The sequence below is a fragment of the Micromonospora sp. NPDC048894 genome, assembly GCF_040649765.1.
GTDB lineage: Bacteria > Actinomycetota > Actinomycetes > Mycobacteriales > Micromonosporaceae > Micromonospora > Micromonospora antibiotica.
Map to the genome: position 1 here is coordinate 1 of NZ_JBEZFY010000004.1, position 56,937 is coordinate 56,937.

50 protein-coding genes, 2 pseudogenes and 1 riboswitch are annotated in these 56,937 nt (G+C 73.7%); of the genes and pseudogenes, 18 read left to right on the top strand and 34 right to left on the bottom strand.

Annotated features, from left to right (window positions below):
• Window positions 1-96, top strand: a pseudogene (locus AB0C22_RS09630) (Rieske (2Fe-2S) protein); the annotation flags it as partial.
• 175 nt (window positions 97-271) lie between these two features.
• Here AB0C22_RS09630 and AB0C22_RS09635 read toward each other — a convergent pair.
• The 4 genes from AB0C22_RS09635 to AB0C22_RS09650 all read right to left on the bottom strand — a co-directional run bounded on the left by AB0C22_RS09635 (window position 272) and on the right by AB0C22_RS09650 (window position 7,034).
• Window positions 272-3,463, bottom strand: coding sequence for a hypothetical protein (locus AB0C22_RS09635; protein WP_219468523.1), 3,192 nt, complete (start codon window positions 3,461-3,463; stop codon window positions 272-274).
• A gap of 258 nt (window positions 3,464-3,721) precedes the next feature.
• Window positions 3,722-4,309 (bottom strand): CDP-diacylglycerol--glycerol-3-phosphate 3-phosphatidyltransferase, encoded by a 588-nt coding sequence (gene pgsA, locus AB0C22_RS09640; protein WP_219470779.1) that lies wholly within the window; start codon window positions 4,307-4,309, stop codon window positions 3,722-3,724.
• A gap of 77 nt (window positions 4,310-4,386) precedes the next feature.
• The gene (rimO, locus tag AB0C22_RS09645; protein WP_255597929.1) at window positions 4,387-5,928 is read right to left on the bottom strand and encodes a 30S ribosomal protein S12 methylthiotransferase RimO; all 1,542 of its coding nucleotides are present in this window, start codon (window positions 5,926-5,928) and stop codon (window positions 4,387-4,389) included.
• Between the two features lie 182 nt (window positions 5,929-6,110).
• Window positions 6,111-7,034, bottom strand: coding sequence for an ornithine cyclodeaminase family protein (locus AB0C22_RS09650; RefSeq protein WP_357534858.1), 924 nt, complete (start codon window positions 7,032-7,034; stop codon window positions 6,111-6,113).
• A gap of 127 nt (window positions 7,035-7,161) precedes the next feature.
• Window positions 7,162-7,225: riboswitch (guanidine-III (ykkC-III) riboswitch) on the top strand.
• Between the two features lie 54 nt (window positions 7,226-7,279).
• Here AB0C22_RS09650 and AB0C22_RS09655 point away from each other — a divergent pair.
• Window positions 7,280-7,594 carry an SMR family transporter gene (locus AB0C22_RS09655; RefSeq protein WP_219468518.1) on the top strand — a complete coding sequence of 105 codons (315 nt, stop codon included), beginning with the start codon at window positions 7,280-7,282 and terminating at the stop codon, window positions 7,592-7,594.
• 85 nt (window positions 7,595-7,679) lie between these two features.
• Here the strand turns inward: AB0C22_RS09655 and AB0C22_RS09660 are convergent, their stop codons facing one another.
• On the bottom strand, window positions 7,680-8,207 hold the full coding sequence (locus tag AB0C22_RS09660) for a DinB family protein (RefSeq protein WP_219468516.1): 528 nt from the start codon (window positions 8,205-8,207) through the stop codon (window positions 7,680-7,682).
• Window positions 8,208-8,366: 159 nt separating this feature from the next.
• Between AB0C22_RS09660 and AB0C22_RS09665 the strand changes: the two genes are divergently transcribed.
• The gene (locus tag AB0C22_RS09665) at window positions 8,367-8,612 is read left to right on the top strand and encodes a hypothetical protein (protein ID WP_208569332.1); all 246 of its coding nucleotides are present in this window, start codon (window positions 8,367-8,369) and stop codon (window positions 8,610-8,612) included.
• A 160-nt stretch (window positions 8,613-8,772) separates the two neighbouring features.
• Here AB0C22_RS09665 and AB0C22_RS09670 read toward each other — a convergent pair whose 3' ends face one another.
• Window positions 8,773-11,244, bottom strand: coding sequence for a DNA translocase FtsK 4TM domain-containing protein (locus AB0C22_RS09670; RefSeq protein WP_357534480.1), 2,472 nt, complete (start codon window positions 11,242-11,244; stop codon window positions 8,773-8,775).
• 113 nt (window positions 11,245-11,357) lie between these two features.
• Here AB0C22_RS09670 and AB0C22_RS09675 point away from each other — a divergent pair, with 113 nt between their 5' ends.
• The gene (locus tag AB0C22_RS09675) at window positions 11,358-11,834 is read left to right on the top strand and encodes a YbjN domain-containing protein (protein WP_357534482.1); all 477 of its coding nucleotides are present in this window, start codon (window positions 11,358-11,360) and stop codon (window positions 11,832-11,834) included.
• On the top strand, window positions 11,831-13,435 hold the full coding sequence (locus AB0C22_RS09680) for a YbjN domain-containing protein (protein ID WP_357534484.1): 1,605 nt from the start codon (window positions 11,831-11,833) through the stop codon (window positions 13,433-13,435). The genes AB0C22_RS09675 and AB0C22_RS09680 overlap by 4 nt, the downstream gene beginning before the upstream one ends.
• A 179-nt stretch (window positions 13,436-13,614) precedes the next feature.
• Here AB0C22_RS09680 and AB0C22_RS09685 read toward each other — a convergent pair whose 3' ends face one another.
• Window positions 13,615-14,850 carry a S1 family peptidase gene (locus AB0C22_RS09685; RefSeq protein WP_219468506.1) on the bottom strand — a complete coding sequence of 412 codons (1,236 nt, stop codon included), beginning with the start codon at window positions 14,848-14,850 and terminating at the stop codon, window positions 13,615-13,617.
• A 185-nt stretch (window positions 14,851-15,035) separates the two neighbouring features.
• Here AB0C22_RS09685 and AB0C22_RS09690 point away from each other — a divergent pair, with 185 nt between their 5' ends.
• Together AB0C22_RS09690 and AB0C22_RS09695 are read left to right on the top strand one after the other, a co-directional pair.
• Window positions 15,036-15,920: a helix-turn-helix transcriptional regulator gene (locus AB0C22_RS09690; RefSeq protein WP_357534486.1), complete on the top strand. Its 885-nt coding sequence runs from the start codon at window positions 15,036-15,038 to the stop codon at window positions 15,918-15,920.
• Window positions 15,921-16,099: 179 nt separating this feature from the next.
• A complete protein-coding gene (locus AB0C22_RS09695; RefSeq protein ID WP_219468500.1) occupies window positions 16,100-17,080 on the top strand; it encodes a hypothetical protein in 981 nt (326 codons plus the stop codon).
• A gap of 73 nt (window positions 17,081-17,153) precedes the next feature.
• On the opposite strand, the gene AB0C22_RS09700 is transcribed toward AB0C22_RS09695, so the two are convergent.
• From AB0C22_RS09700 to AB0C22_RS09720, 5 genes are all read right to left on the bottom strand, one after another.
• On the bottom strand, window positions 17,154-18,842 hold the full coding sequence (locus AB0C22_RS09700; RefSeq protein WP_145918435.1) for a ribonuclease J: 1,689 nt from the start codon (window positions 18,840-18,842) through the stop codon (window positions 17,154-17,156).
• Window positions 18,843-18,894: 52 nt separating this feature from the next.
• Window positions 18,895-19,821, bottom strand: coding sequence for a 4-hydroxy-tetrahydrodipicolinate synthase (gene dapA, locus AB0C22_RS09705; RefSeq protein WP_357534488.1), 927 nt, complete (start codon window positions 19,819-19,821; stop codon window positions 18,895-18,897).
• 46 nt (window positions 19,822-19,867) lie between these two features.
• A complete protein-coding gene (gene thyX / locus AB0C22_RS09710; protein ID WP_208569371.1) occupies window positions 19,868-20,611 on the bottom strand; it encodes an FAD-dependent thymidylate synthase in 744 nt (247 codons plus the stop codon).
• Window positions 20,612-20,826: 215 nt separating this feature from the next.
• A complete protein-coding gene (locus AB0C22_RS09715) occupies window positions 20,827-21,540 on the bottom strand; it encodes a DUF2752 domain-containing protein (protein WP_219468496.1) in 714 nt (237 codons plus the stop codon).
• A 4-nt stretch (window positions 21,541-21,544) separates the two neighbouring features.
• Window positions 21,545-22,774 carry a crosslink repair DNA glycosylase YcaQ family protein gene (locus tag AB0C22_RS09720; protein ID WP_357534490.1) on the bottom strand — a complete coding sequence of 410 codons (1,230 nt, stop codon included), beginning with the start codon at window positions 22,772-22,774 and terminating at the stop codon, window positions 21,545-21,547.
• 78 nt (window positions 22,775-22,852) lie between these two features.
• Between AB0C22_RS09720 and AB0C22_RS09725 the strand changes: the two genes are divergently transcribed.
• The gene (locus AB0C22_RS09725; RefSeq protein ID WP_219468488.1) at window positions 22,853-23,404 is read left to right on the top strand and encodes a GNAT family N-acetyltransferase; all 552 of its coding nucleotides are present in this window, start codon (window positions 22,853-22,855) and stop codon (window positions 23,402-23,404) included.
• Here AB0C22_RS09725 and AB0C22_RS09730 read toward each other — a convergent pair.
• Complete coding sequence (locus tag AB0C22_RS09730; RefSeq protein WP_357534492.1) at window positions 23,303-24,670, bottom strand: glycosyltransferase 87 family protein; 1,368 nt, start codon at window positions 24,668-24,670, stop codon at window positions 23,303-23,305. The two genes, AB0C22_RS09725 and AB0C22_RS09730, sit on opposite strands and share 102 nt — an antisense overlap.
• Window positions 24,671-24,706: 36 nt before the next feature.
• On the opposite strand from AB0C22_RS09730, the gene AB0C22_RS09735 reads away from it, so the two are divergent.
• Both AB0C22_RS09735 and AB0C22_RS09740 read left to right on the top strand, forming a co-directional pair.
• Window positions 24,707-25,312, top strand: coding sequence for a GNAT family N-acetyltransferase (locus tag AB0C22_RS09735; protein ID WP_219468480.1), 606 nt, complete (start codon window positions 24,707-24,709; stop codon window positions 25,310-25,312).
• Window positions 25,313-25,413: 101 nt separating this feature from the next.
• Entirely contained in the window at window positions 25,414-25,794 is a 381-nt protein-coding gene (locus AB0C22_RS09740) for a VOC family protein (protein ID WP_219468478.1), read from the top strand.
• A gap of 11 nt (window positions 25,795-25,805) precedes the next feature.
• Here AB0C22_RS09740 and AB0C22_RS09745 read toward each other — a convergent pair whose 3' ends face one another.
• The 18 genes and pseudogenes from AB0C22_RS09745 to rimP all read right to left on the bottom strand — a co-directional run bounded on the left by AB0C22_RS09745 (window position 25,806) and on the right by rimP (window position 44,187).
• The gene (locus AB0C22_RS09745; RefSeq protein ID WP_219468476.1) at window positions 25,806-26,276 is read right to left on the bottom strand and encodes a GNAT family N-acetyltransferase; all 471 of its coding nucleotides are present in this window, start codon (window positions 26,274-26,276) and stop codon (window positions 25,806-25,808) included.
• Window positions 26,277-26,490: 214 nt separating this feature from the next.
• Entirely contained in the window at window positions 26,491-27,258 is a 768-nt protein-coding gene (dapB, locus tag AB0C22_RS09750; protein WP_219468473.1) for a 4-hydroxy-tetrahydrodipicolinate reductase, read from the bottom strand.
• A 172-nt stretch (window positions 27,259-27,430) separates the two neighbouring features.
• Window positions 27,431-28,717, bottom strand: coding sequence for a pitrilysin family protein (locus AB0C22_RS09755; RefSeq protein ID WP_357534860.1), 1,287 nt, complete (start codon window positions 28,715-28,717; stop codon window positions 27,431-27,433).
• A gap of 204 nt (window positions 28,718-28,921) precedes the next feature.
• Window positions 28,922-31,306, bottom strand: coding sequence for a polyribonucleotide nucleotidyltransferase (locus AB0C22_RS09760; protein WP_219468470.1), 2,385 nt, complete (start codon window positions 31,304-31,306; stop codon window positions 28,922-28,924).
• A gap of 221 nt (window positions 31,307-31,527) precedes the next feature.
• Window positions 31,528-31,797, bottom strand: coding sequence for a 30S ribosomal protein S15 (rpsO, locus tag AB0C22_RS09765; protein ID WP_091246098.1), 270 nt, complete (start codon window positions 31,795-31,797; stop codon window positions 31,528-31,530).
• A gap of 217 nt (window positions 31,798-32,014) precedes the next feature.
• The gene (locus tag AB0C22_RS09770; protein ID WP_208569314.1) at window positions 32,015-32,941 is read right to left on the bottom strand and encodes a bifunctional riboflavin kinase/FAD synthetase; all 927 of its coding nucleotides are present in this window, start codon (window positions 32,939-32,941) and stop codon (window positions 32,015-32,017) included.
• A 122-nt stretch (window positions 32,942-33,063) separates the two neighbouring features.
• Window positions 33,064-33,948 carry a tRNA pseudouridine(55) synthase TruB gene (truB, locus tag AB0C22_RS09775; protein ID WP_219468467.1) on the bottom strand — a complete coding sequence of 295 codons (885 nt, stop codon included), beginning with the start codon at window positions 33,946-33,948 and terminating at the stop codon, window positions 33,064-33,066.
• 80 nt (window positions 33,949-34,028) lie between these two features.
• Window positions 34,029-35,354 carry an MATE family efflux transporter gene (locus AB0C22_RS09780; protein ID WP_208569312.1) on the bottom strand — a complete coding sequence of 442 codons (1,326 nt, stop codon included), beginning with the start codon at window positions 35,352-35,354 and terminating at the stop codon, window positions 34,029-34,031.
• Window positions 35,355-36,093: 739 nt separating this feature from the next.
• Window positions 36,094-36,303, bottom strand: coding sequence for a DUF6186 family protein (locus AB0C22_RS09785; protein ID WP_208569311.1), 210 nt, complete (start codon window positions 36,301-36,303; stop codon window positions 36,094-36,096).
• On the bottom strand, window positions 36,303-36,710 hold the full coding sequence (locus AB0C22_RS09790; RefSeq protein WP_219468461.1) for a hypothetical protein: 408 nt from the start codon (window positions 36,708-36,710) through the stop codon (window positions 36,303-36,305). Before AB0C22_RS09790 ends, AB0C22_RS09785 begins: the two co-directional genes overlap by 1 nt.
• A gap of 19 nt (window positions 36,711-36,729) precedes the next feature.
• Complete coding sequence (locus tag AB0C22_RS09795; protein WP_219468458.1) at window positions 36,730-37,830, bottom strand: bifunctional oligoribonuclease/PAP phosphatase NrnA; 1,101 nt, start codon at window positions 37,828-37,830, stop codon at window positions 36,730-36,732.
• On the bottom strand, window positions 37,827-38,309 hold the full coding sequence (rbfA, locus tag AB0C22_RS09800) for a 30S ribosome-binding factor RbfA (RefSeq protein ID WP_219468455.1): 483 nt from the start codon (window positions 38,307-38,309) through the stop codon (window positions 37,827-37,829). Before rbfA ends, AB0C22_RS09795 begins: the two co-directional genes overlap by 4 nt.
• A 295-nt stretch (window positions 38,310-38,604) precedes the next feature.
• On the bottom strand, window positions 38,605-38,898 hold the full coding sequence (locus AB0C22_RS09805) for a DUF503 domain-containing protein (RefSeq protein ID WP_219468453.1): 294 nt from the start codon (window positions 38,896-38,898) through the stop codon (window positions 38,605-38,607).
• Between the two features lie 90 nt (window positions 38,899-38,988).
• Window positions 38,989-41,265, bottom strand: a complete 2,277-nt coding sequence (gene infB / locus AB0C22_RS09810) for a translation initiation factor IF-2 (protein ID WP_357534862.1) — start codon at window positions 41,263-41,265, stop codon at window positions 38,989-38,991.
• 192 nt (window positions 41,266-41,457) lie between these two features.
• Window positions 41,458-41,994 (bottom strand): annotated as a pseudogene (locus AB0C22_RS09815) (translation initiation factor IF-2 N-terminal domain-containing protein); the annotation flags it as partial.
• 93 nt (window positions 41,995-42,087) lie between these two features.
• On the bottom strand, window positions 42,088-42,420 hold the full coding sequence (locus tag AB0C22_RS09820; RefSeq protein WP_208569305.1) for a YlxR family protein: 333 nt from the start codon (window positions 42,418-42,420) through the stop codon (window positions 42,088-42,090).
• Window positions 42,421-42,436: 16 nt separating this feature from the next.
• Window positions 42,437-43,480: a transcription termination factor NusA gene (gene nusA, locus AB0C22_RS09825; RefSeq protein WP_208569304.1), complete on the bottom strand. Its 1,044-nt coding sequence runs from the start codon at window positions 43,478-43,480 to the stop codon at window positions 42,437-42,439.
• The gene (gene rimP, locus AB0C22_RS09830) at window positions 43,477-44,187 is read right to left on the bottom strand and encodes a ribosome maturation factor RimP (RefSeq protein ID WP_219468451.1); all 711 of its coding nucleotides are present in this window, start codon (window positions 44,185-44,187) and stop codon (window positions 43,477-43,479) included. Before rimP ends, nusA begins: the two co-directional genes overlap by 4 nt.
• A gap of 229 nt (window positions 44,188-44,416) precedes the next feature.
• On the opposite strand from rimP, the gene AB0C22_RS09835 reads away from it, so the two are divergent.
• From AB0C22_RS09835 to AB0C22_RS09865, 7 genes are all read left to right on the top strand, one after another.
• Window positions 44,417-44,866, top strand: a complete 450-nt coding sequence (locus AB0C22_RS09835) for a hypothetical protein (RefSeq protein WP_208569302.1) — start codon at window positions 44,417-44,419, stop codon at window positions 44,864-44,866.
• Entirely contained in the window at window positions 44,863-45,312 is a 450-nt protein-coding gene (locus AB0C22_RS09840; RefSeq protein ID WP_208569301.1) for a ferritin-like domain-containing protein, read from the top strand. Before AB0C22_RS09835 ends, AB0C22_RS09840 begins: the two co-directional genes overlap by 4 nt.
• 57 nt (window positions 45,313-45,369) lie before the next feature.
• A complete protein-coding gene (locus AB0C22_RS09845; protein WP_088645558.1) occupies window positions 45,370-45,957 on the top strand; it encodes a PadR family transcriptional regulator in 588 nt (195 codons plus the stop codon).
• Window positions 45,954-46,691 (top strand): ABC transporter ATP-binding protein, encoded by a 738-nt coding sequence (locus AB0C22_RS09850; protein WP_208569300.1) that lies wholly within the window; start codon window positions 45,954-45,956, stop codon window positions 46,689-46,691. The genes AB0C22_RS09845 and AB0C22_RS09850 overlap by 4 nt, the downstream gene beginning before the upstream one ends.
• Before the next feature lie 239 nt (window positions 46,692-46,930).
• Window positions 46,931-49,651 carry an ABC transporter permease gene (locus AB0C22_RS09855; protein WP_357534499.1) on the top strand — a complete coding sequence of 907 codons (2,721 nt, stop codon included), beginning with the start codon at window positions 46,931-46,933 and terminating at the stop codon, window positions 49,649-49,651.
• 69 nt (window positions 49,652-49,720) lie between these two features.
• Window positions 49,721-50,200, top strand: coding sequence for a nitroreductase family deazaflavin-dependent oxidoreductase (locus AB0C22_RS09860; RefSeq protein ID WP_208569299.1), 480 nt, complete (start codon window positions 49,721-49,723; stop codon window positions 50,198-50,200).
• Entirely contained in the window at window positions 50,197-50,928 is a 732-nt protein-coding gene (locus tag AB0C22_RS09865) for a nucleotidyltransferase domain-containing protein (protein WP_308291054.1), read from the top strand. Before AB0C22_RS09860 ends, AB0C22_RS09865 begins: the two co-directional genes overlap by 4 nt.
• Before the next feature lie 169 nt (window positions 50,929-51,097).
• Here the strand turns inward: AB0C22_RS09865 and AB0C22_RS09870 are convergent, their stop codons facing one another.
• On the bottom strand, window positions 51,098-51,814 hold the full coding sequence (locus tag AB0C22_RS09870; RefSeq protein WP_208569298.1) for a VIT1/CCC1 transporter family protein: 717 nt from the start codon (window positions 51,812-51,814) through the stop codon (window positions 51,098-51,100).
• Window positions 51,811-52,668 (bottom strand): type I methionyl aminopeptidase, encoded by an 858-nt coding sequence (gene map / locus AB0C22_RS09875; protein WP_219468448.1) that lies wholly within the window; start codon window positions 52,666-52,668, stop codon window positions 51,811-51,813. The genes AB0C22_RS09870 and map overlap by 4 nt, the downstream gene beginning before the upstream one ends.
• A gap of 92 nt (window positions 52,669-52,760) precedes the next feature.
• On the opposite strand from map, the gene AB0C22_RS09880 reads away from it, so the two are divergent.
• Window positions 52,761-53,075: an STAS domain-containing protein gene (locus AB0C22_RS09880; protein WP_219468445.1), complete on the top strand. Its 315-nt coding sequence runs from the start codon at window positions 52,761-52,763 to the stop codon at window positions 53,073-53,075.
• Between the two features lie 22 nt (window positions 53,076-53,097).
• Here the strand turns inward: AB0C22_RS09880 and AB0C22_RS09885 are convergent, their stop codons facing one another.
• On the bottom strand, window positions 53,098-56,772 hold the full coding sequence (locus AB0C22_RS09885; RefSeq protein WP_357534503.1) for a SpoIIE family protein phosphatase: 3,675 nt from the start codon (window positions 56,770-56,772) through the stop codon (window positions 53,098-53,100).
• Between the last annotated feature and the right edge of the window lie 165 nt (window positions 56,773-56,937).

The following is a 56,937-nucleotide window of genomic DNA, read 5'->3' on the forward strand; positions in this document are numbered from 1 at the left end:
GTGGTGATCACCCAGCCGACGGAGGGGCAGTTCAAGGGTTTCGACCCGATCTGCACCCACCAGGGCTGCCCGGTGTCGAACGTCGACGGCGGGACCGATCGGCGGCACCCGACCACGTCGCACCCGACGGGCCGGCACTGCGACCCGTCGTCAGAAGGTCGCCGACGATCTGTGGGCCGCGGACGCGGAGGCGATCGGGCCACGGCGGTGTCCCGACCGGGGAGGGTCCCGGTCCCGGCGGGACCCTCCCCGGTCGGGCGTCCGTGGGCGGTCAGCCCGCCGGATGCATGCTCACCGTGGTCGCCCGGGTCATGTCGGTCGCCGCGGTCACCTCCGGCAGCCCCTCGGTGTGCCCGCCGGAACGCACCCGGGACGACCAGTGGTCGTACCGCTGGCCGAGCTGGCCGACCCGGACGAACGCCGCGCTGGCCAGGCAGGCGCTCAGCGGGTCACGCGGCTTGTCCGGCACGCTGGCCTGGACGCAGCCGGCACCGTACTGGCCCTGGTCACGCAGCGGGTCGAAGCCCGACCGCTCCCCGTCGCACGGGTTCCAGTCGAACGTCTGGACGCAGTCGGCGTAGTTGGCCACCGCCTGCGCCATCGCGTTGCGCAGGTGCTGGTGGGCCGACTGGTCGGCGTCACTACGCGGACGGCTGTAGTCGGCGGGCAACCCGTTGCCCCCGAAGAGCAAGCCGGCGAGGCTGTCGTCGAGTTCCAGCGCGGTGCCCCAGCCCAGCTCGGTGTACGCCTGCAACAGCCGCAGCGCGTCCGCGACCGCCTTGCCCTTCTGCCAGAGCACCCGGGACACCTCCCAGGTGTCGCTGCTCGGCGGGTTCGGCCCGGTGCCGGCCCGCATCACCCGGTAGAAGTACTTCTGTCGGCCGGACAGCATCGCGGCGGCCTTGCTGCGGGCGGACGTCGCCTGGGTGGCGACGACCGGGATCGCCGCCGACTCGAACGCCGGCTTGTACGTCCCCGCCCACCGGTCGGTGAGGTACTTGTTCTCGTCGTAGCAGTAGCCCTGCGGGATCGGGGACCGGACGTCCCACGAGCAGAACGTGCCGATGGGGAACACGCGGGTGGCGGTCTGCACCTCCTGCCAGTCCCCGCCGGCCCACTTCACCCGCGACCGCAGGGTGATCTGGAGGTCGCCGGTGGTGGTCTGGAACCGGGGCCCCTCGTGCTCCTCCACGTTGACGAAGTTCGCGTCGTAGCAGGTGGAGAACTCCGGGGCGTGCCCCGGCGGCATGGCGTGGCGGGCCAGGTGGAACGCGTTGGGCAGGTTGCTGCGGCGTACCGTCGACGGGATCGGCCGGCCGACCCGGCTCGCGCTGCACCCGCCGATCGACTCGGCCTCGGGAATCCGGTTCGCGGCCGGGATTTCCTGGTCCGGGCTGCCCCACATGTCGTGCACCGGCAGGGTGTCGCTGCCGTTCCAGACCACCGCCTTGCGCACGTTCTCCACCTGGGCGTTCCAGCCGGCGACCGCGGTGCGGTAGTCGGCCATCAGCGCGGTGAACAACGGGTTGGTGCCGCCGTCGGCGGTCGGCTGGCTGAACTGCCGCACCCGCTCGTTGATGGTCCGGCCGGTCTCGGCGACGGCGTCGCCCCGCCCGGCGGCCACCTGGGCGGCGAACTGCGGGTTCTCCAGTTGCAGGATGTTGTAGACCCGGGCGGCGGTGGTCCAGGCGGCGGCGTTGGCGACCGGGCCGACGGTCCAGGTGCCACCGACCCGGTTACGCGCCCACTGGCCGAGGTAGTTGATCGAACCGGCGGGCAGGTGGGTGTCGAGCACGCTGACCGGGTCGGCGAGGCTGGTCCCGGCCGGCGCGGTGAAGGTGCCCTCGTCGGAGGCGTTGACGGTGGCGAAGGTGAAGGTCGGCGACTCGGCCTTCGGGTAGTAGGTGCCCAGGTAGTCCGGGATCGGCTGCCCGGTGATCTCCTTGTGGTGCACGTACGTGGTGATCACCTGGTTGAGCTGGCTCTTGGCGATGTTCTCCAGGGCCACGTGGGTGGCGAGCGCCATCGAGTCGACCTTGCGTTCGATGGTCTGCAACTGGGTGGCGATCCGGCCCAGGTTGGCGCGTACCTCGTCGAGGCCCTTGGTGAGCGCGTCGAGCTGGGCGACCAGCCCGGCGTACATCTCCTTGAGCGCCGACTCGATCCGGTCGAACCGCTTGTCGATGCCCTTGGCGAGCCGGTCGATCTGCTGGCGCAGCTTGCCGATCTCCGCCTGGATCGCGGCGTTCGGGTCACCGCCCCCGGCGAACAGGCCGATCAGGCTCACCGCCGCGCCGAGCAGGTTGCCGGTCAGCACCGCCGTGCCCATCGCCGTCGCGGCCATGGTCAGCCCCTGCCCGAGCACCGTCGTCACGTACGTGTTGATCGCGGTCACCGAGGTCACCACGGCCTTGCCGATGGTCTCCAGCTGCTTGCCGAACTTCTTGTCGACGAAGCCGACCAGGGTGGACAGCACCGTGACGGTGGACCCGAGCCCTTCGAAGATCTTGCGGTTCGACTCGGTCTTCGCCTTCTCCGCGTCGACCACCGCCTGGCTCGGCTTCGGGTCCTGGTTGAGCGGGTACGTGTTGGCGTAGCCGACCACCTCGGTGATCCGGTTGTTGCCGTCGGCGTCGAGCACCTTCAGCGTCGCGTACGCCCGCTCCTGCACCAGCGCCTTGAAGGCGGTCGGGTCACCGCGGACGTCGCGGATCGCGGACAGCGGCACGTAGTAGCCGAGGGTGCCGGTGTTGCCGTCGGCGCGCGGCTCGTGGATCCGCGCGGCCAGCAACCCGTCGACCGGGGTACGCACCCCGGTGCCGGTCCGTCCCGCGAAGGCGCTGTCCCAGCCGGTGGCCAGCGCGTCGTCGGTGGCGGCCCGCCGGTGCAGCTCCCGCCAGGTGTCCTGGACCAGGTCCCGGGAGCGGGCGTTCCACGCCGCGTCCTGGTAGCCGCCCCGGACCAGGTTCAACGCGTCCGGCACCACGTTCGCGCCTTCCGCGCCGACCGTGCTGGCCAGGAAGGCCCGCACCGCCGGGCCGGTGGTCACCGCGCCGGTGGACTCGCCGAGCCGGGCCAGCACCGCCATCGCCACCGCGAACCGGGACCGGTCCTCGGCCCGCGCGTCGCTGACCGCCGCGTCGGCGACCGCCCGAATGGCGGCCACGTGCCCGGCCACCTGCGTCGCGTCGGCACCCGGCTGGCCGGTACGCCAGTCGAGTAGCTCAGCGGTGAGCAGCGCGTCCTTCAGGCCGACGGCCCCGGCGTCGCGTAGTTGCACGACGGCCCCGAACAGCGCCCCGTGCACCGCCTGCTCGTCGAACGGCACCGGGTCGGCGGCGCGGGCCGGACTCTGGTGCATGGTGACCGCCAGCACCGCCGTCAGGCCGGCCGCCCACAGCCGGCGGCTGCGCCACCCGCCGCCCGGGGACCGTCCCCGGGCATGTCTCGTCGCTGTCCGCACCGCTGCTCCTCCCGCCACCGGGCGCAACCCCGCCCGCCGTCGCCGGGCGTCGACCCGGTCGGGCCGACGCCGCACCGGGCCACTGAGGCCGGTGCGGTGCCGACTCTGCTGGGCGGGGCGTCCCGGGCGGCAGGGACAGCCGTCCCGCCGCCCCGGGATTGCGGCGCGGGGCCGGGAGCCGACGCGGAGGGCCGCCCGGGATCGACGCCGGCTACGCGCGGGCTGCGCGGTGCGGGCTGCGGGGCCGGGAAGTCCCGGTCAGGGGCGGGGACGGCGCAGGCGCAGGGCCTGGGCGACGTAGTCGAAGCCGGTGACCACGGTGACCAGCACGGCGGCGGCCATGATCCAGGGGCCGACGGCGACCAGGGCGGCCGGCATCGGCCACAGGTACCAGGCGATGGCCAGGATCTGCAGCGCCGTCTTGAGCTTGCCGCCCCGGCTGGCGGCGATCACGCCGTGCCGGATCACCCAGAACCGCAGCCCGGTGATGCCCAACTCACGGACGAGGATCAGCACCGTCACCCACCAGGGCAACCGGTCGTAGACGGACAGCAGCACCAGGGCCGCGCCGGTGAGCGCCTTGTCGGCGATCGGATCGGCCACCTTGCCGACCGAGGTGACCAGACCGAACCGGCGGGCGATCCAGCCGTCCACCAGGTCGGTCATCGAGGCGAACGCGAAGATCAGGCAGGCGGCGATCCGCCACCCGGTGTGGGTCATCCCGGCGGCGACCACCGACGCGGCGAAGACGGGCACCAGCACCAACCGCAGCAGGGTCAGCCCGTTGGCCGCGTTGAGCACCGGCACCCGGGCCACCGGCGGCGCGGACTCCGCCGCCCCGGTCACCGCCGCGCCCCGCTCCGGCCGTCGAGGCCCACCTGGCACCGCCCCACCTGGCTCCCCCGCTCCGTCCGGGCCCACCGTCACCGTTCCGCGCCGGGCGCCGCCGAGATCATCTCATCCGGTACGGCCACCAGGTCGACGCCCTCGGTCGCGGTGACCGTGGCCCGCACCAGGTCACCGGGGCGCAACGCGGCCAGGTCGACGCCGCCACCGACCGGGGCGACCAGGGTGGTCGAGCCGTCGACCTCGGGGGCCTGGTGCGCCGCCCGCCCCTCCACCACGCCGTCGTCGACGGTGTCGACAAGCACCTCGACCGTGCTGCCGAGCCGCTCCTCGGCCCGCTGCGAGCACAGCTCGTCGGCGAGCGCGGCCAGCCGGTCGTAGCGGCGCTTGACGGTGGCGGCGGAGAGCTTGCCGGGCAGCCCGGCGGCCTCGGTGCCGTCCTCGTCGCTGTAGTCGAACACGCCGATCGCGTCGAGCCGCGCGTCGGTCAGGAACCGGACCAGCTCGGCCACGTCCTGCTTGGTCTCGCCGGGGAACCCGACGATGAAGTTGCTCCGCGCACCCGCCTCGGGGGCGAGGGCACGGGCGCCGGCCAGCAGCTCCAGGAACCGGTCGGTGGAGCCGAACCGGCGCATCCGGCGCAGCACCGGCTCGCTGGAGTGCTGGAACGACAGGTCGAAGTAGGGGGCCACGCCGGGGGTGGTGGCGATCGCCTCGACCAGGCCGGGACGGGTCTCGGCGGGCTGGAGGTAGCTGGCCCGCACCCGGACGATGCCGTCGATCGCGGCGAGCTGCGGCAGCAGCTTCTCCAGCGCCCGCGGGTCACCCAGGTCCTTGCCGTACGACGTCGAGTTCTCGCTGACCAGCACCAGCTCACGGACGCCGGTCTTGGCCAGCCACTCCGCCTCGGCGAGCAGCTCGTCGGGGGTACGCGAGACGAACGCGCCCCGGAACGCGGGGATCGCGCAGAACGCGCACCGTCGGTCGCAGCCGCTGGCCAGCTTCAGCGAGGCCACCGGGCCGGTGTCGAGCCGGCGGCGCAGCACCTGCCGCAGGTGCGCGGGGGTATGCGCGTCGGTCTCCGGCGCGACCCGGGTGGGGGTGCCGTGGCCGGGCAGCGACACCGCCGACTCCCGCCGGGCGACCGGGGTGAGCGGCAGCAGTTCGCGCCGGTCCCGGGGGGTGTGCGCGCCGATCGCCTCGCCGGCGAGCACCGAGTCGAGCCGGGCGGCGATGTCCGGGTAGTCGTCGAAGCTGAGCACCGCCTGCGCCTCGGGGAGGCTGTCGGCCAGCTCCCGGCCGTACCGCTCGGCCATGCAGCCGGCGGCGACCACCTTGGCCCCGGTGTCGGCGGCGGCGAGCAGGGTCTGGATCGAGTCCTGCTTGGCCTTCTCCACGAACCCGCAGGTGTTGACGACCACCACGTCGGCGCCCTCGCCGTCGGTGGTGACCTGCCAGCCGTCGGCGTGCAGCCGGGCGGCCAGCTCCTCCGAGTCGACCTCGTTGCGGGCGCAGCCCAGGGTCAGCAGGGCGACCCGTCGGCCGTCGGCGGACGGCTGCGCCAGGTCGCGGCGGGGCGTCGGGCCGGCGTTGTCAGGCGTGGGGGTGGCAGACACCATCCGAGGGTACCGGGCGCGGGAGCGGGCCCGACCGACGGCGGCGTGCGGTGTAGGCCGGTTCACCCCGCCGCCCGGCCCATCGTTGATCAAATGACGAAAATGCGCACGACACGCCGGGAACACTCGCCAAAATTGCAATCCGATCATGGTGCACCCGCCCGCCGCAGACGACACACCGGCGGTCAGACCGTCGTCGCGCCCACCCGGACCAGCCGGTCCAGCAGGGCGACCTCGGTGCCGGCCAGGCCGGTAGAGCAGAACACCGACACCTGGTCCGCGCCGGTCCGGCCGGGGACCGCCCCGGCCAGCACCGCCCCCAGGTCACGCAACCGTCCCGGGTACGGCCCGACGGCGGTCAACATCGGCGGGTCGTACGCCGCCGCCTGGGCCGGCGAGTCGGTGACCAGCACCTCGGCGGCGTCGAGCAGGTCGGTGCCGAACTCGTGCCGGTGCACCTGCTTGAAGCCGACGGTGTTGACGTGGGTGCCCGGGGCGAGGTCGGTGGCCGCCAGCACCGGGGTGACGCTGGTGGTGGCGAGCACCACCACGTCCCGGTCGCGGACCGCCTCGGCGGCCGAGCCGACGGCGCGGGCGGGGATTCCCAGTTCGGCGCGGACCCGGGCGGCGAACGCCTCGCGGCGGGCCGCCGAGCGGCTGTGCACCGTCACCTCGCGCAGGGGCCGGACGGCGGCGGTCGCCCACACCTGCGTCCACGCCTGCCCGCCGGAGCCGATCACGCCCAGGGCGGTGGCGTCCGGGCGGGCCAGGGCGTCGACCGCCACCGCGCCCAGCCCGCCGGTACGCCGGGAGCCGAGTTCCGCGCCGACGGCGATGGCCCGGACCGCCCCCGTCCGGGCGTCGTGCAGCACCACCAGCTGCTCGCCGGCCGGGTGGCCGAGGGTGTCGTAGGAGCGGAAGCCGTACCACTCGTCGGTGAGCTGCCCGGCGGTGAGCACCATCCGCCCGCCGGCCAGCGGTGCGGACGCCCGGGGTGGGGCGACGAGCCGGCCGGCGTGGGCGGCCAGCAGGGCGTCCCGCATCGCCGCGACGGTGGTCGGCGCGTCCAGGGTGGCGGCGACCTGCCGGTCGTCGAAGAGCAGCGTCATGTTCCCCATGCTGCAACCTCAAGCTGACTTCAACTCAAGGTGTGGTGGGGAGGATCACCCCACCCCGCCGGCCGGCGGTGCTAGCGTCGGTCGTGGTGGCCGCGTGGGCAGGTCGGTGCCGCGGCTCCTACCGGCCCGCAGCCACCCCGGACGAGTCGTGGGCGTACCCGGTCAGGCCAAGACGCCCCGTGACCAACCGACTCGTCCCGGCCGGTCCGGGACCCGCACCCCCGAGGTGATGCCCGATGGCCTGGATCGTGCTGGTGCTCTCCGGACTCCTGGAGACCGCGTGGGCGGTCTCCCTCGACCGCAGCGCCGGATTCACCCGGCCACTGCCCTCGGCCGTCTTCGCGGTCACCCTGGTCGCCAGCATGGCCGGCCTGGCGTACGCGCTGCGCGACATCCCCGTCGGCACCGGCTACGCGGTCTGGGTCGGCATCGGGGCCGTCGGCACCGCACTGGTCGGCATGGTGGCCCTCGGCGAGTCGACGAGCCTGCCCCGACTGCTCAGCCTGCTGCTGGTGGTGGCCGGCGTGGTCGGCCTCAAGCTCTTCCACTGAGCCGCCCCACGCCCGCGGCCGGGCCGGCTGCCGGTGGACGGCCGGTCCCGGCTGCCGAGCCCGCTCCCCGGGACCGGCCGACGGGTCAGGGCCGGCTCGCGTGCCGCAACAACCGGAGTTGGCCGACCTCGGCGACGTTCTTCATCAGCTCGGCGTTCACCCAGGCGATCATGTGGGCCACGGTGTACGCGGGGTCGTCCCGCCACGGGAACGACGCGGTCGCATCGAGGTCGACGTCGCTGAGCTGGTCGAACACCGCCAACCATGCGGTACGGAGGTCACCCAGCCACGCCACCGTCCGGTCCCGGTCACCGGGCCAACCGATCTCGTCACGTTCCCGCGGCCTGCGCCCCCGCGCATGGTCGGCAGCGACCGTCCACCACCAGCCGATGTGCCAGGTGATCCACCCGATCGTCGGGACCGGGACCGGGTCGGGCTCGACGTCCGCCCAGTCCGGCGTCCATCCGCCGTCGGCATCCGGGCGCATCGTCCAGCAGTACGGCACGGGTTCCCAGAGCAGGTCCGCCGCCTCCAGGCGCTCCAGGTGGTACTCGAACAGGGACCAGGTCAGATCGAACTGCGACCGCAACAGGTCACGACGGGATGCCGGCACCGGGTGATGCTGCCACACCGGCCGGCCGGATCGACCGGAATTTCCGCGCCGGCACCACAGCGGGCCGGGTGGGATATCGCCGCCGGGTGCGTAGTTTCCGTCCGGTGTGGGTAGTGATCGATCACCACAGCACTCATGTTCCCGACCACGGAGGACGTCATGGCCGACACCCACGCACCCGCCCGCCCGCGTACCAACGCCGCCCGCATCTGCACCATCCTGGCGTTCGTCTTCGCCGTCGTCGCGTTGCTGATCGCCCCGGTCATCTTCGGTGTCATCGGCCTGGTGCTCGGCATCGTCGGTGCGGTGCTCGGCGACAAGCCGCTGGGCTGGTACGCCGCCGCCGCTAACGTGGTGGCCATCATCCTCAGCCTGGTGATCGTCAGCGCCATGATGAACAGCTGACTGACGCCTTCCCGCGAACGGGCCCGCCGGCATCCCGGCGGGCCCGTCGCACGTCCACGGCCCGTCGCACGTCCACGCCCACGAACCGTCGCACGCTCACGGTCACGGTCCGTTGCGGACCCGACCGGTGGGACCGTCGCACCGACCGGCCCCGCGCAGGTCAGTCCACGTCGCCGCGCAGGCCGTCGAGGACCTCTTCCAACTCGTCCGGCTTGACCAGCACGTCGCGGGCCTTGGAGCCCTCGGACGGGCCGACCACCCCCCGGGTCTCCATCAGGTCCATCAGCCGACCCGCCTTGGCGAAGCCCACCCGCAGCTTGCGCTGGAGCATCGAGGTCGAGCCGAACTGCGAGGTGACCACCAGCTCGACCGCCTGCACCAGCAGGTCCAGGTCGTCGCCGATGTCCTCGTCGATCTTCTTCTTGCTCTCCTGCGCCGGGGCCAGCACGTCGGAGCGGAACTCCGGCTCCCGCTGGTCCTTGCAGAACTTCACCACGTCGGCGATCTCGCGCTCGGTCACCCAGGCGCCCTGGATGCGGACCGGCTTGGACGCGCCCATCGGCAGGAACAGCCCGTCGCCCCGGCCGAGCAGCTTCTCCGCGCCCGGCTGGTCGAGGATGACCCGGGAGTCGGCAAGCGACGAGGTGGCGAACGCCAGCCGGGACGGCACGTTCGCCTTGATCAGACCGGTCACCACGTCGACGCTCGGCCGCTGGGTGGCCAGCACCAGGTGGATGCCGGCGGCGCGGGCCAGCTGGGTGATCCGGACGACCGAGTCCTCCACGTCGCGCGGGGCGACCATCATCAGGTCGGCCAGCTCGTCCACGATCACCAGCAGGTACGGGTACGGCCGCATCTCCCGCTCGCTGCCCGGCGGGGCCTTGATCTCGCCGTTGCGTACCTTGCGGTTGAAGTCGTCGACGTGCCGGACCCCGTTGGCGGCCAGGTCGTCGTAGCGCATGTCCATCTCGCGGACGACCCACTCCAGCGAGTCGGCAGCCTTCTTGGGGTTGGTCACGATCGGGGTGACCAGGTGCGGGATGCCCTCGTACCCGGTCATCTCGACCCGCTTCGGGTCGATCAGCAGCAGCCGCACCTCGTCCGGCGTGGCCCGGGTCAGAATGGACACCAACAATGTATTAAGACAACTGGATTTCCCGGCTCCGGTGGCCCCCGCGATCAGGATGTGCGGCATCTTCGCGAGGTTGGCCACCACGAAGCCACCCTCGATGTCCTTGCCGAGGGCGACCACCATCGGGTGGTGGTCGCTGGTGGCGGCCCGGGAGCGCAGCACGTCACCGAGGGCCACGTTCTCCGGGTCGGTGTTGGGGATCTCCACCCCGACCGCGCTCTTGCCCGGGATGGGGCTGAGGATCCGCACGTCGGGCGACTTCACCGCGTACGCGATGTTGCGGGAAAGCTGGGTGATCCGCTCGACCTTGACCCCGTGGCCCAGCTCGACCTCGTAACGGGTGACGGTCGGGCCCCGGGTGAAGCCGGTGACCTCGGCGTCCACCCCGAACTGGTCGAAGACGCCGGTCAGCGCGGCGATCACCTCGTCGTTGGCCTTGCTGCGGGTCTTCGGGGCCGCGCCACCGGTGAGCATGTTGGCCGGCGGCAGCGCATAGTCGCCGGCCAGCCCGGTCAGCGCGAGCTGCTCGGCCCGGGTGGGCGGGGCGGAGTGCTCCGGCGGCTCCACCGGCTTGCGGCTGGCCGGCACCCGGCTCGCCGGCCGGCGGGGCAGCACGATCGTCTCCTGGAGGTCCACCTCCGGGCCGACGTCGGCGAAGTCGTCCGGGTCTACCGGCGGTGGGGCGGCCTTGCGGGCCGGCCGGCGGCGGGCCGGCTTCGGGGCGACCGCCACCTCCTGCTCCTCGTCCTCCGCCGGGGCGTCGGGCGGGGCGACCAGCGTGCCGGCGAGCAGACCGAGCCGCTCCGGGATCTTGTTGATCGGGGTGGCGGTGACCACCAGCAGGCCGAAGACGAGCAGCAGAATCAGCAGCGGCATGGCCACCCACGCGGTGACCCCCCGCTCCAGCAGGTCGCCGATCCCGGCGCCGACCAGGCCACCGGCGTAGTCGCGCTGCACCGGGTCGACCGGATTCTGTCCGATGTGCAGCATCGCCGCCGTGGCGACCAGCATGGAACCCCAGCCGATCAGGCCACGCCCCCGGTGCTCCGGGTCCACCGGGGTACGCATCAGCCGCCACGCGCCGATCATCAGCAGCACCGGCACCACCACCGCGATCGCGCCCAGGAACAGGCGCACGGTGTCGGCCAGGCGCGCACCGAACGGGCCTGCGCCGGAGAACCAGATCGCCACCGCGCTGAGGATGGCCAGGCCGAACAGCAGCAGCCCGGCACCGTCACGGCGGTGCTCCGGGTCCAGCTCCCGGGCCGAGGCCGCCTGCCGACCGGCGGCCCGGAACCCCCACCCGACCCCGTGCGCCAGACCCATCCACAGTGCCCCGACGGCACGACCCAGGTAGGCCGCCGGAGCGGGCCGGGGGGCCGGACGCCGTCGCGCCGTCGCCCGGGTGGTCTTCTTCGCCGGCTGACGGGCACGACTGTTCGTGGTACCGCGCGGCGACGCGCCGCGTCGCCGACTCGCCTGAGAGGTACGGCCCGCCATAGAGTCACCGTAACGGCGTTACCCGGCAGACCGCCGCTTTTCCGGGTCGTGTCCGCGCGTCGCAGCGCGTACCACGCCCGCAGACGTGTTATTCGCCTCAGAAGGGATGCCCGATGGCGTCGCCTGCTTTCGCGGACCGTCCGGACCCGCTGGCGGGTCACCCGCAGGCCCTGCGTCCGCTGACCGCCGACCTGGTCGCCGCCGTGCTGGCCCACCGGGGGTACGCCGTGGTCACCGACGACGACGGGGAGCTGGTGGGCCGCTGGGACGACAGCCTGATCTGGTTCCTGCGCCGGGGCACCCTCGACGAACTGCTCCAGATCCGCACCGTGACGGCACCTACCTTCGGCATCGACCACGTGCCGGCGCTCTACACGTTCTGCAACACGTGGAACCACGACCAGCTCTGGCCCAAGGCGTTCGTGCACGTCGGCGACGACGGCCGGGCCCAGGTCTGCGGTGAGGTGGTCACCGACCTGGAACGGGGGGTCACCCCGCACCAGCTCGACCAGTTGCTCGACTGCGGCATCACCGCCGGCTGCCGGCTCGCCGCCGCCGTCGGCCTGCTGCCCGGGGGGACGCCCGGATGACCGCCGGGTTCCGCCCCGGGGCGGACCGGCCACCCGCCCGCCGCGATCCCACCCTGGCGTCCGCGCTCGCCGGGGCCGCGGATCTGCCCGACGGCGAGGCCCGGCTGGCCGAACTCGACCGGATCGCCGCCCGCGCCGACGCGCTCGGCGACCCGCACTCCGCCCTGGACGCCCGGTTCGCGCTGGTGGCGGCCTACCTGCGGCACGGCGGGCGGTGGCGGATCATCGAGCCGGTACGCCGCCTGCTGGCCGCCGTCGACGGCTCCCCCGACCTGCTCGACGGCCGGCCCGGCGACGCGGAGCTGCTGCGGCGGCACCTGCGGCAGGCGGTGGAGGCGGCGATCGGCACCCCCCGGATCGGGCTGGACCAGGCGCAGTCGTTCCTCGACGCGCTGGCCCGGCGGGTCGGCGAGGACGCGGGTGTGGTCGCCCAGCTGCGCTGCCGGCTCGCCGACCACCGCGGCGACGAGCCGACCGCCCGCCAGTGGTACGAGCGGTGGACGGCCGCCGAGGCGGACCCGGAGGCCGGTTGCCCCGGCTGCCTGCTGGTACGCCGCGCCGACCTGCTCGCCGGTTGGGGCGACGACCGGGCCGCACTGGACACGCTGCGCCCCGCGCTCGACGGTGGGGTCGACTGCACCGACCAGCCGGAACGGGCCCTCGCGGTGGGGCTGCTGCCGTGGCTGCGCACCGGGGCGACCGCACGGGCCGCGACGGCGCACCTGCGGGCGTACCGGCGGCACCGGCGGGAGCGGGCGGCGTTGCCGTACCTGGCCGCGCAGTTGCGGTTCTGCGCGTTGGCCGGGCACCCGGACCAGGCTTTGGACATCCTCGCCGAGCAGCTGCCCCGGCTGGACCACCCCTACGACGACCTGTCGGCGATGGAGTTCGCCGCCGCCGGGGCGCTGGTCTGCGCGCTCGCCGTCGAGGCCGGCCGGGACGGTCGACGGGTACGCCGTCCCGGCCACGGCGACCGGCCCGCCGCCGAGCTGGACGTGGCGGCCCTCGGCACCGACCTGTCCGCCGAGGCGACCCGGTTGGCGGGCAGCTTCGACGCCCGCAACGGCACCGGCCACCACGCCGGCCGGATCGCCGCCTGGCTGGCCGGACGACCGACCGGTGACCCGGTGCCCCTGCCCGAGCCGGACGGCGTCGACGAGCCCGACGACGAACCGTTCCTGCCCTCGGCCGAGGAGCCCGCCCCGCTGAGCCTGACGCAGCTCACCGCCGTGCTGGACGTCCGGGGCGACGTGTACGCGGTGGACGCCGCAGGCGTGGTGGTGGGTCGCTGGGACGAGGCAGTGGTGCAGTTCCGCCTGTTGGGCGGGCACGGGGAGATCCTGCACGCCCGGGTGGTGGCGGCCCGGCGGCTGGCGGCGGGACGGCTCGCCGAGGCGTACGAGTTCTGCAACGCCTGGAACCACGACCGGCTGCTGCCGAAGGCGTACGTGCACGAGCTGCCCGGCGGTGAGCTGGTGCTGGCCGGCGACGTCACCACCGACCTGGCGCACGGGGTGGCCCCGACGCAGCTCGGCATCCTGGTCGACGCGGCGGTGAGCACCGGCGTCGCGTACGCCAGGGCCGTCGCCGCCCTGCCCTGACCCGCCCGGCGCCGAACAGCCCAGCCCCCGAACAGCCCAGCGCCGTGCCGCCGCCCCGGGCGGCCCGGACGCGGCGCGACCCCCGACCACCGGGCGGTGGGGGTCGGGGGTCGCGGTACCGGAGGCCCCGGCGCAGCCTGTCGACAGCGGCAGGGGGCGGGGCGCGGCGGGTGGTGCGGTCAGCGCGCCGACCCGGCGGTCCGCGCCCGCATCCGGGTGGTGGTCTGCGGCTGCGCGTCCTGCCGGCCGTCGGCGGTCACCAGGGTCAGGTTGTTGCGCTCCAGGATCTCGTTGACCGGCTGGAAGAAGGTGACCCCGCCGACGGTGCAGTCACCGGAACCGCCGGAGGTGACGCCCTGCGCCTGGTCGCCGGAGATCCACGAACCGCCGGAGTCACCCGGTTCGGCGCACACGTCGGTGCGGGTCAGCCCGGTGACCGTCCCCTCCGGATAGTTCACGGTGGCGTTGCGGGCCTGGACGACACCGCAGCGGGCCCCCGTGGTGGAGCCGGAACGGCAGATCGACGCGCCGGCCGGCATCTCGGTGGAACCGTTGACCGGCACCACGCCGCCGTTGAAGTCGTTGACCACCCCCTGCGGGGTCCACTGGCCGTTCGTGCGCACGACCGCCCAGTCGTCCCCGGGGAACGACGACGCCGCGAAGACGCCCTGCTGGGCCTGGTTGAAGCCGGTCGTCCGGTCGCCGACCCGCCCACAGTGCCCGGCGGTGACGAAGCCGCCCACCACCGAGAAACCGATCGAGCATCGGCCCACGTCGTTGATGAAGAACGGGTCCCCGCCGACCAGGTCGAACAGTGGACGCGGCTGCTCCCGTGAGGTGGTGATCCGGACCGCCCCGGCCGGGGCCCCGCTGCCCGCCGCCCACCGGCGGGCCCGCGACTCGGCACCCGGCTGGGCGAGCACCACCACGGAGTTGGTGGCGACGTCGACGTACCAGCCGGTGATCGCCGGGGACGCCTGCCGACCCACCGAGTCGAGCCGGCTCTTGGCCGCGTCCAGCTCGGTGACCGCGCGGTCCACCGGCTTGGGCACCGCACCGGCGGCCCGGACCCGCTGCGCCTGCGCCGGGTCGGCGACCGCCACGTTGAGGGTGGAGCCGTCGTCGCTGAGCCACGCCCCGCCGTAGTCGTTGCCGAGGGCGGCCCGCAGCCGGGCCAACCGCCCGGTGGCCTGCTGCTCGGCGGTCAACCGCCGGACCGCCTGGTCCCGGCTGATCCGCAGGTCACGGCTGAGCGCGTCCACCACCTCCGGAGCCACCCCGCCGGTGGCCTTCGGGCCGGTCCCACCGGCGTTCGGCGTGCCCTGGTCCCCGGCGAACGACGGCAGGGTGACCGCCGCCGTCAGTCCCGCTGCCGCCAGCACGACGCCGATCGCTGTCATCCGTCTGCGGTCCATCCGTCATGCTCCTCCCGGCCGACGCGGGGTACGCCCGCCGCGATGGGGTACGGAAACGGGTACCGCCCGGATGAGCCGATCCACACTTATCGACGGACCGTGTCCATCCCGTCACGCAGTCGGGCGTCCTGGCTACCCCTGACAGGGTGTGGTTGGCCGGGTGGCCGCCGCCAATACTGGGAGTCATGCAGGCATCAGGACAGCTCGGCGAGTTCCTCCGCTCGCGCCGCTCCCGGCTCAGCCCCGAGGAAGCCGGGGTGGTCACCTACGGCGGACGGCGACGGGTCCCGGGGCTGCGCCGGGAGGAGCTCGCCCTGCTGGCCGGGGTCAGCGCCTCCTACTACGCCCGGTTGGAGCAGGGCCTGGCCACCAACGCCTCCCCCGAGGTGCTGGACGCGCTCAGCCGGGCCCTGCGCCTCGACGACGCCGAACGCCGTCACCTGTCCGGGCTGGCCGCCGGTGGCCGCCGCCCGGTCGCCCGCCGGCCCCCGCCGGAGCGGGTCGATCCGACCGTGCGGCAACTGGTCGCCGCACTCGGCGACGTACCCGTGCTGGTGCTCGGCCGTCGCCTCGACGTGCTGGCCTGGAACGTCGCCGGGCACGCCCTCTTCGCCGGGCACCTGGAGCCGGCGGCGGTGGACCGGCCGGACCGGCGGCCGAACATGGCGCGGCTGATCTTCCTCGACGCGCACACCCGTGACCTGTACGTCGACTGGCCGGCCAAGGCACGAGCCGTGGTGGCGACCCTGCGGGCGACCTCCGGGCAGCACCCGGCGGACCCGTTGCTCGCCGCGCTGGTCGGCGAGCTGGCGGTACGCAGCCCCGAGTTCGCCGCCGCGTGGGCCGACCACCGGGTCAAGGCCGGCGGCCACGCCGGCTACGAGATGCGACACCCGGTGGTGGGCGTGCTGGCCGTCACCCAGCAGACCCTGCGGACCGAGGACGACCAGGTGCTGGTCGTCGCCACCACCGCGCCGGGTTCCCCGTCCCAGGCGGCGATGACGCTGCTCGTGCACACGGCGGTCACCGGCCGGGCCGCCGACCGGCAGCCGTTGCCCGCGCCCGGCTGACCCCGCGCCCCACCCGGGCAGCAGAGCGGCTCTGCTGCCCCACCCGCACCGGCGGGCCGGCGTGAGCCGGCCGGTCGACGCTGCGCCGACACCGCGAGACGAGGGCACCTGACCAGGTGCCGGACCGTCCGCGCCCGAAACCGGGCCCACTCCCGGGCCCCTCACCAGAAGGACGAACCATGCGCAGAAGAATCCTCACCCTCGCGGTGGCCGCCGCGGCGGCCGGCGCCCTGGCCGTACCGTCGGCGGTCCCGGCGTCGGCGGGCGTCCCGGCCTCCGCCGTCACCCCGGCCCGGTCGGCCCCGGCGGCACGGATCGCGGTCCACTTCGACCTGACGCGGGGGCAACTGCCGGAGAACATCACCCTGGGCCCCGACGGCACGGCCTACCTCACGTTCGCGGCGGCCCGGCAGGTCGCCGCCGTCGACCCGGCCGGCCGGACCCGGGTGCTGGCCACCCTGGCCGCGCCGGCCGACGGCGGCGTCGCCACCCCCGTGCTCGGTTTCGCCCTGACCAGCGGCATCGTCCGCACCGACGACGGCACGATCTATGTCCTGTACGCCAGCGGCGACGCCGCCAGCACGGGTCTGTACCGGATTCCGCCGGGTCAGACGCCCCGGCGGATCGCCGCGCTACCGGCCGACGGGCTGCCGAACGGGCTGGCGCTCGACCCGACGAGCCGGACGTTCTACGTCACCGACTCGGTGCGCGGCACCATCTCGACCGTCCCGCTGGCCGGTGGTCCCGCCCGGGTCTGGTCGTCGGCGTCCGCGCTCGCCCCGACCGGTTTCCTCGGCGTCAACGGCGTCAAGGTCCGGGGTGGCGCGGTCTGGGCGACCAACCTGGACCAGGGCACCCTGCTGCGGATTCCGCTGCGGGCGGGCCGGCCGGGTGCCGTCGAGGTCAGGGCGACCGGGCTGGTCGGCATCGACGACTTCGCCTTCGCCCCCGACGGCCGGGTCGTCGCCGCCCTCAACGGGCCCAACACGGTGGTCGGCATCGACCACGACGGGCGGACCCGGACCCTGCTGACCGGTGCAGACGGGCTCCAGAACCCGACCTCGGTGGCCGTACGCGGGCACACGGTCCTGGTGGCCAGCGCCGCCTACGTCACCGCGACCGACCCCAACCTGATCGTGGCCACCCTGCGCCACCGCTGAGCCCACCGGCAAACGGGCCGGCCACCGTCGTCACGACGGTGGCCGGCCCACGGCGTCCGGGTGGGGAACCCGCTCAGACCTCGACCACGGTCGGGACGATCATCGGACGGCGGCGGTACGCGTCGTTGACCCACCGCCCCACGGTGCGTCGGACGATCTGTTGGAGCTGGTGCGGATCGGTGATGCCGTCCGCGGCGGCCCGGTTCAGCGCCTCGGTGACCAGCGGGATCACCGGGTTGAACGCGGCCGGGTCCTCGGAGAAGCCCTTCGCCGACAGGGTCGGGCCGGCGACCACCTTGCCGGTGACCGAGTCGACCACCACTGTGGTGGCGATGAAACCGCCGTCGCCGAGGATCCGCCGCTCGGTGAGCAGCGACTCGCTGACGTCGCCCACGGCCAGACCGTCGACGTAGACGTAACGGCTCTTCACGTGCCCGACCACACTGGCCCGGCCCTCGACCAGGTCGACGACGTCGCCGTCCTCGCAGATCACCACCCGGTCCGGGGCGACGCCGGACTCGATGCCGAGCCGCGCGTGCGCCCGCAGGTGCCGCCACTCGCCGTGCACCGGCATCAGGTTGCTCGGCCGCACCACGTTGAGCAGGTAGAGCAGTTCACCGGCGGGGGCGTGCCCGGAGACGTGCACCTTGGCGACGTCCTTGTGCACCACCACCGCGCCGGCCCGGGCCAGCCGGTTGATCACCCGGTAGACCGAGGTCTCGTTGCCGGGGACCAGCGACGAGGCGAGCACGACGGTGTCGCCGGGGGCGATGGTGATGTGCCGGTGGTCGCCGCTGGCCATCCGGCCCAGGGCGCTCATCGGCTCACCCTGCGAACCGGTGGACATCAGCACGATCTGGTCGGGCGGCAGCGTGGTGGCTTCCTCGATCCCGATGACCAGGCCGGCCGGGATGTTGAGCAGGCCGAGGTCGCGGGCGATGCCCATGTTGCGGACCATCGACCGGCCGATCAGCGCCACCTTGCGGCCGTGCTCCAGCGCCGAGTCGAAGACCTGCTGCACCCGGTGCACGTGCGAGGCGAACGAGGCGACGATGATCCGCCCCTTCGCCTTCGCGAAGATCGAGTCGAGCACCGGCCCGATCTCCCGTTCCGGGGTGACGAAACCGGGGATCTCGGCGTTGGTGGAGTCCGACAGGAGCAGGTCGACACCCTCCGCACCGAGCCGGGCGAAGCCGGCCAGGTCGGTGATCCGGCCGTCCAGCGGGAGCTGGTCCATCTTGAAGTCACCGGTGTGCAGCACCAGGCCCGCCGGGGTACGCACGGCCACCGCGAGCGCGTCCGGGATCGAGTGGTTGACCGCGAAGAATTCGCACTCGAACGGGCCCAGCCGCTCCCGGCCGCCCTCCCGGACGGTGAGCGTGTAGGGCTGGATCCGCCGCTCGGCCAGCTTCGCCTCGACCAGGGCGAGGGTGAACTGGGAGCCGACCAGGGGGATGTCCGGCTTGTGGGCGAGCAGGTACGGCACCGCGCCGATGTGGTCCTCGTGGCCATGGGTCAGCACGATCGCCTGCACGTCGGCCAGCCGGTCCAGGATCGGCCCGAAGTCGGGCAGGATCAGGTCCACGCCGGGCTGCTCGACGTCGGGGAAGAGCACCCCACAGTCGACGATGAGCAGCTTGCCGTCGTACTCGAAGACGGTCATGTTCCGACCGATGGCACCGAGTCCGCCGAGCGGGATGATCCGCAGCCCGCCCTCGGGCAGCGGCGGGGGCAGTTCACCCTCGAATTGCGCCTCGGTCACGCGTCCACCTCATTCTGCGACGCCGTAACCCGGCGTCCGTCGTGTCGTTCGGTCATTCGGGCAGGTCCAGGCCCGCCGCCGCGCAGTCCGCGCGCAGCAGGGCCAGTTCGTCGTCGGTGGCGTCCGCCAGCGGCGGCCGCACCGGCCCGGCGGGCAGGCCCGACACGTTCAGGCCCGCCTTCACCAGGATGGTGCCCGGGCTGCGGAAGATCCCGGTGAGCAGCGGCATCAGCCGCCGGTGCAGGGTCAGTGCCGTGCCGGAGTCGCCCGCGTCGTACGCCTCGATCATCTGCTTGACGAGCGCGCCGGTGAAGTGGGTCGAGGTGCCGACCAGGCCGACCCCGCCGATCGCCAGGGTAGGCAGGGTGAGCGAGTCCTCGCCGCTGTAGAAGGCGAGGTCGGTGCGGCTGGTCACCCAACTGGTGGCGGTCAGGTCACCCTTGGCGTCCTTGACCGCGACGATCCGTTCGTGTTCGGCCAGCCGCACCAGCGTCTCGGTCTCGACGGCCAACCCGGTGCGGTGTGGCACGTCGTAGAGCATGATCGGCAGGCTGGTGCCGTCGGCGACCGCGGTGAAGTGCCGCAGCAGGCCCCGCTGCGGCGGCTTGTTGTAGTACGGCGTCACCACCAGCAGGCCGTGCGCGCCGGCCTTCTCCGCCGCGGCGGCCAGCTCGATGGTGTGTCGGGTGTCGTTGGTGCCGACGCCGGCCACCACCTGGGCCCGGTCGCCGACCGCCTCCACCACCGCCCGGAGCAGGGCGTCCTTCTCCGCGTCCGTGGTGGTCGGTGACTCGCCGGTGGTGCCGTTGATCACCAGCGCGTCGTTGCCCTGCTCGTCGACGAGGTACGTCGCCAGCTGGACGGCGCCGTCGAGATGCAGGGAGCCATCGGCGGTGAACGGGGTCACCATCGCGGTGAGCAGTCGCCCGAACGGGCGCGACAGGCCCCGGTCGGGGGTGGCAGGGTGGTCGTGCGTCATGCTCACAACCTAGCGGACGAGCACCGGACGTCCGGTGGGGAAGGGCTCAGGACAGCTGTGCGTGCGGGCTCGTCGCCACCTCGGTGCCGTCGGGCAGGGTGGTGACGGCGAAGTCGGCGAACACGTTCGGGGCCACCCGCTGGAGCTGCCGCAGGCACTCCACGGCCAGCTCACGGATCTCCACGTCGGCGTGTTCGGTGGCCCGCATCCCGATGAAGTGCCGCCAGGCGCGGTAGTTGCCGGTGACCACGATCCGGGTCTCGGTGGCGTTGGGCAGCACCGCCCGGGCCGCCTGCCGGGCCTGCTTGCGGCGCAGCGTCGGGTTGGGTTCGTCGGCGAACCGCTGCTCCAGCCCCTCCAGCAGCTCGGTGTACGCCCGGACGCTCGCCTCGGCCGCCTCGACGAACCGCTTGTGCAGCTCCGGGTCGTCGGCGATCACCGCCGGCTCGACCATCGCCGCGTCCCGCTCCGGGACGTAGCGCTGGGAGAGCTGGGAGTAGGAGAAGTGCCGGTGCCGGATCAGCTCGTGGGTGAACGAGCGGGACACCCCGGTGAAGTAGAAGGTCACGCTGCCGTGCTCCAGCACCGACAGGTGCCCGACCTCCAGGATGTGCGCCAGGTAGCCGGCGTTGGTGGCGGTCGCCGGGTTCGGCTTCTTCCAGCTCTGGTAGCAGGCCCGGCCGGCGAACTCGGCGAGCGCCTGGCCGCCCTCGGCGTCGGTCGACCACGGCACGTCGTCGGGGGCCTGGAACTGGGTCCACGCGATCAGCTGCACCTGGGGCTGCACCATCTCCGGCATTCCTGCGACTGTAGTGGCCGGGTGGGCTGCGGGGAAACCCGGGCCGCCGCCCCTGACCAGCGCGATCACCGATGGTGCGGGTTCCGGGCGGCCGGCGGGTGGCCAAGGTCTCGCACCGGGGCCACCGGGTGACGTCGTCGCAGCCGACCGCCCGCCCCGGTGTGTCACGGTCGGGCCGGCGACGGGGGCTGCCCGGCGCGGCCGGGTCAGACGTAGAGGGCGGTGAACGGGGGCCAGGGCAGGTTGCGCAGCACCGAGAAGGCCAGCCAGACGGCGAGGAACCCGCCGATCACCGGGGAGCTGAGCCGCAGCTCGGGCAGCCGCCACCCGAACGCCTGCTTACCGGCCCAGGCGACGAAGAGGTAGGCCAGGAAGGGCACCGCGAAGACGAAGACGACGTGGTGCCGGGCGGCGGCGGGCAGGTCGGCGTGCAGGAGGTACCACAGCGCGCGGGTGCCCCCGCAACCCGGACAGTCCAGCCCGGTGGTCAGCTTGAGCAGGCAGCTCGGCGGGGCGTCCGGGTCACTGGTGGTCGGGTCACTGACCAGCGCGTACGCCATCCCGGCGCCGACGCAGCCCAGGGCGGCCAGCGGGGCCGCCCAGCGCGGCGAACGGGCGTGCAGCCGGAGCACGAAGCGGGTGAGCCGGTCCGGCTCGGGCTGCTGCCACGCCACCGGCGGCCCCGCCGACCAGGAGCCGGGGGGCAGCCCCTCGACGTTTCCGCCCACCCCCGGGTGCGGGTGCCCGTGGACGGCGGCCGGGTCGGTCGGCGTGCCGACGGGGTACGGACCGGTTGGCGTGCCCACGGGGTACGGGTCGCTCAGCGTGTGGGTGGTGCCGGCCGGCGCGGAACCGGTCGACGTCGGATCGGTGCCCTGCCCCGACCGGCTCGGCCCGGTCGGCCCGTCAACGCTCGTCACGGCCTCACGGTACACCGGTGAGGCTGCGCAACGCGGCGGCCAGCGGGGCGGCCAGGTCACCCGCCGCAGGTGGGGCGACCGCGTCCAGGCCGAGCCAACCGGCGAGCCGACGCAGCTCGGCGGCGAGCGCGACGGCGGTCTCCCCCGGGTCGACGCCGGGCTCCTGCCAGGCCGCCGGCACCAGCAGCACCCCGGCCTTGCGGTCGGCCTTGAGGTCGACCCGGGCGGTGAACCGCTCCCCCTGCAGGAACGGCAGCACGTAGTAGCCGTGCACCCGCTGCGCGGCCGGCACGTAGATCTCGATCCGGTAGGCGAAGCCGAACAGCCGTTCGGTGCGGGCCCGCTCCCAGACCAGCGGGTCGAACGGGCTGACCAGGGTGTTGCCCCGGACCCAGCGGGGCAGCCGGGCGTCGACGTGCCGCCAGGCCGGCTGCCGCCACCCCTGCACCGTCACCGGCACCAGCTCACCGGCCTCGACCAGCTCGGCGACGGCCTGCCGGGCACCGGCCAGTGGGAGCCGGAAGTAGTCCCGCAGCTCCGGCTCGGCGGCCACCCCCAGCGACCGGGCGGCCACCGCGACCAGGGTCCGGTACGCCTCGGCGTCGGTCGGCGTGGGCGCGTCGAGCACGGCCGCCGGCAGCACCCGTTCGGGCAGGTCGTAGCGGCGGGCGAAGGAGGGCGTCCGGTCGGCGGCGGTGACCTCGCCGGCCCAGAAGAGGAACTCCAGGGCCCGCTTCACCGCCGACCAGTTCCAGCCCCAGTGGCCGGTCTCCCGGGGCGCGTCGTGCTCGATCTCGGCGGCGGTCAGCGGCCCCCGCGCGGCGACCTCGTCACGGACCCAGGCGACCAGGTCGGGCTGCTCCTCGGCGATCCGCCGCATCCCGCCCCAGGCGTCGTCGCGGGCCTTGGCCATCCGCCAGCGCAGCGCGGGGTGCAGCCCCACCGGCACCAGGGACGCCTCGTGCCCCCAGTATTCGAACAGCTCCCGGGGGCGGCGGTAGGCGGCGGTGTCGAGCAGGGCGGTCGGATAGGGCCCGAGCCGGCTGTAGAGCGGCAGGTAGTGCGCGCGTTGCAGCACGTTGACCGAATCCATCTGGATCAACCCGACCCGGTCGAGCACCCGGCGCAGGTGCCGGCGGGTGGGTGCCCCGGTGGGCGTCGGGTCGGCGAACCCCTGGGCGGCGAGCGTCAGCCGCCGGGCCTGGGCGAGCGAGAGCGATTCCGGTGCGACCATCGCCGACGACCCTAGACCAACGGTACGACACCGGAGCGGACGCTGGACCGACCGCCCGTCGAGGCATAGAACGGACACATGCTCACCATCCGTCGCGAGGAGCCGGACGACGCCGAGGCGATCGCCCGGGTGCACATCCACGGCTGGCAGGCCGGTTACGCCGGCATCATGCCGGCCGAGGTGCTGGTCCGGCTCAACCCGGTGGCCTGGGCGCAGCGCCGACGGGACGTGGGCACCGCCGACCCGGAGCACCCGTTCACCACCCTGCTCGCCGAGGTCGACGGGGTGCCGTCCGGGTTCACCACCTTCGGCCCGTACCGCAACAACCAGGACCGGGGCGACCTGGACCCGACGTACGGCGAGGTGCTGGCGATCTACGTGGAGCCGGCGCGCTGGGGTGACGGCACCGCGCAGGCGCTGTTCGCCGCCGCCCGGGACGGGCTGGCGGCCAACGGCTGGCGGGAGTACCGGGTGTGGGTGCTGGCCGACAACGTCCGGGCCCGCCGGTTCTACGAGCGGGCCGGCCTGTCAGCCGACGGTGAGCGGTCCCGCTACCGGGTGCCGCTGGCCGGCGGCGGACCCCCGGTCCACCTCGACGAACTGCGTTACACCGGCCGGCTCCCCGGCTGACCCGGCCGGCCGGGCCACCGCACCGGGCGGGCCGGCGGGCCGGGTCGTCCCATCCCGGCCGGTGGGCCCCGACGGGCCGCCCGGCCGGCCGCCGACCGGGGCGGCCCAGGTGCGGATCGGCAGCAGCGCCAGCAGCGCGAGGCTGATCCAGACGTAGGTGTTGCTGCCCAGGAAGCCGGTGACCCCGGTGAAGTCCTTCTCCCAGGCCCAGACGATCCGGCTGCACAGCAGCAGGTAGCAGACCACCGCGAGGGCCAGCAGCGCCCGCCGTCGCAGGCTGCCGGCAGGCGCGGCGACGGCGTTGTCGACCAGCAGGATCAGCGCCGGGATCAACCAGACCAGGTGGTGCACCCAGGTGACCGGGCTGACCAGGCACATCAGCGCGCCGGTCAACGCCAGCCCGGTGGCCTCGTCGCCGAGCGCCACGGCGGCCCGGCAGCGCCAGGCCCAGACGGCCAGGGTGACCAGCACCAGCGCCAGCCAGGCCAGGGTGCTCGGATGCTCCGGGTTCAGCCGGGCCACCACCCCGCGCAGCGACTGGTTGGACACGAACGCCAGCTCGCCCACCCGGTCGGTGTTCCACAGCGCCGACGTCCAGAACTCCCGGGTGGCGTCGGGGAAGAGGGCGGCGGCGAGCAGCGTGGCGGCGGCCGAGGCGGCGACGGCGGTGGCGGCGGCCCGGAAGCGCCTGGTGATCAGCAGGTAGACGATGAAGACGCCCGGGGTCAGCTTGATCGCGGTGGCCAGCCCGATGCCCACCCCGGCCCACCGGTTGCCGGCCGGCAGCAGCCGCAGCAGGTCCACCGCCACCAGGAAGAGCAGCAGCATGTTGACCTGGCCGAAGTTGACCGTCTCGCGCATCGGCTCGAACGCGGCGGCCAGACAGAGCGCCACCGCCAGGACGAACCAGCGGGTCCAGCCGGCCCGCCTGGCGACCGGGTCGAGCAGCCACCAGACCAGCACCGCGCTGACCACCACCGTGGCGGCCACGCTGACGGTGATCGCCACCGGCCACGGCAGGTACGCCATCGGCAGCATCACCAGCGCGGCGAACGGCGGGTAGGTGAAGCCGTACTGGGTGCCGGGCTTGAGGTAGTCGTAGATCTCGCCGTGGTCGTGCACCCAGAAGGTCAGCGCGCCGTAGTAGACCTTCAGGTCGAAGAAGCCGTGCCGGACGGCCGCCACGGAGAGGAAGGCGGCCACCGCGACGGCGAGCACCACCACCGCGACGACCTGCCCGGTCGTCCGCCTGGCCCCCTGCGCCACCGTCGTCTCCCTCGCTGTGGCCTAGGCTTTCGTGCCATGGCTCTGGGGTTCGTCCGCCCGGCGCGTCCGGAGGACGCCGCCGAGATCGCCCGTGTGCAGCTCGCGACCTGGCGGGTCGCGTACCGTCGGCTGCTGCCCCGGCACGTGCTCGACAACCTGGACGAGGCGTGGCTCGCCCGGCGGTGGAGCGCGGCGGTGCAGGAGCCGCCCTCGGCCGCGCACCGGGTGCTCGTCGCCGTGGAACAGGCCGAGCAATCCTATCTGGTGGGGTTCGCGGCTTCCGGGCCGGCGGACGCCGAGGCGCTCGCCCCGGGCGAGCCGGCCACGGCGCTGGGCGCCGGGGTGGTCGCGGTGACCGACCTGCTGGTGGAGCCGCGCTGGGGGCGGCGTGGGCACGGCAGCCGGCTGCTCTCCGCCGCCGTGGACGGCTGGCGGGCCGACGGGTTCACCCACGCGGTGGCCTGGGCGTTCGACGGCGACGAGGCGACCCGTAAGTTCCTCACCAGCACCGGGTGGGAGCCGGACGGCGCGGCCCGTGCGCTGGACGTCGACGACATGCTCGTCCCCCAGGTACGGCTGCACGTCGCGGTCCCCACCGAACCGGACGACACACCCGCGCCGGAGTCGACCGACACGCCCTGAACCGGCCGAATCTGTCGGCCCGCCCTGAACCGGCCGAATCTGTCGGTCCACCCTGGTAGACCGGAGGCGGCGGGGTGCCACCGACGGTGAGGGAGACGGGCATGTTCCGGGACACGAAGGCGTTCAGCGGGTTCTCGGCCGACGACACCGACCGGGCCCGGGAGTTCTACGCCGGCACCCTCGACCTGCGGGTGTCGCAGCTCGGCGGCCCCGGTGGGCTGCTGATGCTGCACCTGGCCGGCGACCGGGACGTGGTGGTCTATCCCAAGGCCGACCACGTGCCGGCCACGTTCACGGTGCTCAACTTCCCGGTGGCCGACGTCGACCGGGCGGTCGACGAGCTGACCGCCCGGGGGGTGCGGTTCGCGCGCTACCCGGGGTTGCCGCAGGACGACCGGGGGATCATGCGTGACAACGGGCCGACGATCGCCTGGTTCACCGACCCGGCCGGCAACATCCTGTCGGTGATCGAGCAGGAGTGACGCCGCCGGGGTCAGCGGCGCAGCTCGGCGACCAGTTCGTCGTCCTCCATCACGCCGGTGGGGGCGAAACCCAGCGAGGTGTAGAGCCCGGCGGCAGCCGTGTTGCCGGGGTGGTACGACAACCGGACGGGGTGGGTGGCGTCCGGCCCGGCCAGCCAGTCGGCGAGGGTGCGCACGGCGGCCCGGCCCACCCCCCGGCCCTGCTCGGCGGCGTCGACCACCATCCCACCGATCCACCGCGACCCGTCGTCGTCCACGCCCCACATGACGTGACCGGCCACGGCGTCGTCGGCGTACACGGCCAACGACGTCCAGACGTCGGAACGCATGGTCAGCAGCAGGTAGCGGGCCGCCAGTGCCGGCACCCAGTCGCGTTGGTCGTCACGGGGGGCCAGGTCGGCCACCGCCCGCCAGTTGTCGTCGTCCACGGGACGCAGGGTGACCCGCCGCCCGGTCCGATCGGTGAATCCGGAATCCAGCACCGGGGCAGCCTAGGGCCGGCCCGGCGCACCGCCAAACGAATTGGCCGACACCACCCACGGCACCCGGCTCCGCCCGCGGTCCGTGCCCCCACCCGGCGTGCCCCGCCGCTCCACATCAGGCCGGACACGCCGGCCGAGACGCGGGCTGCGCGGCTGAGCTACGCGGCGCGCGGCTGAGCTACGCGGGCTGGGCTGGGCAGTGAGTGAGGTGAGGCTAGTCGAGCAGGGCGTCCAGGCCGACGGTCAGCCCGGGCCGCTGCCGGACCGCCCGCACTGCCAGCAGCACCCCGGGCATGAACGACACCCGGTCGTACGAGTCGTGCCGGATGGTCAGCGTCTCGCCGAGAGTGCCGAACAGCACCTCCTGGTGGGCGAGCAGGCCGGTGGCGCGGACCGCGTGCACGCGTACCCCGTCGATGTCGGCGCCCCGCGCCCCCGGCACCTCGTCCTTGGTGGCGTCCGGCATCGGGCCGAGACCGGCCTCGGCGCGGGCCTGCGCGACCAGCCGGGCGGTGTGGGTGGCGGTGCCGCTCGGCGCGTCGAGCTTGCGCGGATGGTGCTGCTCGATAATCTCCACGGACTCGAAGTGCCGGGCCGCGCGGGCGGCGAACTGCATCATCAGGACCGCGCCGATGCCGAAGTTGGGGGCGATCACCACCCCGACGTCGGGCCGGTCGGCCAGCCAGCCGCGCACCTGCTCCAGCCGCGCCCGGGTGAAGCCGGTGGTGCCGACCACCGCGTGCACACCCCGGTCGACGCACCAGCGCAGGTTGTCCATGACCACGTCCGGGGTGGTGAAGTCGACGACCACCTCGGCGGCCTCGGCCCCGGCCAACTCGTCGCCCTGGTCGACCGCCGCCACCAGCGCCAGGTCGTCGGCCCCGTCGACCGCCCGGCACACCTCGGCGCCCATCCGGCCCCGGGCACCCAGCACACCGACCCGAATAGACCCGTCGCGGCCCTGCTCCTGCTCGTCAGTCACGCGGCACAACCTATCCCAATCGGGACGCGGGCCACCGTCGGACCACCACCGTCCCACCGGCCGGTCCCAGCCGGGACCCGACCGCGAGCCGGTGCCCGTCCGGACGCCGGCCGGTCGGGCCGACGTCGCCCACGGCACCGCGCGGCCGGGAACGGGTCAGCCGGCGGCAGGCTCAGCCGGCGAAGTCGTGCTCCCCGAACGGGCCGACCACCGCCAGCGACATCGGCCGGCTCAGCAGCTCGGCGGCCAGGGTGTTCACGTCGGCCACGGTCACCGCGTCGACCCGGGCCAGCAGCTCGTCCACCGGCATCAGATCGCCGTAGAGCAGCTCCCCCTTGGCCAGCCGGCTCATCCGGGAACCGGTGTCCTCCAGGCCCAGCACGAACGAACCCTTGCTCATCCCCTTGCCCCGGGCCACCTCCGCCTCGGTGAGCCCGTCGGCGGCCACCCGGGCCAGCTCGGCGCGGGTCAGCTGGAGCACCTCGTCGACCTTGCCCGGCGCGCAGCCGGCGTAGACGGCGAACAGGCCGCTGTCGGCGTACTGGCTGGCGTAGGAGTAGACCGAGTAGGCCAGGCCACGGCGTTCCCGGATCTCCTGGAACAGCCGGCTGGACATCCCGCCGCCGAGGACGTTGTTGAGCACCCCGAGGGCGAACCGCCGCTCGTCGACCCGGTCGATGCCGGGGCAGCCGAGGATGACGTGCGCCTGCTCGGTCTCCTTCGGCTCGACCAGGACGGTGGCCGGCTTCGTGCGTACCGTCGGGGTGGTCGGCCGGGGGGTGCCCGGCTCGGCCGGGTCGGTGTCCAGCGGGGTGCCGTGCAGCGCCTGGCGGACCAGCCGGACCACGGCGGCGTGGTCGAGGTTGCCGGCGGCGGCGATCACGATCTGCGGCGCGGTGTAGCGGCGGCGGTAGAAGCTCTGGATCTGCCTGCGGGTCATCGGGGTGACCGTCTCCTCGGTGCCGGAGATCAACCGGCCGAGGGGGTGGTCGCCGTAGACGGCGCGGGCGAACAGGTCGTGCACCTCGTCGCCGGGCTCGTCGTCGTGCATGGCGATCTCTTCGAGGATGACCCCGCGTTCGGTCTCCACGTCGGCCGGCTCCAGCAGCGAGTCGGCGACCGCGTCGCACATCACGTCGATGGCCAACGGCAGGTCCTCGTCGAGGACCCGCGCGTAGTAGCAGGTGTATTCCTTGGTGGTGAAGGCGTTGGTCTCGCCACCCACCGCCTCGATCTCGGAGGAGATCTCCAGGGCGGTGCGCTTGTGGGTGCCCTTGAACAGCAGGTGCTCCAGGAAGTGCGCCGCACCGGCCTGCGGACCGGTCTCGTCCCGCGAACCGACGGTGACCCAGATGCCGAACGAGACGCTGCGCATCGTCGGGATCGCCTCGGTGAGCACCCGCAGCCCGCTCGGCAGGACGGTCCGCCGCACCGTGCCACCCAACGGGTCGTCACTGATCGTGCGGGTGACCGCCCGGGACGCCGTACCGGCGCGGCCGGGCTGGCCGGTGGTGGCGTGCCAGCGGACGTCAGGCGGGGCCACCGGCCGTCGAGCCGGGGGGAACGGCGAACGGCTCACGCAAACCTGCTCTCCGTGCGACGAGGGGTGGAGGGAGACACACCGGCCGGGTGACGACGTCGTCGTCACCCGGCCGGTCACTGCTCAGCTGTGCCGGGTACGCCGACGCGGACGCTCGCCGCCGTCGCCACCCTCGCCGCCACCCGGGCCGCGCTCGCCACGCTCCGGGGCACGACCGCCCCGGTCGCCACCACGGTCACCACGGTCACGCGGACCCCGGTCACCGCCCCGACCCGCCGGCCGGTCGCCACCGGCGGCCTCGCCGGCCTCACCGGCGGCCGGCGCCTCGGCGCCCTCCGGCCGGACCTTGTCCAGGTAGATCTTGCCGCGGGCGTCGATGTCCGCGATCTCCACCTCGACCCTGTCGCCGACGTTGAGGAAGTCCTCGACCCGCTCGACCCGCTTGCCGTCGCCCACCTTGGAGATGTGCAGCAGGCCGTCGCGGCCGGGCAGCAGCGAGATGAACGCGCCGAACGCGGCGGTCTTGACCACCGTGCCGAGGAACCGCTCGCCGGCCTTGGGCAGGGTCGGGTTGGCGATCCCGTTGATCCGGTCCACGGCGGCCTGCGCCGACGGGCCGTTGGTCGCGCCGACGTAGATCGTGCCGTCGTCCTCGATGGAGATCTCGGCGCCGGTCTCGTCCTGGATGGCGTTGATGGTCTGCCCCTTCGGGCCGATCACCATGCCGATCTTGTCCACCGGGATCTTGACGGTGGTGACCCGCGGCGCGTAGTCCGACATCTCGGCCGGGGCCTCGATCGCCGCCTGCATCACGCCGAGGATGGTCTGCCGGGCCTCGTTCGCCTGCTGGAGCGCGGCGGCGAGCACATCCGACGGGATGCCGTTGAGCTTGGTGTCGAGCTGGAGCGCGGTGACGAACTCCGGCGTGCCGGCGACCTTGAAGTCCATGTCACCGAACGCGTCCTCGGCACCGAGGATGTCGGTCAGCGTCACGTACTGGGTCTTGCCGTCGACCTCGTCGGAGATGAGGCCCATCGCGATGCCGGCCACCGGCGCCTTGAGCGGCACACCGGCCGACAGCAGCGCCAACGTCGAGGCGCAGACCGAACCCATCGACGTCGAGCCGTTGGAGCCGAGCGCCTCGGACACCTGCCGGATCGCGTACGGGAACTCCTCGCGCGACGGCAGCACCGGCAGCAGGGCCCGCTCGGCCAGCGCGCCGTGGCCGATCTCCCGCCGCTTCGGCGAGCCGACCCGGCCGGTCTCCCCGGTCGAGTACGGCGGGAAGTTGTAGTTGTGCATGTAACGCTTGCGGTTCTCCGGGGAGAGGGTGTCCACCATCTGCTCCATCCGGAGCATGTTCAGCGTGGTGACCCCGAGGATCTGGGTCTCGCCCCGCTCGAACAGCGCGGAGCCGTGCACCCGGGGCAGCACGCCGACCTCGGCGGTGAGCGCCCGGATGTCACGCGGACCCCGGCCGTCGATGCGGACCTGCTCGCGCAGCACCCGGTTGCGGACCTCGGACTTGGTCAGCGACCGGAACGCCGCGGACAGCTCCTTCTCCCGGCCCTCGAACCGGCTGCCCAGCTCCTCGGCGACCTTGGCCTTGATCCGGTCCAGGGCCTCCTCGCGGTCGGCCTTGCCGGCGATCTGGAGCGCCTCGGCCACCTCGGCGCGGACCAGCTCGGCCACCGCCTGGTAAATGTCGTCCTGGTAGTCCAGGAAGACCGGGAACTCGGTGACCGGCTTGGCGGCGACCTCGGCCAGCTCGCTCTGCGCCCGGCACAGCTCGCGGATCGCCGGCTTGGCGGCCTCCAGGCCGCTGGCGACGATCTCCTCGGTCGGGGCGGTCGCGCCGCCCGCGATGAGGGCGACGGCATTCGGCGTCGCCTCGGCCTCGACCATCATGATCGCGACGTCGCCGTCGTCGAGCGTGCGGCCGGCCACCACCATGTCGAAGGTGGCGCGGGCCAGCTCCTCCAGGGTCGGGAAGGCCACCCACTGGCCGTCGACGTGCGCGACCCGGGTCGCCCCGATCGGGCCGGAGAACGGCAGGCCGGACAGCTTCGTCGACATCGAGGCCGCGTTGATGGCCACCACGTCGTACGGGTGCTGCGGGTCGAGCGCGAGGACGGTCTCGACGACCTGGACCTCGTTGCGCAGGCCCTTGACGAACGACGGGCGCAGCGGCCGGTCGATCAGCCGGCAGGTGAGGATCGCGTCCTCGCTGGGCCGACCCTCACGGCGGAAGAACGAGCCGGGGATGCGGCCCGCGGCGTACATCCGCTCCTCGACGTCGACGGTCAGCGGGAAGAAGTCGAACTGCTCCTTCGGGTGCTTACCGGCGGTAGTGGCGGAGAGGACGACCGTCTCGCCCAGCTGGGCGATGACGGAACCGGCGGCCTGGCGGGCCAGCCGACCGGTGGAGAAAGTGATCTCGCGGGTACCGAAGGACCCGTTGTCGATCACGGCGGTGCGGGATTCGGTGCCGAGGTTGGTCTCGGTCATGTGCGGCGGTACTCCTTCGCGTCGTGGGCGCACGACACCGGAGCTGCTCAGACGGCCGGTCTTCGATCGAAGCGCCCGGGTGGCCGGCATGATGCCGGGATGCCCGGGGGCCACTACCGGAGACCGGTACGCTGACCGGCTCCCTCTCGGGTGGTCGCGCGGCCCTCTTCTTCTGGTGGTGCCGAGCGGGGGAGCGGCCCGGTGGCCACTCCCCCGTCACGTCATCGGCGCAGGCCGAGCCGCTCGATCAGCGACCGGTAGCGACTGATGTCCTTCTTCTGGACGTAGTTGAGCAGCCGACGGCGCCGACCGACCAGCAGCAGCAGCCCCCGGCGGCTGTGGTGGTCGTGCTTGTGCACCTTCAGGTGCTCGGTCAGCTCCGCGATCCGCTTGGTGAGGACCGCGACCTGGACCTCCGGCGAACCGGTGTCGCCCTCGGCGGTCGCGTACTCCGTGCGGATCTTGGCCTTGGCTTCCTGGTCGAGCGCCATGTTCTCCCTGTTTCGGTGGGTTGACAACTGATGTCCGTCGTTCGGGTCCGAACGGACCGGGACGGACGAACCTCGCACCCGCGGCGTCGTGCAGGCACGCGAGGCCCCGCGTCGGTCATCCGACGTCACCGCCACACTACCAGCCCGTCGCGGAAGCGCCCGGTCAAGGCCCACGCGGCGGGCGTCGGCGGCCCGCCCACCCCGCCCGCCGGGCCGGTCAGGCGACCGCCAGCCGGGTCCGCGCGACGTCCTCGGCCATCTGCACGAGCAGCGGTTCGATCGCGTCGTACCGGATCTGGCCGCGCAGGTGGGCGGCGAAGTCGAGGGCGACCCGCTCGCCGTACAGGTCGCCGGCGAAGTCCAACACGTGCGCCTCGACCCGGCGCTCCCGGCCGGCGAACGTCGGGTTGGTGCCGATCGAGATGGCCGCCGGCAGCCGCTCGGTCCCCCGGCGCACCAGCCAGCCGGCGTAGACCCCGTCGGCGGGCACCGCCGTGTGCGGCGGGCAGAGCAGGTTGGCGGTGGGGAAGCCCAGCTCCCGGCCACGCTGGTCACCCAGCACCACGACCCCTTCGAGCCGGTGCGGCCGGCCGAGCACGGCCGCCGCCGCCGCCACGTCCCCGGCCTCGATCCGGGCCCGGATGTACGTCGAGGAGAAGACCGTGCCGTCGGCGGTGACCAGCGGGGCGTTCTCCACCCCGAAGCCGAAGGTCCCGCCGAGCTGTTCGAGCAGCGCCACGTTCCCGGCGGCCCGGTGCCCGAAGCGGAAGTTGTCCCCCACCACGACCAGCATGGCGTGCAGGTGTTCGACCAGGATGTCGTGCACGAACGCCTCGGCCGGCAGCCGGGACAGCTCGGCGGTGAACGGCACCACACAGAGCACGTCGACCCCGAGCGCCTCGATCAGCTCCGCCTTGCGGGTGGGCTCGGTGAGCACGGCCGGATGCGATCCGGGTCGGACCACCTCGGCCGGGTGCGGGTCGAAGGTCACCACCACCGACCGGACGCCCAGCTCCCGGGCCCGCGCCACGGCGTGTCCGATGGTCGCCTGGTGTCCCTGGTGCACGCCGTCGAAGACGCCGATGGTGACGACCGACCGCCCCCAGTCACCGGGTGCCGCCTCGTACCCCCGCCACCGCTGCATGCCGCTCCTTCCCTGCTCCGCCACTGACCGGCTCCCACCCGTACCCACCCGCCGGTCGTCCCGGCCGTCGTTGTCGCGCCCGCTCCCGCCGCACCGTCCGACCGGACCGGCCGGCGGCCCGGTCAGGCCGGGGCGAGCACGATCTCCGCGCGGGCCCGGCCGTCCCGCTCGCTGACGATAGCGATCACGCCACCGTCCGGTCCGAAGACGGCGTACGGCCCGGCGATGCCGACCGGGTCGAGCGGCCCACCGTGGGAGAGCACCTTCGCCTCGTCGGCGGTGGCCTCCCGACGGGAGAAGTACCTGTCGGCGGCGGTGTCGAGGGGCAGGTTGACCACCTCGGGCGCGCGCTGTTCCAGGGTCTCGAGGGTGGCCGACTCGGCGAGGGTGAAACTGCCCACAGCGGTGCGCCGCAGCGCGGTGAGGTGCCCGCCGACGCCGAGTGACCGGCCGGCGTCGCGGGCCAGCGCCCGGATGTACGTCCCGGACGAGCAGTCGACGTCGACGTCGACGTCGACCACGTCCGGGGTGTCCCGCCGGATCGCCGACACGTCCAGCCGGGAGACGGTGACCCGGCGGGCGGGCAGCTCGACGCTCTCGCCGTCCCGGACCCGCTTGTACGCCCGCTCCCCGTTGATCTTGATGGCGCTGACCGCGCTGGGCACCTGGTCGATCTCACCGGTCAACGGCCCGAACGCGGCCCGGATCGCGGCGTCGGTCAGCTCCCCGGCGGGCGTGGCGGTGAGCACGTCGCCCTCGGCGTCGTCGGTGACGGTGGCCTGGCCGAGCCGGACCGTCGCGGTGTAGCTCTTGCCCGCCCCGATCACGTACGTCAGCAGCCGGGTGGCCCGGCCCACCCCGATCACCAGCACCCCGGTGGCCATCGGGTCGAGGGTGCCGCCGTGCCCGACCCGGCGGGTGCGGGCCAACCGGCGGATGCGTGCCACCACGTCGTGCGACGTCATGCCGCCGGGCTTGTCGACCACGATCAGACCGTCACCGTTCACGACCGCCAAGCCTGCCAGACGGGTCCACCCCGCCCGCCACCGCACGGCACAATGCCGGACGGCCAGCCGGCCGTGGCGGGTCAGCGCACCGCGCCGACCACCGCCCACCGGCCGGAACGCAGCCGCAGCAGGACCCCGACGAGCCGGATGATCACGAACAGGGTGAGGCCGGCCCAGATGCCCCCCAACCCGAGGTCGAAAGCGAAGGAGAACCAGATCGACGGCAGGAAACCGCCGAGCGCCGCGACGACGGTCAGGTCGCGCAGGTAGCGGACGTCGCCGGCACCGATCAGCACGCCGTCGAGGGCGAACACCACCCCGGCGAACGGCTGCATCGCCGCGAACCACGGCCAGGCCACCATCGCCTGGCCGCGCACCTGGGGATCGGAACTGAACAGCGACGGCACGACGCCGGCCCCGGCCGCGATGAGCACCGCGAAGCCCACCCCGCACACCCCACCGAGCAGCGCGAACCGCCGGGCCAGGGCGCGCGCCCCGGCGGCGTCGCCCGCGCCCAGGGCGGCGCCGATCAACGCCTGCGCGGCGATCGCCAGCGCGTCGAGCAGCAGGGCGGTGAAGAACCACAGTTGCAGGGCGATCTGGTGGGCACCCACGGCGGCGGCGCCGAACCGGGCGGCGACCGCGGTGGCGGACAGGAAGCTGGCCTGGAAGGCGACCCCCCGGATGAGCAGGTCCCGACTGAGCACCAGCTGCTGGCGGATCAGGGCCGGGCGGGGCCGCAGGTCGGCCCGCTCCCGCAGCAGCGCGCCGACGAAGAGGCCACCCGAGACGGTCTGGGCGATCACGTTGGCCACCGCCGAACCGGGCAGGCCCAGCCCGGCGGGGTAGACCAGCAGCGGGCAGAGCAGCGCGGAGAGCAGGTTGGGCCCGAGCACGAACAGCAGCGGCCGCCGGATGTCCTGGATGCCGCGCAGCCAGCCGTTGCCGGCGGCGGCCAGCAGCAGGCCGGGTGCGCCGAGGGCCGCGATCCGCAGCCACTGCCCGGCGGCGTCGGCCACCTCGCCACCACCACCGGCGAGGGTACGCGCCAGCGCGTCCCCGCCGAACTGCATGCCGACGGCCAGCAGGACGCCCACCCCGAGCGCCAGCCAGGAAGCCTGGACGCCCTCGGCCAGCGCCGCGGCCCGGTCACCGGAACCGAACCGTCGGGCCACCCGCCCGGTGATGCCGTACGCCAGCACGGTGCCGAGCCAGGCGGTGAGGGTCAGCACCGTGCCGCCGACGGCGAGCGCGGCCAGCGGAACCCGGCCCAGGTGCCCCACCACGGCGGTGTCGACCAGCACGTAGAGCGGCTCGGCCGCGAGCACCACCAGGGCGGGCAGGGCGAGGGTGGCGATCCGGCGCGGTGAGGCGAGCGCGGTGGCGGTAGGAGTGGACTGGCTCATCGCCGCCGATCCTGACACGCCGCCGGTAAGGAACGCAATCCCCGCCAACACTTACCGAAGGCTGGCCGGCGGAGGTGGCCCGGCACCCGCCCCCGGCACCCGTCCCCTCGGACCCGCCCGGCGGACACCCCGGCACCGCGCCGGGCGGGCCCGGGCAACGGACGGCGGTGCCACTCGACCGGGCGGGCCCGGGCGGGCGAAGAGTCCGCCCGGCGGTGGGGTCACCGCCGGGGCGGCAGCGTCACTGACGGGTGTCCATCGAGGTCTGCAGCGCGCGGCGCATCTGCTCGCGGGCCTCGTCGGTCGTCTCGGTCTTGGGCTTGGTCGCCATGGCGGTGTCCTTCCAGGGTGCGGACCACCGGGACAGGTGGCCCTACGGGCGGTCCTGCTGAGCGCCGGGAAGGCGGCCCGGGATCACCGGAGCGGCTCGCCTGGCAGCGTTGAGCCCGGGTCGGTCAGACCCTGGAGGGAGGCGGCACCGGGTGTGGCACCACCGCCCACGACCTGCGTCGCGACGCGACGTCGGCCTTTCCCAAGTTAACGTTTACTTTCCACATGGTGTCCACTCTTCCCGTCATCTGGACGCCACGGCAGCCACCCCGGGCGGCCGGAAACGGACGGTCCGCCGCGCGCGGACAGCGACGCACGTCGTGCCGGCAGGGACACACGTCGCGCGGGTGCCGGCGAAGAGACCCATCGACAGATGTGCGGAGGGCGGGCGGGCGGCGGACGGTGGTGCTCAGCGGGCCAGGAAGTGCCAGCCCAGCCACCACCAGAATCCGAACAACCCGATCCGGCCGACCGGCACCGGGCCCACCTCGTACCGCATCACGTAGGCGCAGACGTCGCCCAGGGACGGAATCCGGGAGCCCTCCCGGCGGGAGGCCCACTCGACCACCGCGAAGAGCACCAGGGAGGTCAGGAAGCCACTGATGGCGAGGGTACGCATCACCGGCGCACCAGCCCCCAGAAGGCGGCCAGCCAGGCGAACCAGGCCGCCGAACGGACCAGTTCGTCCTCCAGCAGCGGGTCGGCCAGCCGGGACAGGGTGGGGAACTCGTCCCCGACCGCCATGACGAAGGTGGCGCCTTCCAGCACCCCGAACAGCGCCGCCGGGAGCAGCCACCAGGCGGTGCCCCGGCCCAACCGGCGTGGTGCCGGCCGACGCTGCACCCGGTTGCCGAGGCCGAGCCAGATCAGCGCGCCGCCTGTGCCCAACGTCCAGAGGTTGGCCTGGGCGGAAAACGACGGGAACTGCCCGCCGACCAGGGAGAGGCAGGCCAGCACCGGCACGGTGACCACCGGCCGGTCCCAGGTGCGGGAGACGTCCACGGCGATCTCGTGCGGCTGCTCCATCGTCCGATTCTCCCCGGGCTCACCCCGTGCGGGAAGACCGACACCCGTCGGCGTCGCCGTGACCTGCGGTCAACGCCCCGCCCAACTCCGCCCTGATCAGGGCGATGACCTGGTCGACGTCGCCCTGCCCGGTGAATCCGGCGGCGAACAGGTGACCTCCGCCACCCAGCGCCACCGCCACCGCGCTGACGTCGACCGCACCCTTGCTGCGCATCGACACCGCCCACGCGTGCGGCCCGACCTGCTTGAGCACACACGCGACGTCCGCCTCGGCGGTGCAGCGCACCGAGTCGATCAGCGACTCCAGCACGTACGGCCGCTGGTCGTGGCGGTCCAGGTCGTCGAGGGTGGCGTGGGTCCAGACCAGACCGTGCCCGGCGGCGGCCTCCGGTTCGAGCCGGGACCGGCCCAGCACCTCACCGAAGAGCCGGACCGCGCCGAACGGCCGGGTGTCGAAGACCTCGCGGGAGATGTCACCGGGGCGCAGGCCGGTGGCGAGCAGCCGGGCGGCGAGCCGGTGCACCTCCGGCGTCGTCGCCGCGTACCGGAACGAGCCGGTGTCGGTGGTCAACGCGACGTAGAGGCCGGCCGCGATCTCCGCGTCCAACGGCACGTCGAGCCGGGTGAGCAACTGCTCGGCCACGACCGAGGTGGCCGCAGCCGTCGGGTCCACCAGGTGCACCGCACCGAAGCCGGTGTTCGAGGCGTGATGGTCGAGGACCACCGAGGTGCCGGCGGTGTCGAGCCGGTCCACCAGGTCACCGAGCCGCGACTCACTCGCGGCGTCGAAACAGACCACCAGATCCGGATCCGGGTACGCCTCGGTGGCCGGCACCAACAGGTCGATCCCGGGCAGCCAGCGGAACGGCTCCGGCACCTCGGGCGGCCCCGGGAAGGTGGCCTGCAACCGGCGTACGCCGAGCCGGCGCAGTCCCAGCCCGAAGCCGAGCATGCTGCCCAGCGCGTCGCCGTCCGGGTTGACGTGACAGATCAGCAGCACCCGGGCGTCGGCCGGCAGGCCGCGTACCGCAGCGACGGCGGCAGCCCAGTCGTCCTCGCCGGGGCCGGCGGACGGCGACCCGACGCGGAGCTCACCGGCCGTGTCCGGGGCGGCCGTCACCGCCGGTCCGTCGTCGAGGCGTCGGCGTCGGCGGCTTCGTCGTCGACGTCATCGTCCTCGTCGTCGTCGACCCGGTAGGGCTGGGCGTCACCGGCGTACTTCGCCTGGGCGGCCAACCGCTGCACCTCGGCGTCGGCGTGCCGGGCCTGGGCGAGCAGGTCGTCGATCTGCTTGACCTGGTCCTGCACGTCGTCGAGGACGAAGGTCAGCGAGGGCGAGTGACGCAGCCCCAGGGCCTTCCCGACGGTGCTGCGCAACATCCCCTTCGCGCTCTCCAGCGCGGCGGCGGTGCTGGCCTGGGCCGTCGCGTCGCCGAGCACGGTGTAGAAGACGGTGGCGTCGCGCAGGTCGGCGGTGATCCGGGCGTCGGTGATGGTGATCATCCCGAGCCGGGGGTCCTTGATCTGGCTCCGCACCACCGAAGCGACCAGCTCGCGAATCCGCTCGGCGTGCCGGCGAACCTTGGCCGGATCAGACATGTCCCCCACCTCCAGGGCGTTCCCACCGCAGCCGGAACGGCGACGCCGAAGCCCACCGAACCCAACCACCCCAACATCTCGAACACTACCCGCGCCCCACCCCCACCCGCCCGCCCCACCCCGCCCCCACACCACCCCGTCCCACCCCGTCCCCGCCCCGCCCCGCCCCGGTGATCAAGAGGTTTGCGTCAGCCTGGAGATCAAAGCTGACGCAAACCTCTTGATCACCGGGGACAGGCGGGCCTGGAGGGAGCCCGGGTGGGGGTGGGGAGCCCGGGCGGGAGGGAGGGGTGGGTCAGTCTTCGGGGGTGTGGAGGGTGCGGCGGACGGAGAGGAGGTCCAGTTCGGGGCGGCCGGCGACGAGGCGTTCGCAGGAATCGAGCACCTCGCGGACATGGGCCGCCTCGGCAGCCACCACGGCCACCCCGATCTCGGCCCGACCGTGCAGGTCGAGCGCGCCCACCTCGGCCGCCGACACGTCGAAGCGGCGCAGCGCGGCCACGATGGGCCGGACGTAGGAGCGCTTGGCCTTGAGCGAACGGGAGTCGCCGGGCAGGAGCAGGTCGAAGAGTGCGGTTCCGGTATACATCGTCCAGGACGTTACGGAAGCCCCCTGGACATGCTCAAGGGGTTTACGCCGGGTGGCGTAAACCCCTTGAGCACTGTTGTCAGCCTCGGATCAGGCGCGCGGCTTCTCCCGCATCTCGAAGGTTTCGATGGTGTCGCCGACCTGGACGTTGTTGAAACCGGCCAGCGTCAGACCACACTCGAAGCCCTCGCGGACCTCCGTCGCGTCGTCCTTGAACCGCTTGAGCGAGCTGATCGTGAGGTTGTCCGCCACGACCGCCCCGTCCCGCAGCAGCCGCGCCTTGGCGTTGCGGCGGATGATGCCGGACCGGACGATACAACCGGAGATGTTGCCGATCTTGGACGAGCGGAAGACGTCGCGGATCTCCGCGCTGCCCAGCTCGACCTCTTCGTACTCCGGCTTGAGCAGCCCCTTGAGCGCGGCGTCGATCTCCTCGATGGCCTGGTAGATGACCGTGTAGTACCGGATCTCCACGCCCTCGCGGTCGGCGATCTCACGGACCTTGTTGGCGGCCCGCACGTTGAAGCCGATGATCGTGACCGCCTCGGACGAGGCGCTCGCGAGCATGACGTCGCTCTCGGTGATCGCACCCACACCCCGGTGGATGATCCTGAGCTGGACCTCCTCGGGGATGTCGAGGTTGAACAGCGCGTCCTCGAGGGCCTCCACGGAACCGGAGACGTCGCCCTTGAGCACCAGGTTGAGCGAGGTCTTCTCGCCCTCCTTGAGCTGCTCCATGAGCGTCTCGAGGGTGGCCCGGCCGCGGGAGTTGGCGAAGGACGCCGCCCGCCGTCGTGCCTGCCGCTGCTCGGCGATCTGCCGCACCGTGCGGTCGTCCTCGGCGGCCAGGAAGGTGTCACCCGCACCCGGCACCGCGGTCAGACCGAGCACCAGGACCGGACGGGCCGGACCGGCCTCGGCGACCTGGTTGCCGTTCTCGTCGAGCATGGCGCGGACCCGGCCGTGGGCCCCACCGGCGACGATCGAGTCGCCCGCCCGCAGGGTGCCCTTCTGCACCAGCACCGTCGCCACCGCACCGCGACCCTTGTCCAGGTGCGCCTCGATGGCCACACCCTGTGCCGGCCCGTCGATCGGAGCGGTCAGCTCCAGCGACGCGTCGGCGGTCAGCAGGACCGCCTCCAGCAGCTCGTCGATGCCGATGCCCGGCTTGGCCGCCACGTTGACGAACATGGTGTCGCCGCCGTACTCCTCGGCGACGAGACCGTACTCGGTCAGCTGCTGGCGGACCTTGTCCGGGTTGGCCTCCGGCTTGTCGACCTTGTTGACCGCGACCACGATCGGCACGTCGGCCGCCTTGGCGTGGTTGAGCGCCTCGATCGTCTGCGGCATGACGCCGTCGTCGGCCGCCACCACCAGCACCACGATGTCGGTGACCTGGGCACCACGGGCACGCATGGCGGTGAACGCCTCGTGGCCCGGGGTGTCGATGAAGGTCACCGCGCGGTCGATGCCCTCGTGCGGAACGTGGACCTGGTATGCGCCGATGTGCTGGGTGATGCCACCCGCCTCGCCGGCCACCACGTTCGCCTTGCGGATCGCGTCGAGCAGCTTGGTCTTACCGTGGTCGACGTGACCCATGACGGTCACCACCGGCGCACGGCTGACCAGCCGGTCCTCCGCGACCTCGGCGTCGAGGTCGATGTTGAACTGCGCGAGCAGCTCGCGGTCCTCGTCCTCCGGGCTGACGATCTGCACGTCGAAACCGAGGTGCTCACCGATCAGCAACAGGGTCTCGTCCGAGCAGGACTGGGTCGCGGTGACCATCTCGCCCAGGTTGAACATCTCCTGGACCAGCGAACCCGGGTTGGCGTTGATCTTGTCGGCGAAGTCCGACAGCGAGGCGCCACGGGAGAGCCGGACGACCTGACCCTGACCCCGGGGGGCACCCGAGCTCATGGTCGGAGCCGACAGGTTGTCGAACTCCTGTCTGCGCTGCTTCTTGGACTTGCGACCACGGGTCGGCCGACCACCCGGACGCCCGAAGGCACCCGCGGCGCCGCCGCCACGGCCACGACCGCCGCCACCGGGACGACCACCGCCACCGGCCGGGGCACCCGGGCGGAAACCGCCGCCGGGAGCGCCACCGCCGCCACCGGGGCCACCACGGTAGCCACCGCCGCCGGCACCAGCGCCGCCGCCGGGACCGCCACGGAAGCCGCCACCGCCGCCGCCACCGCCACCGGGGCGGAAGCCACCGCCACCGCCACCGGGACGACCGGCGCCGCCGCCGGGGCCACCACGACCGCCACCGGGGCCGCCGGGGCGACCCGTGGTGGGCCGCTGGCTCGGCATCGAGGCCGGGCTCGGACGCGGCGGCATCGAGGCCGGGCTCGGACGCGGCGGCATGCCGGCCGGACTCGGCCGGGGACCGCCACCACCGGCGGCCGGGGGCCGCTGCTGCTGGCCACCCTGGATGCCGAACGGGTTGTTACCGGCACCGCGCGCCGGCGGACGACCGCCGGGACGGGCACCCGGGCCGGCCGGAGGGCCACCCGGACGACCGGCGGCCGGGGTACCCGGACGCGGCGGTACGGCGTTCGGACCGGGACGCGGACCCGGACGGGGACCACCCTCGGTCGGGGGCTCCCGTCGGACGTTGTCCCGCTGCTGCTGCCGGGCGGCCTGGGCGGCCTTGACCGCCGCCTCCTGCTCGGCCTTCAGCGCGGCGGCGCGCGCTTCGGCGGCCGCCACCTCGATGTCGTGTGCGCTCGCCGGCTTGGCGACCGGAGTCACCGGCTGCGGCGGGCCGGGGACCGGGCCCTTGGGCTTCGGTCCAGGGGTCGGCGCGGTCGGCCGCCGGGGCGGCATCGGCCGGGCCGAGACCCGGGGGGCGCCCGGGGTCGGGGACGGCGTCGGGGTCGGTGCCGGGCTCGGGGCCGCCGCCGGAGCGGACGGTGCCGACGAACCACCGGCGGACGCGACGAATGCGCCACGCAGACGTCGGGCGACGGGCGCCTCGACGGTGCTGGACGCGGACTTCACGAACTCGCCCATTTCCTTCAGCTTGGCGAGCACTGTCTTGCTTTCGACCCCGAGCTCCTTAGCAAGCTCGTGTACGCGGGCCTTACCTGCCACTGCACTCCTCACTCCGAGGTCGTGCGGGCAGCACCCGCAGCGACCTCACTCGTGCACTTGAAGCCTGGTCATTTCAGGGACTTCATCGTGTGCTCATGTCGGTCGTCCTACCTTGCTAGCGACCCTCGCCCGGTCGGGTTGACCGGACGTAGTGGTTGACGCATCGACGTGCTCCGCGACGGCACCGTGGTCAGGGACCTCGGTGAGTCGCAGCGCCCGCCCGAAGACGCGACGCCGCACCGCCAGCGCGAAGCAGGCCGGATCCGGGTGCATGTTCGCTCCCCGACCCGGCAGACTGCGGCTCGGATCAGGTCGGAGACTGTGACCATCCTCGTCACCGACCGCGACGATCCGCAGCAGTTCGCTGGCCGGCGCACGTTTCCGGCAACCCACACAAGTGCGTTCCGGATGCGCGCGTCGTACCACTGGAAGAAGTCTACCCCTAGCCGCCCGAGATCGCTCCGCCCGGCTCCGAGACGGACTCGGCACCGCCCCGACCGCCGGGCCCCGCCTGCTCCGCGTCCGACCGGATGTCGATCCGCCAACCGGTCAAACGCGCAGCAAGCCGGGCGTTCTGCCCCTCCCGCCCGATGGCGAGGGAGAGCTGGAAGTCCGGGACGGTCACCCGGGCCGTCCGGGTGGCCAGGTCGACCACCTCGACCCGCAGCGCCTTGGCCGGCGAGAGCGCGTTGCCGACGAACGCCGCCGGGTCGTCCGACCAGTCGATGATGTCGATCTTTTCGCCGTGCAGCTCGCTCATCACGGCGCGGACCCGCTGGCCCATCGGGCCGATGCAGGCCCCCTTGGCGTTCACGCCCTGCACGGTGGAGCGCACGGCGATCTTGGTGCGGTGACCTGCCTCACGGGCGATCGCCCCGATCTCCACCGTGCCGTCGGCGATCTCCGGCACCTCCAACGCGAAGAGCTTCTTCACCAGCGCCGGATGGGACCGCGACAGGGTGATCTGCGGCCCACGCATCCCCTTGGTCACGTGCACCACCACGCAGCGGATCCGCTCGCCGTGGTGGTAACGCTCGCCGGGCACCTGCTCGGACTGCGGCAGCACACCCTCCAGCTTGCCGAGGTCGACGCTGACGATGCCCTTCTCGCTGCGCGCCTCGTGCGCCTGCACCACTCCGGTGACCAGGTCACCGTCGCGGCCGACGTACTCACCGAAGTGCACCTCGTCGGTGGCCTCCCGCAACCGCTGGAGGATCACCTGCTTGGCGGTCATCGCCGCGATCCGGCCGAAGTCGTGCGGGGTGTCGTCCCACTCCCGCACCACGCTGCCGTCGTCGTCCAGCTCCTGGGCGTAGACCTGGGCGGCCCCGTTCTTACGGTCGATCTCCACCCGGGCGTGCGACTCGGCGCCGTCGGTGTGCCGGTAGGCGGTCAGCAACGCGGTCTCGATCGCCGCGAGGATCGTGTCGAACGGGATCTCCCGCTCGCGCTCCAGTGCGCGCAGCGCCGCGAGGTCGATGTTCACCTCTCCTCGTCCTCCACATCATCGTCGTCATCGTCGGCGGCGTGTTCGTCGTCGCCGATCTCGTCGTCTTCGTCGGCGCCGTCGAACTCGTCCGCCTCGTCGATCTCGTCGAGGCGGTTGAACTCGACCTGCACCCGGCCGGGGCCGAGCTCGGCGTAGCGGTGTTCCGCCCGGCCGGCTTCGGTCTCCAGCACCACACGCTCGTCGTCGGCCGCCACCACCCGGCCGGTGACCTGACGGTCCACCGTGGGCTGCGCGTCGGGCCGCTCGACCCGGACGGTCACCTTCACCAGCCGGCCGGCGTTGCGTCGCCAGTGCCGGGGCAGGGTCAACGGGCGGTCCACCCCGGGGGAGCTGACCTCCAGCTGGTACTCCCCCGCCACGATGTCCCCGCCGGACTCCTCGGCCGCGTCCAACGCCGCCGAGACCACCCGGGAGACGTCCGCGACGGCGTCCAGGTTGATCCCGCCGTCGGCGTCCACGATCACCCGGACCACGTGCCGCCGGCCGGCCCGGGACACGGAGACGTCCTCCAGGTCGTAGCCCGCCTCCGTGACCACCGGCGCGATCACGTCGCGCAATCTGGTACGCCGGGCGGCCAGGTCGCCCCGGGATGCGCCCGCACGGTCCCCGCCCCGGGCGCCGTCGGTGCGACGGGATCGTCCCGCCGGCGCCGTCGGCCGGGTGGCACGGCCACGCTGCGTCATCTGGGCACCCTTCTGCTGGTCGGCTGCGGTCGTCGGACCGGCACGCCGGGACGCCACCGGGGCGGAAGCGCCGGTGGCTGCGCAGAGCGTAACGCGCCGCCGGGACGGCGGCCCCGGCGGCGCACCGACGGCGGTCGCCCGGCGGTCGGCGCGGATGGTGTTGACTTGTCCGGTGGCCACGGGCAGAACGACGACACACCCCGACGGAACGGGGCAATCCCGACGTACGGTGCTGCGCTCCGGCGCACTTCTGGCGGTCGGTGCCGCCACGGTGCCGCTGACCGGTTGTGCGCTGTTCGACCGGGACGAGCCCAGCCCGCCGCCCGACCCGCTGGAACCCCTGGCGGACGAGGCCCGGGCACTGGCCGCCCGGCACCGGGCCGCGATCGCCGCCGACCCGGGGCTCGCCGACCGGCTCACCCCGATCGCCGAGGCGCACACGGCGCACGCCGACGAGCTGCGCCGGCTGATCGGCCGCCCCGGGCCGTCCGGTCCGGCGACACCGGCTCCGAGCGCCGGGGAAGGCACCCGCAGCGCCCTCCTGGCCGGGTTGCGGACCGCCGAGCAGAGCGGCCGGGACAACGCGGCCAAGGCGTGCGCCGCCGCGCCGGGTGACCGGGCCGCACTGCTCGGTTCGATCGCCGCCGCCCGGGCCACCCACCTGGAGGCACTGAAGTGAACCGCCGCACCGCCCCCGCCACCCCCGGCGACGCGCTCGCCGGGGCGTTGGCCGCCGAGTACGCCGCGATCTACGCCTACGGCCCGATCGGGGTACGACTCACCGACGCCGACCGGCGGGCGGCCCGCACCGCCGAGGCGGCCCACCGGTCCCGACGCGACGCGCTGGTGCTCCAGCTCAGCGCCACCGGCGGCACCGTCCCCCCCGACCAGGCCGGCTACGCCCTGCCGTTCCCGGTCACCGACCGGGCCGCCGCGTTGCGGCTGGCGGTGCAGGTGGAGGAGCGCACCGCGGCGTTCTGGCGGGCGGCGCTGCCGGTCACCACCGGCGCGGACCGCACCCGGGCGCTCAACGCGCTGACCGACTGCGCGGTACGGGCCACCCGCTGGCGGCGCAGCGCGGGCCTCACCCCACTGACCGTCCCGTTCCCCGGCAGTCCCACCTGACCCACCGCCCGTACCCTGCGGTTGCGGTCCGCATACGGGGTATGCATACTCCGTCGCATGTCCATCCGTCACGGCCTGCTCGCCCTGCTGGAGCGCGGCCAGATGTACGGCTACCAGCTCCGGGCCGCGTTCGAGGAGTCGACCGGCTCCACCTGGCCGCTGAACATCGGTCAGGTCTACACCACCCTCAACCGGCTGGAACGCGACGGCCTGGTCCGCTCGCTGCCCGAGCACGAGGGCGGGCAGCGGCCGTACGAGATCACCGACGCCGGGCGGGCGGACCTGGCGCTGTGGTTCGTCACCCCGATCAGCCGCAACGACCGCCCCCGCGACGAGCTGTCCATCAAGCTGGCCCTGGCGTTGACCACCCCCGGGGTGGACGTGCGGGCGGTGGTGCAGACCCAGCGTGGCGCGACCATGCGCACGTTGCAGGAGCTGACCCGGCTCAAGTACACCAGCGACCGGCCGGAGGACCTGCCCTGGCGACTGGTGCTGGACGCGATGATGTTCCAGGCCGAGGCGGAGATCCGCTGGCTCGACCACTGCGAGACCAGCCTGGTCCGGCACCGGCCGGCGGCACCCACAGCCCGCAGCGGGTCACCGCCGGAGGTGGTGGAGCGGGCCGACGAGGAGGCACACCGGTGACCGGCCCCGACGACGGCGCGGTGCTCGAACTGCGCGACGTCCACCGCACCCACGGGGGCGGGGAGGCCGCCGTGCACGCGCTGCGCGGGGTGAGCCTCACCGTACGACCGGGCGAGCTGGTGGCCGTGATGGGTCCCTCCGGCTCGGGCAAGTCGACCCTGCTCACCCTGGCCGGTGGGCTCGACCGGCCGACCGGCGGGGAGGTACTGGTCGAGGGGGAGGCCCTCGGCACGCTCGACGGGCGGGGGCTGGCCCGGCTGCGCCGTCGCCGGATCGGCTACGTCTTCCAGGATCTGAACCTGCTCGGCAGCCTCACCGCCGCGGAGAACGTGGCCCTCCCGTTGGAACTCGACGGGGTCGGCGTACGGCAGGCCCGGCGGGCGGCCCTGGCGGCACTGGAGGAGGTCGGCCTGGGCGGGCTCGGTGCGCGCTTCCCCGACCAGATGTCCGGGGGGCAGCAGCAGCGGGTGGCGATCGCGCGGGCGCTGGTCGGTGAGCGGCGGTTGGTGCTGGCCGACGAGCCGACCGGGGCCCTGGACTCGCAGACCGGGGAGGCCGTGCTGCACCTGCTGCGCCGCCGGGTCGACGCGGGGGCGGCCGGGGTGTTGGTGACCCACGAGGCCCGGCACGCGGGCTGGGCCGACCGGGTGGTCTTCCTGCGCGACGGTGTCATGGTCGACTCCACCGCGCCGTTGGCCGGGGTCGAGCACCTGCTCTCCGGAATCGGCCGGTGAGCGCCCCGTCCCATCCGGACGGACCCTCCGGCCCCGACGGCCTGTCCGCCCGCACCCCACCGGCCCGGCCCGACGACCCGGCCCGCCCCACTCACCCGGCCCGCCCCGACCACCCGGCCCGCCCCGCTCACCCGGCCCGGCCCGCTCACCCCGAGAACCCGGCTCACCCCGACGACCCGGCCCGGCCGGCAGGAGCCGGCAGAGCGACCCGGCCGGCCCACCCCGACGCGGGGGGCCCGGTGGGACTGCCCGGTCGGCTCGCCGGGACGCTCGGGTCCTGGCGGGCCGCGCTGCGGATCGCCCGGCGGGAGGCCTGGCGGGCACGGGGGCGCACCGCGCTGGTGCTGACGATGATCGCGCTGCCGGTACTGGTGCTGAGCTTCGTCGCGGTCACCTACGACATGGCCGAGCTCACCCCGGAGGAGAGTTTCGTCCAGCGGGTCGGTGCCGCCGACGTCGAGCTGCACTGGGTGGCGGAGAACCCGCTCCACCAGGACTCCCGGGGGGACACGAACTGGGCCCGCACGGGTGACCTGGTGGCCCGGGAACGGCCGGTGGGTCGGGCGGAGGTCGAGGCGCTCCTGCCGGCCGGCAGCCGGGCCAGCCGGGTCACCTGGTGGGTGCCGTTCGAGGTGCGGATCGGCGACCGGACCAGGACCATCGACGGGCGGGCGTTGGACCTGACGGACCCGCTGGCCCGCTCGATGGTGCGCCTGCGGTCCGGGCGGGTCCCCACCGCACCCGACGAGGTCGCGGTCAGCGCGCAGGCCGCCGCCCGGATGGGCGTACGGGTGGGCGGGTCGGTCGACGCGGCCGACGGCACCCGCCGGTGGCGGGTGGTCGGTGTGGTGGAGTTTCCCGACCAGCTCGGGGAGATCGCCGCCCTGACGCCGACCGGGTCGTCCCGGGACGGGCGGAGCTACGACGAGAGCTGGCTGGTCGACCTTCCCGGCCCGTTGGACGCCGCGCTGGTGGACCGGCTCAACGCGCACGGCATCCTGGTCAGCGCCCGGGACCCGGTGCCGGGTGCCCGGTCCCCCGACGGGTCGACGCTCAACCTGCCCGATCCGGTGCTGGCGAGCAACACGGTGTTGGTCGGCGGCCTCGGTCTGCTGGAGGTCGTCCTGCTGGTCGGCCCGGCCTTCGCGGTGGGGGTCCGGCGGCGGCGGCGGGACCTGGCGCTGGTCGCGGTGGCCGGCGGTGACCCGGTGCACCTGCGGCGGATCGTGCTCGCCGACGGGGTGGTCCTCGGTGGGCTCGGGGCGGCGTGCGGGCTGCTGCTCGGGGTCACCGCCGCGCTCGCCGGTCGGTCGCTGGTCGAGGAGCACCTGCTGGGGGCGCGCAGCGGGGGCTACCGGGTCTTCCCGGCGGCGCTCGTCGCGATCGCGGCGGTCGCGGTGCTGGCCGGGGTGTTGGCCGCGCTCGCCCCGGCGCTGGCCGCGGCCCGGCAGGACGTGGCGGCCGGGTTGGCCGGTCGCCGGACCGCACCCCCGCACCGCCGCCGCTGGCTGCTCCTCGGGGTGGCGCTGACCGCGCTGGGCAGCGGGGCCGCCGCGCTGGGTGCCGCGAGGGGCGACAGCCCGGTGATCCTCGCCGGGTTGGTCCTGGGTGAGCTGGGCCTGGTCTTCTGCACGCCCGCACTGATCGGTCTGCTGGCCCGGCTCGGTCCGCTGCTGCCGCCCGCGCCCCGTATCGCGCTGCGCGACGCCAGCCGCAACCGCTCGTCGGCCGCTCCGGCCATCTCCGCGGTGATGGCCGCCGTCGCCGGCAGCGTCGCCCTGGGCGTCTACGTGGCCAGCAACGACGCCCGCGACCGGGCCGACTGGCAACCGGGGATGCCGCCGGGCCAGGTGTTGCTGCTGCGCGCCGACCGGGACGGCACCGGCCCGCTGCCCCCGTTACCGCTGATCACCGAGCGGGTCCGGGCCGAGCTGGGCACCGACGCGGTGCTGCCGGTGGCGGTGCCCAGCTGCGTCGACCCGCAACGCCCGGAGGACTACTGCACGGTCACGGCGGTGCTGCCCGAGGACCGGGCCTGCCCGTACGACGCGGAGTCCTACGGTACGGCCGAGGTCCGCCGTGCGGCGCTGGCCGACCCGCGCTGCGTCCCGCCGGTCCGCATCGTCAGCGGCTTCTACCTGCCCGCCATGGTGGACGACGGCGCCGTCCTGGGGGTGCTCAGCGGTGCGCCGGCGGCCGAGGTGGCGGCGGCGGCCGTCGTGCTGCACGCCGGTGGCGTGGTGGTGACCGATCCCCGTTACCTGGTCGACGGTCAGGTGACGGTCCGGGTCGAACGGTGGGTCGGCGACTCCCGCCCGTCGGTGGCGACCAGCGTCACCCTCCCCGGTCACCTGCTGCGCGACGGGCTGCCGGTCGACCGGATGGTGCTCTCCCCCGCCGCCGCCGCCCGGGTCGGCCTGCGCACGGAGCCGGCCGGTTTCGCCGTCGACACCCGGACCACGCCGACCACCGCACAGCTCGACCGGGTGGTCACCGCCCTGCGGCCGTTGCTGCCGGTGTCGGTGCAGACCGAACAGGGTCCGCCCCGCTCGCAGCAGCGGCCGGTGCTGCTGTTGCTGGCCGCCGGTGCCGGGATGATCACCCTGGGCGCGGCCGGGGTGGCAACCGGTCTCGCCGCGGCGGAGGGCCGCCGGGACCTGTCCACGCTCGCCGCGGTGGGGGCCAGTCCCCGGGTACGCCGGGTGCTGTCCCTCTGCCAGGCCGGGGTGATCGCCGTGGTCGGCTCGGTGCTCGGCATCGCGGCCGGGCTGGGCTCCGCCCTGATCATCCTGACCTCGATGAACCGCCAGTATGCGCAGACCTGGCCGGCCCAGTCGCCGTACCCGGTGGTGGTGCCCTGGCAGACCCTCGGTGTGCTGGTGGTGGTGCCGCTGGTGGCGATGCTCGGTGCCGGTCTGTTGACCCGGTCCCGCCTCGCGGTCGAACGCCGGTTGGACTGAGCGGCCCGCCGGGAGCCGGTGGCCGGGTCGGTGGGTGCGGACACCGCGTCGACCAGGCAGACTGTCCGGGTGCCCGTCATCGGAACCCTCACCCGCCGGCTCGGTCACCACGAGTGGTTCGGTGCCACCATGCGCCTACTGGTCCCCGTCGACCGGATGGTCGGGCGGCTCACCCGGGGTCGGGTGGTGGCGCTGGGCCTGGTCCCTTCGCTGATCATCACGACCACCGGGCACCGCTCCGGCCTGCCGCGCAGCAACCCCCTGCTGTATGTGCCGGACGGCGAGGGGTTCGTGGTGATCGGCTCCAACTGGGGCCAGCCGCGCCAGCCGGGCTGGGTGCTCAACCTGCGTGCCCGGCCCCGGGCGGAGGTGGCCGTCAAGGGTCGTCGGCTCACCGTGCGGGCCGATCTGGCCACCGGGGCCGAGCGGGAGCGGCTCTGGCAGTTGCTGGTCACCGAGTGGCCGGCGTACCGCACGTACGTGCAGCGGGCCGGTGGCCGGGAGATCCACATCTTCCGGCTGGTCCCGACCGGTGCCGACCTGCCGTGACCGGGCCGGAGCCGGCGACCGGGGTGGACCTGGACGATCCGCGCTGGCAGGTCGCCGGGCGGACGGCCGACGCGGCGCGGCGACGTTTCCCGGCGGACGTCCTCGCGGTGGCCGTGCACGGGCCGTTGGCGCACGGCGACGACGACGGCGGTGGGGACGCCGAGGTCGGGCTGCTGCTGGTCACCTACCGGGTGGGCGGTGGGCCGCCGACGTCGACCCGACGGATCGACGGGGTGCTGGTCGAGTTGACCGTCACCGACGCCGACGAGCACCTGCGGCGGGCCCGGACGCTGACCCCGGCCTGGCCGCTGACCGCCGACCGCTACGTCACCACCGTCGCGCTGTACGACCCGACCGGCTGGCTGCGCACCCTGCGCGACGAGCACCTGGGCCGGTTGGCGCGGGCCCGGCCGGCGGAGTTCAGCACCGCCGCGCGGGACGCCTGGTTCCGGGGTTGGGCGGCGCACGCCCGGGCGGCCCGGCTCGCCGAGTGGTACGAGACCGATCAGGCGCTGGTGATGCTGGGCGAGGCCCGGTTGGCGGCGGCCACGGTCAGCGGCCTGCTCGGCCGCACCTACTTCCGGGACCCGGGTGACGCGGTGCGGCGTACCGGGTTGGCCGGCGCGGACATGACCGAGGTGGGTCGGGTGCTCACCGGGCAGGCCGAGGAGTTGGCCGCCCGGGGCCGCCCGGTCGACGGCACGGTGGACGACCTGCTCACCCGCTGAGCCGGGCACCGGGCACCGGGCCAGGCACCGGGCACCGGGCCAGGCACCGGGCACCGGGCCAGGCACCGGGCACCGGGCCAGGCACCGGGCCGGGCACCGGGCACCGGGCACCGGGCACCGGCGGATCAACGGGTCGGCCACGACGAGCGACCCTGCCGGCGGCGACGGTCTAGCCGAGACCGCCCTGGACCCCGATGAGCATCCCGATCAGGTAGGTCGCGCCGGCCGCCGCCGCACCCAGCAGCAGCTGCCGCAGCCCACCCGCCCACCAAGGGCGGTGGGTGAACCGGGCCACGACCGCACCGGCCACGAAGAGCCCCACCCCGCCGACGGCGAGCGCCAACGCGAGGCTGGTGGAGCCGAGCAGGTAGCTCAGCAGCGGGATCAGCGCGCCGACGGAGAAGCAGAGGAACGACGAGATCGCCGCCGCCCAGGGGCTGGGTTGTTCGTCGGGGTCGACGCCCAACTCCTCCCGGACGTGCACCCGCAGCGCCTCCTCCGGGTTGCGGCGTACCGCCTCGGCGACCTGGTTCGCCAGGTCGCGGGGCAGGCCCCGGGCCACCCAGGCGTCGGACAGCTCGCGGGCCTCCGCCTCCGGGTGGCGTTCCAGCTCGCGGCGCTCCTTGGCCACCTCGGCGGCGACCTGTTCGTTGGCCGAGCGGACGCTGGTGTATTCGCCCAGGCCCATCGAGATGGCGCCGGCGACCAGGCCGGCGGTGCCGGTGAGCACGATGCTGTGCGCGGAGACGCCGCCGCCGCCGACGCCGGCGATCAGCGCGATGTTGGTGACCAGCCCGTCCATCGCACCGAAGACGGCAGGCCGCAGCCACCCGCCGGACACGTCCGCGTGGTGGGCCTCCCGCAGGGCGGCCGGGGTGTCGGTCACGGCAGGGTGAGGATCTCGTGACCGTCGTCGGTGACGACGATGGTGTGTTCGAACTGGGCCGTCCACTTCCGGTCCTTGGTGACGACAGTCCACCCGTCGTCCCACATGTCGTACTGGTAGGTGCCGAGGGTGATCATCGGCTCGACGGTGAAGGTCATCCCCGGCTCCATGATGTCGGTGGGCCGGGGGCTGTCGTAGTGCGGCACGTAGAGGCCGCTGTGGAACGCCTCGCCGATGCCGTGGCCGGTGAAGTCGCGCACCACCCCGTAGCCGAACCGCTTGGCGTACGACTCGATGACCCGGCCGATCACGTTGATCTGCCGGCCGGGGCGGACCGCCCGGATGCCCCGCATCATCGCCTCGTGGGTGCGTTCGACAAGCAGCCGGGCCTCCTCGCTGACCTCGCCGACGCAGAAGGTGGCGTCGGTGTCGCCGTGCACCCCGTCGAGGTAGGCGGTGACGTCGACGTTGACGATGTCGCCGTCGGCGAGCACGGTGGAGTCGGGGATGCCGTGGCAGATGACCTCGTTGACACTGGTGCAGCAGGACTTGGGGAAGCCCTTGTAGCCCAGCGTCGAGGGGTAGGCGTCGTGGTCGACGAGGAACTCGTGCACCACCCGGTCGATCTCGTCGGTGGTCACCCCCGGCTTGCAGTGTTCACCGGCGAGCTGGGTGGCCTGCGCCGCCAACCGGCCGGCGACCCGCATCTTCTCGATGGTCTGCGGGGTCTGCACGTGCGAGCCGCGCCACTGCCGGGGTTGCTTCTTGCCCACGTACTCCGGTCGGGCGATGTGGCCAGGGACCGCTCGCCAGGGGGAGAGCGTGCCTGGGGTGAGCGGGGCACGAACGGTCATGACGACAGCCTATCTCCGGGCGGTCGGCGGGCCGTGGCGTGGCCGGCCCGTCGGTTGTTGCCGTGCCCACCGGGCTGTGCCATTGTGGCTTCGTGGATCTAGGGGGCGTATCTCCCGTTTTCTCCGCGAGCGCGGAGCTGGCAGGTGACCACGTCCACGTCACGGTGACCGGTGAGGTCGACATGGCCACCGCCGACACGATGGTGCAGACCGCGCTGCGGGAGCCGGCCCGGCAGGTCACCCTGGATCTGCGCGCGGTGACCTTCTTCGACTCCGCCGCCATCCACGCGGTGGTCCAGCTCGCCCGCCGGTTTCCCGGTGCCCTGACGGTGTTCCCGTCCCGGCAGGTCAACCGGGTGTTGGAGATCTCCGGCCTCGGCGACCAGGAGTGGCTGCGCCCGGTCTGACCCGGGGCCGCGCCGGGCCGGCTCAGTCGGCCAGCCGGCGGCGCAGCGACACCTCGGTCCCCTCCGCGGTACGACGTACCGTCAGCTCGCCCAGCGCCTCGATCAACGCGAGGCCCCGGCCCCGGAACCCGGCCCCTGTCGACTCGCGCCAGCGACCGCTGTCCCGCACCGTCGCCACCACCGTGTGGTCGACGATCGACACCTCGACCCCGATCGTCGGCTCCACCGGCGCGACCGGGTGCTCGATGGCGTTGGCGGCGGCCTCGGAGACGGCGACGATCAGGTCGAACAGGTCGTTCTCCCCCACGCCGTGCGCCACCAGGAAGTCCTCCAGCCGCTTGCGCAGCACGCTGAGCCGGGTCGGGTCGGCGGGCAGCCGCAGGGTGAAGCGGTTCAGCTCGGCGGCCTCCAGCGCCAGCACCGCCACGTCGTCGTGCCGGTTGCGCCCGTCGACCCGTTGCACCACCGCGTCCACCAGGTCGGTGACGTGCTCACCGCCGGTGCCGGCGTCCGCCCGCAGCTGGGCCAGCGCCGCGTCGATGCCGGCCTGCCGGTCCTCGATCAGCCCGTCGGTATAGAGCAACAGCCGACCGCCGGGGGCGAGTTCACCCTCGACGGTGCGGAAGTCGGTGCCGGCGATCGCACCGATCGGCGGCCCCAGGGCCCGCTCGTGCAGAAATGCCACGTCGTCTCCTCGGATCAGCAGGGGGGACGGATGACCGGCGCTGGCGTACCGCAGCCGGCCGGTGCGGGGAGAGAAGGAGAGGCAGAACACGGTGGCGAACGACTGCCGTTCGGTCGAGCCGACCAGCCGGTTGAGCCGGGTCAACGACTGCCCCGGGTCGTAGCCCTCCAGCAGGTACGCCCGCAGGCCGTTGCGCAGCTGACCCATCGCCGCGGCGGCCCCGACCCCCTTGCCGACCACGTCGCCGATGACCAGCACCACCTCGTCGTCGCCGATGCCGATCACGTCGTACCAGTCACCGCCGACCTCGACGTCGGTGCTGCCGGGCAGGTAGCGGCTGGCCACCACGGCTCCGGGCAGTTGGGGCAGCGAGCGGGGCAGCAGGCTGTGCTGCAGGGTGGTGGCGATCCGGTGTTCGGCCTCGTAGAGCTGGGCGTTCTCCAGTCGTACCCCGACCAGCCGGGCCAGTTCCGCGACGGCCGCCTGGTCGGTGCCGTCGCCCTCGCGACGCCAGACCCGCAGCTCGCCGAGCTGCCCACCGGTGGTGCCGGTCAACGGCAGCACCTGGGACGGCTGGTCAGGCGCGGTGCCGCCGCCGTCGGCCTCGTGCCGCGCGCCGGTGACCGTGGTGACCGACACCCGGGCCGCCTCCGCCAGGCGCAGGGCATGCCGGGCGGCGACCTGGACCACCTCGGCGGTCGACTTCGCGGTGTTGACCGCCACGGCGGCGTCGGCGAGCGCCCGCAGCCGGCGGATGATCTGCCCCCGCAGCTGACCCAGCTGGACGTTGGCCCGGACCCGGGCGATCAGCTCCGCCCCGGAGAACGGCTTGGTGAGGTAGTCGTCGGCCCCGACCGACAGGCCGGCGACCGCTTCGGCGGACCCGGCCCGCGCGGAGAGCAGCACGATCGGCACGTGCCGGGTGCGCGGGTCGGCCCGCAACGCGGTGACCAGGCCGAAACCGTCCAGCCGGGGCATCATCACGTCGGTGAGCACCAGGTCGAACGGGCTCCCGGTGGCTTCCTGGAGGGCCACCACGCCGTCCGGTACGGCCACCACCTCGTACTCGGGGCTGAGCAGCCGGGTGACGTGTTCGCGCAGGTCGGCGTTGTCGTCGGCGAGCAGGACCCGGCCCGCCCGGCCCGGGTCGCCGGTGACCGGGGCGGACCACCCGTCGCCGGCCGGGTCGGACCCGTCGGTCCACAGGGCGGTCTCCGCGACGTAGAGCGACGCCTGTGACGACTCGGTGGTGGGCAGCGGCGCGGCGGAGGCGACCCGGTCGGGCGGCAGGTGCGCCGAACCGAACGGGACGGTCACGGTGAAGGTGGTGCCGTGGTCGACCCGGCTGGTGGCGGCCACCGCGCCGCCGTGCATGTCGACCAGTTCACGCACCAGGGCCAGGCCGATCCCGGTGCCCTCGTGGGTACGCGAGCGCACCCCCGGCACCCGGTGGAACCGCTCGAAGACGTGCGGGACCTCCCCGGCGGCGATGCCGACCCCGGTGTCGGTCACCTCCAGCCGCGCCGCGCCGGCGACGGCGACCACCCGGACCCGGATCTCGCCGTCGAAGGTGAACTTCAGCGCGTTGGAGAGCAGGTTGAAGACGATCTTTTCCCACATGTCACGGTCCAGGAAGACCGGCGCGGGCAGCGGCGGGCAGTCGACCACGAGCCGCAGCCCGGCCCGCTGGGTCGCGGAGCGGAAGGTGCTGGCCAGCCGGGAGGTGTATTCGGCGAGGTCGGTGGGCTGGTAGTGGGCGGCCAGCCGGCCGGACTCCAGCCGGGAGAAGTCGAGCACCGTGTTGACCAGCTTGAGCAGGCGCAGCGCGTTGCGGTGCATGACGGTCAGCCGGTCGAGGTGCGCCGTGGGCAGCGTCGGATCGGCCAGCATGTCCTCCAGCGGGCCGAGGACCAGGGTCAGCGGGGTACGGAACTCGTGGCTGACGTTGGCGAAGAAGTTGGTCTTGGCGCGGTCCAGCGCGGCCAGTTCGGCGGCGCGCGCCCGCTCCTGCTCGTACGCCCGCTGCTGGCCGACCACCCGGGACACCTGCGCGGCGATCAGGCCGACGAAGTCGCGGTACTCGTCGTTGCACGGCAGGCGGGAGCTACGGCCGACGACCAGTGCCCCGGCGGGCTCGCTGGTGGCCGTCAGCGGCAGCACCAGGGCCCGGTCGGAGACGCCGTCCGGTACCGCGCCGAACAGGTCGGCCACCTCGATCTCGGTGCCGGCCCCACCGGCGGCGACCCGGGACAGCACCGTCGGCAACTCGGCCGGCACCTGGTCCGGGTCGACGCCGCTGACCCCGGCCGGTACCGGCCGACCGGTCTCGTCGGTGAGATAGATCAGGGCGAACGGGACGTCGGCCCGGTGCCCGTCGAGCACGGCGGCGGTGGCCTGCCCCAGCTCGGTCATGCTGCTCGCCGCGCCGAGCCGGGAGCCGAGTTCGGCCAGGGCCCGCAGCCGGCGTTCCCCGATGACCCGCCCGGTGGTCTCGTTGACGAAGCAGAAGACACCGTTGACGCTGCCGTCGTCGTCCCGGATCGGGTCGTAGGAGATGTCGAAGTAGACCTGCTCGACGAAGCCGTGCCGGTCGAGCAGGAACGGGTGGTTCTCCCCCCGGTAGGACTCGCCGGTGCGGCGTACCCCGTCGAGCAGGGGGCCGAGCACGTCCCAGGTCTCCGCCCAGTGCTCCCGGGCCGGCCGGCCGAGCGCCTGCGGGTGCTTGACGCCGATGGTGGGCCGGTAGGTGTCGTTGTAGAAGGCCAGCTGGTCGGGGCCCCAGAACAGCACGATCTGGGCCCGCGAGGAGAGCATCATGCCGATGGCGTGGCTCAGCGCCGCCGGCCAGGTGTCCGGAGGGCCGATCGGGTTGTCCGCCCAGTCGTGCCCGCGCAGCCGGCGACCCATCTCGCCGCCCGCCGTGAACGCCCCGGCCAGCCAGGGCGGGAGTGTGCGGTCGGCGGACAGGGCGGACAGCCCTCGTCCGTCCTCGCCCCCACGGGCCGAGCTCATCCGCGCCCCCTGCTTCGGCCGGTCGTGCCCCCCAGAACGCCTCGGCTGACGCCGGTCGCGTCCGTCTTCTACCCCGACGGATCAGGAACGTAACGCACGGGTTCGGACGGACGCTGGTAACTCTCGCCTCATCCTGCCGTCATCTGCCCGACAGCGCACGGTGAG

What these genes read in the sequence shown, in the direction of transcription:
- rimP (WP_219468451.1), bottom strand. Translation starts at nt 44,187, where the DNA reads ATGACGCAGCGTGGCCGTGCCACCCGGCCGACGGCGCCGGCGGGACGA.
- AB0C22_RS09680 (WP_357534484.1), top strand. Translation starts at nt 11,831, where the DNA reads ATGACCGCCGGGTTCCGCCCCGGGGCGGACCGGCCACCCGCCCGCCGC.
- AB0C22_RS09770 (WP_208569314.1), bottom strand. Translation starts at nt 32,941, where the DNA reads ATGCAGCGGTGGCGGGGGTACGAGGCGGCACCCGGTGACTGGGGGCGG.
- infB (WP_357534862.1), bottom strand. Translation starts at nt 41,265, where the DNA reads ATGCCGCCGCGTCCGAGCCCGGCCTCGATGCCGCCGCGTCCGAGCCCG.
- AB0C22_RS09735 (WP_219468480.1), top strand. Translation starts at nt 24,707, where the DNA reads ATGGCTCTGGGGTTCGTCCGCCCGGCGCGTCCGGAGGACGCCGCCGAG.
- rimO (WP_255597929.1), bottom strand. Translation starts at nt 5,928, where the DNA reads ATGGTGTCTGCCACCCCCACGCCTGACAACGCCGGCCCGACGCCCCGC.
- AB0C22_RS09885 (WP_357534503.1), bottom strand. Translation starts at nt 56,772, where the DNA reads ATGAGCTCGGCCCGTGGGGGCGAGGACGGACGAGGGCTGTCCGCCCTG.
- AB0C22_RS09740 (WP_219468478.1), top strand. Translation starts at nt 25,414, where the DNA reads ATGTTCCGGGACACGAAGGCGTTCAGCGGGTTCTCGGCCGACGACACC.
- AB0C22_RS09845 (WP_088645558.1), top strand. Translation starts at nt 45,370, where the DNA reads ATGTCCATCCGTCACGGCCTGCTCGCCCTGCTGGAGCGCGGCCAGATG.
- AB0C22_RS09690 (WP_357534486.1), top strand. Translation starts at nt 15,036, where the DNA reads ATGCAGGCATCAGGACAGCTCGGCGAGTTCCTCCGCTCGCGCCGCTCC.
- AB0C22_RS09805 (WP_219468453.1), bottom strand. Translation starts at nt 38,898, where the DNA reads ATGTATACCGGAACCGCACTCTTCGACCTGCTCCTGCCCGGCGACTCC.
- AB0C22_RS09685 (WP_219468506.1), bottom strand. Translation starts at nt 14,850, where the DNA reads ATGGACCGCAGACGGATGACAGCGATCGGCGTCGTGCTGGCGGCAGCG.
- AB0C22_RS09725 (WP_219468488.1), top strand. Translation starts at nt 22,853, where the DNA reads ATGCTCACCATCCGTCGCGAGGAGCCGGACGACGCCGAGGCGATCGCC.
- AB0C22_RS09720 (WP_357534490.1), bottom strand. Translation starts at nt 22,774, where the DNA reads ATGGTCGCACCGGAATCGCTCTCGCTCGCCCAGGCCCGGCGGCTGACG.
- AB0C22_RS09665 (WP_208569332.1), top strand. Translation starts at nt 8,367, where the DNA reads ATGGCCGACACCCACGCACCCGCCCGCCCGCGTACCAACGCCGCCCGC.
- AB0C22_RS09675 (WP_357534482.1), top strand. Translation starts at nt 11,358, where the DNA reads ATGGCGTCGCCTGCTTTCGCGGACCGTCCGGACCCGCTGGCGGGTCAC.
- dapA (WP_357534488.1), bottom strand. Translation starts at nt 19,821, where the DNA reads ATGACGCACGACCACCCTGCCACCCCCGACCGGGGCCTGTCGCGCCCG.
- AB0C22_RS09695 (WP_219468500.1), top strand. Translation starts at nt 16,100, where the DNA reads ATGCGCAGAAGAATCCTCACCCTCGCGGTGGCCGCCGCGGCGGCCGGC.
- AB0C22_RS09670 (WP_357534480.1), bottom strand. Translation starts at nt 11,244, where the DNA reads ATGGCGGGCCGTACCTCTCAGGCGAGTCGGCGACGCGGCGCGTCGCCG.
- rbfA (WP_219468455.1), bottom strand. Translation starts at nt 38,309, where the DNA reads ATGTCTGATCCGGCCAAGGTTCGCCGGCACGCCGAGCGGATTCGCGAG.
- AB0C22_RS09655 (WP_219468518.1), top strand. Translation starts at nt 7,280, where the DNA reads ATGGCCTGGATCGTGCTGGTGCTCTCCGGACTCCTGGAGACCGCGTGG.
- AB0C22_RS09760 (WP_219468470.1), bottom strand. Translation starts at nt 31,306, where the DNA reads ATGACCGAGACCAACCTCGGCACCGAATCCCGCACCGCCGTGATCGAC.
- AB0C22_RS09650 (WP_357534858.1), bottom strand. Translation starts at nt 7,034, where the DNA reads ATGACGCTGCTCTTCGACGACCGGCAGGTCGCCGCCACCCTGGACGCG.
- map (WP_219468448.1), bottom strand. Translation starts at nt 52,668, where the DNA reads ATGACCGTTCGTGCCCCGCTCACCCCAGGCACGCTCTCCCCCTGGCGA.
- rpsO (WP_091246098.1), bottom strand. Translation starts at nt 31,797, where the DNA reads ATGGCGCTCGACCAGGAAGCCAAGGCCAAGATCCGCACGGAGTACGCG.
- thyX (WP_208569371.1), bottom strand. Translation starts at nt 20,611, where the DNA reads ATGGTGCAGCCCCAGGTGCAGCTGATCGCGTGGACCCAGTTCCAGGCC.
- AB0C22_RS09780 (WP_208569312.1), bottom strand. Translation starts at nt 35,354, where the DNA reads ATGAGCCAGTCCACTCCTACCGCCACCGCGCTCGCCTCACCGCGCCGG.
- AB0C22_RS09785 (WP_208569311.1), bottom strand. Translation starts at nt 36,303, where the DNA reads ATGCGTACCCTCGCCATCAGTGGCTTCCTGACCTCCCTGGTGCTCTTC.
- AB0C22_RS09790 (WP_219468461.1), bottom strand. Translation starts at nt 36,710, where the DNA reads ATGGAGCAGCCGCACGAGATCGCCGTGGACGTCTCCCGCACCTGGGAC.